General features: G+C 73.3%; 55 protein-coding genes (2 of these 55 cut by a window edge). 17 read left to right on the top strand and 38 right to left on the bottom strand.

The window, feature by feature from the left end:
- The 6 genes from AMK11_RS26755 to narI all read left to right on the top strand — a co-directional run.
- A protein-coding gene (locus AMK11_RS26755; RefSeq protein ID WP_073730617.1) for a helix-turn-helix domain-containing protein crosses the window boundary here: on the top strand, window positions 1–734 show its 3' portion. Its footprint begins 130 nt before the window's first position; the window shows 734 of its 864 coding nt (coding positions 131–864); its start codon lies beyond the left edge, outside the window; the stop codon is at window positions 732–734.
- A 58-nt stretch (window positions 735–792) separates the two neighbouring features.
- On the top strand, window positions 793–1,614 hold the full coding sequence (locus AMK11_RS26750) for an SAM-dependent methyltransferase (protein ID WP_073730616.1): 822 nt from the start codon (window positions 793–795) through the stop codon (window positions 1,612–1,614).
- Between the two features lie 109 nt (window positions 1,615–1,723).
- Window positions 1,724–5,419, top strand: coding sequence for a nitrate reductase subunit alpha (locus AMK11_RS26745; RefSeq protein ID WP_073730615.1), 3,696 nt, complete (start codon window positions 1,724–1,726; stop codon window positions 5,417–5,419).
- Window positions 5,419–7,014: a nitrate reductase subunit beta gene (gene narH, locus AMK11_RS26740; protein WP_073730614.1), complete on the top strand. Its 1,596-nt coding sequence runs from the start codon at window positions 5,419–5,421 to the stop codon at window positions 7,012–7,014. The genes AMK11_RS26745 and narH overlap by 1 nt, the downstream gene beginning before the upstream one ends.
- Before the next feature lie 4 nt (window positions 7,015–7,018).
- Window positions 7,019–7,513, top strand: a complete 495-nt coding sequence (gene narJ / locus AMK11_RS26735) for a nitrate reductase molybdenum cofactor assembly chaperone (protein ID WP_073730613.1) — start codon at window positions 7,019–7,021, stop codon at window positions 7,511–7,513.
- Entirely contained in the window at window positions 7,510–8,232 is a 723-nt protein-coding gene (gene narI, locus AMK11_RS26730; protein WP_073730710.1) for a respiratory nitrate reductase subunit gamma, read from the top strand. The genes narJ and narI overlap by 4 nt, the downstream gene beginning before the upstream one ends.
- 12 nt (window positions 8,233–8,244) lie before the next feature.
- Here the strand turns inward: narI and AMK11_RS26725 are convergent, their stop codons facing one another.
- The 6 genes from AMK11_RS26725 to AMK11_RS26700 form a co-directional block, all read right to left on the bottom strand.
- Window positions 8,245–8,670, bottom strand: coding sequence for an OsmC family protein (locus AMK11_RS26725; protein WP_073730612.1), 426 nt, complete (start codon window positions 8,668–8,670; stop codon window positions 8,245–8,247).
- Between the two features lie 86 nt (window positions 8,671–8,756).
- Window positions 8,757–10,565, bottom strand: coding sequence for a vWA domain-containing protein (locus tag AMK11_RS26720; RefSeq protein WP_073730611.1), 1,809 nt, complete (start codon window positions 10,563–10,565; stop codon window positions 8,757–8,759).
- Window positions 10,562–11,623: an ATP-binding protein gene (locus AMK11_RS26715; protein WP_073730610.1), complete on the bottom strand. Its 1,062-nt coding sequence runs from the start codon at window positions 11,621–11,623 to the stop codon at window positions 10,562–10,564. Before AMK11_RS26715 ends, AMK11_RS26720 begins: the two co-directional genes overlap by 4 nt.
- Window positions 11,624–11,698: 75 nt before the next feature.
- Window positions 11,699–13,111, bottom strand: a complete 1,413-nt coding sequence (locus AMK11_RS26710; RefSeq protein ID WP_073730609.1) for an amino acid permease — start codon at window positions 13,109–13,111, stop codon at window positions 11,699–11,701.
- Between the two features lie 84 nt (window positions 13,112–13,195).
- Complete coding sequence (locus AMK11_RS26705) at window positions 13,196–15,340, bottom strand: phage holin family protein (RefSeq protein ID WP_073730608.1); 2,145 nt, start codon at window positions 15,338–15,340, stop codon at window positions 13,196–13,198.
- A gap of 107 nt (window positions 15,341–15,447) precedes the next feature.
- Entirely contained in the window at window positions 15,448–15,849 is a 402-nt protein-coding gene (locus AMK11_RS26700) for a hypothetical protein (protein WP_073730607.1), read from the bottom strand.
- An 82-nt stretch (window positions 15,850–15,931) separates the two neighbouring features.
- Here AMK11_RS26700 and AMK11_RS26695 point away from each other — a divergent pair, with 82 nt between their 5' ends.
- Both AMK11_RS26695 and AMK11_RS26690 read left to right on the top strand, forming a co-directional pair.
- Window positions 15,932–16,705 (top strand): MBL fold metallo-hydrolase, encoded by a 774-nt coding sequence (locus AMK11_RS26695; RefSeq protein WP_073730606.1) that lies wholly within the window; start codon window positions 15,932–15,934, stop codon window positions 16,703–16,705.
- A complete protein-coding gene (locus AMK11_RS26690; RefSeq protein ID WP_073730605.1) occupies window positions 16,702–17,328 on the top strand; it encodes a DedA family protein in 627 nt (208 codons plus the stop codon). Before AMK11_RS26695 ends, AMK11_RS26690 begins: the two co-directional genes overlap by 4 nt.
- A 292-nt stretch (window positions 17,329–17,620) precedes the next feature.
- Here the strand turns inward: AMK11_RS26690 and AMK11_RS26685 are convergent, their stop codons facing one another.
- The 8 genes from AMK11_RS26685 to AMK11_RS38235 form a co-directional block, all read right to left on the bottom strand.
- Window positions 17,621–18,685, bottom strand: coding sequence for an MBL fold metallo-hydrolase (locus tag AMK11_RS26685; protein WP_073730709.1), 1,065 nt, complete (start codon window positions 18,683–18,685; stop codon window positions 17,621–17,623).
- Window positions 18,682–19,965 carry an aminotransferase class I/II-fold pyridoxal phosphate-dependent enzyme gene (locus AMK11_RS26680; RefSeq protein ID WP_073730604.1) on the bottom strand — a complete coding sequence of 428 codons (1,284 nt, stop codon included), beginning with the start codon at window positions 19,963–19,965 and terminating at the stop codon, window positions 18,682–18,684. The genes AMK11_RS26685 and AMK11_RS26680 overlap by 4 nt, the downstream gene beginning before the upstream one ends.
- A gap of 145 nt (window positions 19,966–20,110) precedes the next feature.
- Window positions 20,111–20,947, bottom strand: a complete 837-nt coding sequence (locus AMK11_RS26675) for a hypothetical protein (protein WP_073730603.1) — start codon at window positions 20,945–20,947, stop codon at window positions 20,111–20,113.
- A 241-nt stretch (window positions 20,948–21,188) separates the two neighbouring features.
- Window positions 21,189–21,983, bottom strand: coding sequence for an RNA polymerase sigma factor SigF (locus tag AMK11_RS26670; protein WP_073730602.1), 795 nt, complete (start codon window positions 21,981–21,983; stop codon window positions 21,189–21,191).
- Between the two features lie 289 nt (window positions 21,984–22,272).
- Window positions 22,273–22,689, bottom strand: a complete 417-nt coding sequence (locus AMK11_RS26665; RefSeq protein WP_073730708.1) for a VOC family protein — start codon at window positions 22,687–22,689, stop codon at window positions 22,273–22,275.
- Between the two features lie 5 nt (window positions 22,690–22,694).
- A complete protein-coding gene (locus AMK11_RS26660) occupies window positions 22,695–23,123 on the bottom strand; it encodes a helix-turn-helix transcriptional regulator (RefSeq protein ID WP_073730601.1) in 429 nt (142 codons plus the stop codon).
- 62 nt (window positions 23,124–23,185) lie between these two features.
- Window positions 23,186–25,576 carry an ATP-binding cassette domain-containing protein gene (locus tag AMK11_RS26655; protein WP_073730600.1) on the bottom strand — a complete coding sequence of 797 codons (2,391 nt, stop codon included), beginning with the start codon at window positions 25,574–25,576 and terminating at the stop codon, window positions 23,186–23,188.
- Between the two features lie 68 nt (window positions 25,577–25,644).
- Window positions 25,645–25,797: a hypothetical protein gene (locus tag AMK11_RS38235; protein WP_198941467.1), complete on the bottom strand. Its 153-nt coding sequence runs from the start codon at window positions 25,795–25,797 to the stop codon at window positions 25,645–25,647.
- A 201-nt stretch (window positions 25,798–25,998) separates the two neighbouring features.
- Between AMK11_RS38235 and AMK11_RS26650 the strand changes: the two genes are divergently transcribed.
- Genes AMK11_RS26650 through AMK11_RS26640 form a run of 3 tightly spaced genes read left to right on the top strand, consistent with a single transcriptional unit; the run spans window position 25,999 to window position 27,482 of the window.
- Window positions 25,999–26,406 carry a DUF2795 domain-containing protein gene (locus AMK11_RS26650; protein ID WP_073730599.1) on the top strand — a complete coding sequence of 136 codons (408 nt, stop codon included), beginning with the start codon at window positions 25,999–26,001 and terminating at the stop codon, window positions 26,404–26,406.
- Window positions 26,407–26,427: 21 nt separating this feature from the next.
- Window positions 26,428–26,880: a CBS domain-containing protein gene (locus tag AMK11_RS26645; protein ID WP_073730707.1), complete on the top strand. Its 453-nt coding sequence runs from the start codon at window positions 26,428–26,430 to the stop codon at window positions 26,878–26,880.
- Between the two features lie 59 nt (window positions 26,881–26,939).
- The gene (locus AMK11_RS26640) at window positions 26,940–27,482 is read left to right on the top strand and encodes a type 1 glutamine amidotransferase domain-containing protein (protein ID WP_073730598.1); all 543 of its coding nucleotides are present in this window, start codon (window positions 26,940–26,942) and stop codon (window positions 27,480–27,482) included.
- 118 nt (window positions 27,483–27,600) lie between these two features.
- On the opposite strand, the gene AMK11_RS26635 is transcribed toward AMK11_RS26640, so the two are convergent.
- Entirely contained in the window at window positions 27,601–27,879 is a 279-nt protein-coding gene (locus tag AMK11_RS26635) for a DUF6158 family protein (protein ID WP_073730706.1), read from the bottom strand.
- A gap of 62 nt (window positions 27,880–27,941) precedes the next feature.
- Between AMK11_RS26635 and AMK11_RS26630 the strand changes: the two genes are divergently transcribed.
- A complete protein-coding gene (locus tag AMK11_RS26630) occupies window positions 27,942–29,063 on the top strand; it encodes a baeRF2 domain-containing protein (protein ID WP_073730597.1) in 1,122 nt (373 codons plus the stop codon).
- Window positions 29,064–29,645: 582 nt separating this feature from the next.
- On the opposite strand, the gene AMK11_RS26625 is transcribed toward AMK11_RS26630, so the two are convergent.
- Window positions 29,646–31,265: an ATP-binding cassette domain-containing protein gene (locus AMK11_RS26625; protein ID WP_073730596.1), complete on the bottom strand. Its 1,620-nt coding sequence runs from the start codon at window positions 31,263–31,265 to the stop codon at window positions 29,646–29,648.
- Window positions 31,266–31,375: 110 nt separating this feature from the next.
- On the opposite strand from AMK11_RS26625, the gene AMK11_RS26620 reads away from it, so the two are divergent.
- The 3 genes from AMK11_RS26620 to AMK11_RS26610 all read left to right on the top strand — a co-directional run bounded on the left by AMK11_RS26620 (window position 31,376) and on the right by AMK11_RS26610 (window position 34,033).
- Complete coding sequence (locus tag AMK11_RS26620; RefSeq protein ID WP_073730595.1) at window positions 31,376–32,890, top strand: bifunctional phosphatase PAP2/diacylglycerol kinase family protein; 1,515 nt, start codon at window positions 31,376–31,378, stop codon at window positions 32,888–32,890.
- Window positions 32,891–32,986: 96 nt separating this feature from the next.
- Complete coding sequence (locus AMK11_RS26615) at window positions 32,987–33,802, top strand: class I SAM-dependent methyltransferase (protein ID WP_073730594.1); 816 nt, start codon at window positions 32,987–32,989, stop codon at window positions 33,800–33,802.
- Between the two features lie 60 nt (window positions 33,803–33,862).
- The gene (locus tag AMK11_RS26610) at window positions 33,863–34,033 is read left to right on the top strand and encodes a hydrophobic protein (protein WP_073730593.1); all 171 of its coding nucleotides are present in this window, start codon (window positions 33,863–33,865) and stop codon (window positions 34,031–34,033) included.
- A 47-nt stretch (window positions 34,034–34,080) separates the two neighbouring features.
- On the opposite strand, the gene AMK11_RS26605 is transcribed toward AMK11_RS26610, so the two are convergent.
- The 13 genes from AMK11_RS26605 to AMK11_RS26545 all read right to left on the bottom strand — a co-directional run bounded on the left by AMK11_RS26605 (window position 34,081) and on the right by AMK11_RS26545 (window position 44,362).
- Window positions 34,081–34,365 carry a gas vesicle protein K gene (locus AMK11_RS26605; protein ID WP_241847091.1) on the bottom strand — a complete coding sequence of 95 codons (285 nt, stop codon included), beginning with the start codon at window positions 34,363–34,365 and terminating at the stop codon, window positions 34,081–34,083.
- 5 nt (window positions 34,366–34,370) lie between these two features.
- Window positions 34,371–34,553 carry a gas vesicle protein gene (locus AMK11_RS26600; RefSeq protein WP_003972471.1) on the bottom strand — a complete coding sequence of 61 codons (183 nt, stop codon included), beginning with the start codon at window positions 34,551–34,553 and terminating at the stop codon, window positions 34,371–34,373.
- Window positions 34,550–35,329: a GvpL/GvpF family gas vesicle protein gene (locus tag AMK11_RS26595; protein WP_073730591.1), complete on the bottom strand. Its 780-nt coding sequence runs from the start codon at window positions 35,327–35,329 to the stop codon at window positions 34,550–34,552. The genes AMK11_RS26600 and AMK11_RS26595 overlap by 4 nt, the downstream gene beginning before the upstream one ends.
- A complete protein-coding gene (locus tag AMK11_RS26590) occupies window positions 35,326–35,652 on the bottom strand; it encodes a gas vesicle protein (protein ID WP_073730590.1) in 327 nt (108 codons plus the stop codon). The genes AMK11_RS26595 and AMK11_RS26590 overlap by 4 nt, the downstream gene beginning before the upstream one ends.
- Window positions 35,649–36,785: an SRPBCC family protein gene (locus AMK11_RS26585; protein WP_073730589.1), complete on the bottom strand. Its 1,137-nt coding sequence runs from the start codon at window positions 36,783–36,785 to the stop codon at window positions 35,649–35,651. Before AMK11_RS26585 ends, AMK11_RS26590 begins: the two co-directional genes overlap by 4 nt.
- Window positions 36,782–37,399: a DNA primase gene (locus AMK11_RS26580; protein WP_073730588.1), complete on the bottom strand. Its 618-nt coding sequence runs from the start codon at window positions 37,397–37,399 to the stop codon at window positions 36,782–36,784. The genes AMK11_RS26585 and AMK11_RS26580 overlap by 4 nt, the downstream gene beginning before the upstream one ends.
- A complete protein-coding gene (locus tag AMK11_RS26575; protein WP_073730587.1) occupies window positions 37,396–37,659 on the bottom strand; it encodes a gas vesicle protein GvpG in 264 nt (87 codons plus the stop codon). Before AMK11_RS26575 ends, AMK11_RS26580 begins: the two co-directional genes overlap by 4 nt.
- A 4-nt stretch (window positions 37,660–37,663) precedes the next feature.
- Window positions 37,664–38,437 (bottom strand): GvpL/GvpF family gas vesicle protein, encoded by a 774-nt coding sequence (locus AMK11_RS26570; protein WP_073730586.1) that lies wholly within the window; start codon window positions 38,435–38,437, stop codon window positions 37,664–37,666.
- Complete coding sequence (locus tag AMK11_RS26565; protein WP_073730585.1) at window positions 38,434–38,871, bottom strand: gas vesicle structural protein GvpA; 438 nt, start codon at window positions 38,869–38,871, stop codon at window positions 38,434–38,436. Before AMK11_RS26565 ends, AMK11_RS26570 begins: the two co-directional genes overlap by 4 nt.
- A 52-nt stretch (window positions 38,872–38,923) precedes the next feature.
- Complete coding sequence (locus tag AMK11_RS26560; protein ID WP_073730705.1) at window positions 38,924–39,343, bottom strand: gas vesicle protein GvpO; 420 nt, start codon at window positions 39,341–39,343, stop codon at window positions 38,924–38,926.
- A 101-nt stretch (window positions 39,344–39,444) separates the two neighbouring features.
- A complete protein-coding gene (gene ligD, locus AMK11_RS26555; protein ID WP_073730584.1) occupies window positions 39,445–40,374 on the bottom strand; it encodes a non-homologous end-joining DNA ligase in 930 nt (309 codons plus the stop codon).
- Complete coding sequence (locus AMK11_RS26550) at window positions 40,371–42,218, bottom strand: transketolase (RefSeq protein ID WP_073730583.1); 1,848 nt, start codon at window positions 42,216–42,218, stop codon at window positions 40,371–40,373. The genes ligD and AMK11_RS26550 overlap by 4 nt, the downstream gene beginning before the upstream one ends.
- Complete coding sequence (locus tag AMK11_RS26545; RefSeq protein WP_073730582.1) at window positions 42,215–44,362, bottom strand: FAD-dependent oxidoreductase; 2,148 nt, start codon at window positions 44,360–44,362, stop codon at window positions 42,215–42,217. Before AMK11_RS26545 ends, AMK11_RS26550 begins: the two co-directional genes overlap by 4 nt.
- A gap of 159 nt (window positions 44,363–44,521) precedes the next feature.
- Between AMK11_RS26545 and AMK11_RS26540 the strand changes: the two genes are divergently transcribed.
- Window positions 44,522–45,484, top strand: a complete 963-nt coding sequence (locus tag AMK11_RS26540) for an LLM class F420-dependent oxidoreductase (RefSeq protein ID WP_073730581.1) — start codon at window positions 44,522–44,524, stop codon at window positions 45,482–45,484.
- Between the two features lie 66 nt (window positions 45,485–45,550).
- Here AMK11_RS26540 and AMK11_RS26535 read toward each other — a convergent pair whose 3' ends face one another.
- Complete coding sequence (locus tag AMK11_RS26535; RefSeq protein WP_073730580.1) at window positions 45,551–46,066, bottom strand: phage holin family protein; 516 nt, start codon at window positions 46,064–46,066, stop codon at window positions 45,551–45,553.
- Between the two features lie 82 nt (window positions 46,067–46,148).
- Here AMK11_RS26535 and AMK11_RS26530 point away from each other — a divergent pair, with 82 nt between their 5' ends.
- Complete coding sequence (locus AMK11_RS26530; RefSeq protein WP_073730579.1) at window positions 46,149–46,496, top strand: VOC family protein; 348 nt, start codon at window positions 46,149–46,151, stop codon at window positions 46,494–46,496.
- Window positions 46,497–46,514: 18 nt separating this feature from the next.
- On the opposite strand, the gene AMK11_RS26525 is transcribed toward AMK11_RS26530, so the two are convergent.
- The 8 genes from AMK11_RS26525 to AMK11_RS26490 form a co-directional block, all read right to left on the bottom strand.
- On the bottom strand, window positions 46,515–48,512 hold the full coding sequence (locus AMK11_RS26525; protein WP_073730578.1) for a DUF5107 domain-containing protein: 1,998 nt from the start codon (window positions 48,510–48,512) through the stop codon (window positions 46,515–46,517).
- Between the two features lie 66 nt (window positions 48,513–48,578).
- Complete coding sequence (locus tag AMK11_RS26520; protein ID WP_073730577.1) at window positions 48,579–49,157, bottom strand: GNAT family N-acetyltransferase; 579 nt, start codon at window positions 49,155–49,157, stop codon at window positions 48,579–48,581.
- A gap of 36 nt (window positions 49,158–49,193) precedes the next feature.
- Window positions 49,194–50,117, bottom strand: a complete 924-nt coding sequence (locus AMK11_RS26515) for a S66 peptidase family protein (protein ID WP_073730576.1) — start codon at window positions 50,115–50,117, stop codon at window positions 49,194–49,196.
- Entirely contained in the window at window positions 50,114–52,081 is a 1,968-nt protein-coding gene (locus AMK11_RS26510; protein ID WP_073730575.1) for a prolyl oligopeptidase family serine peptidase, read from the bottom strand. Before AMK11_RS26510 ends, AMK11_RS26515 begins: the two co-directional genes overlap by 4 nt.
- A 42-nt stretch (window positions 52,082–52,123) precedes the next feature.
- Entirely contained in the window at window positions 52,124–53,449 is a 1,326-nt protein-coding gene (locus AMK11_RS26505) for a M20/M25/M40 family metallo-hydrolase (protein WP_073730574.1), read from the bottom strand.
- Window positions 53,442–54,275 carry a M55 family metallopeptidase gene (locus tag AMK11_RS26500; RefSeq protein WP_073730573.1) on the bottom strand — a complete coding sequence of 278 codons (834 nt, stop codon included), beginning with the start codon at window positions 54,273–54,275 and terminating at the stop codon, window positions 53,442–53,444. Before AMK11_RS26500 ends, AMK11_RS26505 begins: the two co-directional genes overlap by 8 nt.
- Window positions 54,276–54,372: 97 nt before the next feature.
- Window positions 54,373–55,098: a class I SAM-dependent methyltransferase gene (locus tag AMK11_RS26495; protein WP_073730704.1), complete on the bottom strand. Its 726-nt coding sequence runs from the start codon at window positions 55,096–55,098 to the stop codon at window positions 54,373–54,375.
- Between the two features lie 165 nt (window positions 55,099–55,263).
- Window positions 55,264–55,432, bottom strand: the 3' end of a protein-coding gene (locus AMK11_RS26490; RefSeq protein WP_073730572.1) for an ATP-binding SpoIIE family protein phosphatase. The gene runs 2,330 nt beyond the window's last position; only the last 169 of its 2,499 coding nucleotides appear in the window; its start codon lies beyond the right edge, outside the window; the stop codon is at window positions 55,264–55,266.

Genomic DNA, 55,432 nt, shown 5'->3' with positions numbered 1-55,432 from the left:
TGCGGCGCATGGAGATGGCCGAGGTCGCGCTGAAAATACCGTACGTCCAGATCCTGCTGACGGCGTACGGGGTGCCCGCGGCGGAGGTCTCGGCGTTCGTGGCGCTGGCCGAGGAGGCGAACCAGCCGGGCTGGTGGCAGCGGTACCACGACGTGCTGCCGGACTGGTTCAGCATGTACGTGAGCCTGGAGGGCGCCGCGCGGATCGTCCGCTCCTACGAGCCGCACTTCGTGCCGGGGCTGCTGCAGACCGAGGACTACGCGCGCGCGGTCATGGAGGCCGGGACGATCGCCAACGCGGGCGGTGAGGCCGTCGAGCGGCACGTGTCGCTGCGCATGGAGCGGCAGCGGCTGCTGGAGCGCGCGGACCCGCCGCACCTGTGGGTGGTGATGGACGAGACGGTGCTGCGGCGGCCGGTGAGCATCGACGCCGGGGTGATGCGCGGCCAGCTGGACAAGCTGCTGGAGTTCGCGACCCGGGACCGGGTGACGCTCCAGGTCGCCGAGTTCGACGACGGGCCGCATCCCGGGACGTACGCGCCGTTCACCCTGTTCCGGTTCGCGGAGCCGGAGCTGCCCGACATGGTCTTCACCGAGTACCTGACGGGCGCCCTGTACCTGGACTCCCGTACGGAGGTCTCCGCGCACCTGGAGGTCCTGGACCACATGACGGCGCGCGCGGCCTCGACCCAGCGCACCGAGAAGATCCTGCGCGCGTACCGCGAGAACTTCTGAACCGGCAGTCCCGGCAACCACGACCCCTGACGCCCCGGCACCGAGGAGACCACCGCGCATGACCGGATCCGACGCCACGCCCGCAGCCGCTCCCGTCGACACCGGCCGGCCGCACCCGGCCCGCGTCTACGACTGGTGGCTGGGCGGCAAGGACAACTACCCCGTGGACGAGGAGCTGGCCCGCAAGATCCTCGCCGCGGACGACACGGCGGTGCGCGGGGCGCGGGCCAACCGCCGGTTCATGCACCGGGCGGTGCGGACGCTCGCCGAGGCCGGGGTGCGCCAGTTCCTGGACATCGGCACCGGCATCCCCACCGAGCCGAACCTGCATCAGGTCGCACAGGCCGTGGCGCCCGAGGCGCGGGTGGTCTACGCGGACAACGACCCGATCGTGCTGCGGCACGCCGAGGCGCTGCTGCACGGCTCCGCTGAGGGCTCCACGGAGTACGTCCACGCGGACGTCCGCGACCCGGACACCATTCTGCGGCCGGCGGCCGAGTCCCTGGACTTCGCGCGGCCGGTGGCGCTGTCGCTGGTGGCCCTGACGCACTACCTCGGGGACGCGGCCGACGGCGACGACGTGCACGGCCTGCTGAAGCGGTACGTGGACGCCCTGGTGCCGGGCAGCTACCTGGTCCTCTCCCAGGTCACACCGGATCTCAACCCGGAGGCGGTGGGGAAGGCGGCCGGGCTGTTCGCCCGCAGCGGCACGCCGTTCTACCCGCGCTCGCTCGGCGAGTTCTCCCGCTTCTTCGACGGACTGGAGCTGCTGGGCCCCGGCGTCATCCCGGTCACCGGATGGCGGCCGGAGCCGGAGGACGTGGCGGCCCAGGCGGAGGGCATCGTGCCGGTGTACGCGGGGGTGGCGCGCAAGGTCTGACGGGACCGGCCGGCATCCGCCCTGACCCGTACGGGCGCCGCGAAAAGGTGCGCTCCCGCGCCCGCCCCTAGGTTCGGAAGCCAGGGCCCGGTCGATCAAGGGAGCGCACGTGACCGACACGCGGACACCGCCCACCGAACCGGGCGCGGCGCTGCTGCGCGCGGGCCGGTTCTTCCGGCCCGGCACCGCCGCCCCCGACCTGCACAGCATCGGGCTGGTCGGCGGCCGTGAGTCGGACGCGTTCTACCGGGACCGCTGGAGCCACGACAAGGTCGTCACCTCCACGCACGGCGTGAACTGCACGGGATCGTGCCGCTGGAACGTGTTCGTCAAGGACGGCATCATCACCTGGGAGACCCAGGCGACGGACTACCCGTCGGTGGGCCCGGACCGCCCCGAGTACGAGCCGCGCGGCTGTCCGAGGGGCGCGGCGTTCTCCTGGTACACGTACTCGCCGACCCGGGTGCGCTACCCGTACGTGCGCGGGGTGCTCCTGGAGATGTACCGGGAGGCGAAGGCCCGGCTGACGGACCCGGTGCTGGCCTGGGCCGACATCCAGGGCGATCCCGAGCGGCGGCGGCGCTACCAGCGGGCGCGCGGCAAGGGCGGCCTGGTCCGGGCGAGCTGGGACGAGGCGGTCGAGATGGTCGCCGCGGCCCACGTCCACACCATCCGCACCCAGGGCCCGGACCGCATCGCGGGCTTCTCTCCCATCCCGGCGATGTCGATGGTGTCGCACGCGGCGGGCGCCCGCTTCCACTCCCTCATCGGCGCCCCGATGCTGTCGTTCTACGACTGGTACGCCGACCTGCCGGTGGCGTCCCCGCAGGTCTTCGGCGACCAGACGGACGTGCCGGAGTCCGGCGACTGGTGGGACGCGGCCTACCTGATCATGTGGGGGTCGAACGTCCCGGTGACGCGGACGCCGGACGCGCACTGGATGGCGGAGGCCCGCTACCGGGGCCAGAAGGTCGTGGTCGTCTCCCCCGACTACGCCGACAACACCAAGTTCGCCGACCAGTGGCTGCACCCGCACCCGGGCACGGACGGCGCGCTGGCGCTGGCGATGGGGCACGTGGTGCTCAAGGAGTTCTTCGTCGACCGGGAGACGCCGTTCTTCGACGACTACGTGCGGCGCTTCACCGACCTGCCGTTCCTGGTGACGCTGACCGAGCGGGACGGGGCGTACGTGCCGGCGAAGTTCCTGCGCGCGGCCGACCTGGGGCAGGAGGGTGCGGACGCCGCCTGGAAGACGGTGGTGCTGGACGACGCGACGGGCCGCGCGGTCGTGCCGAACGGCTCGCTGGGCTTCCGCTGGAACGAGGCCGACCGGGGGAAGTGGAACCTCGACCTGGGTGACGTGCGTCCCCGGCTGAGCCTGCACGGCCATGAGATGGCGTCGGGCGTCGAGGTGCTGCTCCCCCGCTTCGACACCGAGGGCGGCGCGCACGCGCAGGGCCGCGGCGAGGTGGTGACGCGGGGTGTGCCGGCGACGCGGCTGGGCGGGGCGACCGGTCCGCTGGTGACGACGGTGTTCGATCTGCTGCTGGCCCAGTACGGGGTGGCGCGGCCCGGAGTGCCGGGCGAGTGGCCGGCGTCGTACGAGGACGCGGACGCGCCCGGCACCCCGGCCTGGCAGGAGACGCACACCTCGGTGCCGGCGGCGGCCTGCGTGCGGATCGCCCGGGAGTTCGCGCGCACGGCCGAGCGCTCCAAGGGGCGCTGCATGATCCTGATGGGCGCGGGCACCAACCACTGGTTCCACTCCGAGACGATCTACCGGGCCTTCCTCGCCCTGCTCCAGCTCACCGGCTGCCAGGGCCGCAACGGCGGCGGCTGGGCGCACTACGTGGGCCAGGAGAAGTGCCGTCCGGTGACGGGCTGGGCGTCGCTGGCCGCCGCCTCGGACTGGTCGCGTCCGCCGCGCCAGATGATCGGCACCGCGTACTGGTACCTGAACACCGACCAGTTCCGCTACGACCGGTTCGGCGCCGACGTGCTGGCCTCCCCGCTGGGCGAGGGCCGGTTCGAGGGCATGACGGGCGCGGACTGCCTGGCGCTGTCGGCGCGGACGGGCTGGATGCCGTCGTACCCGACCTTCGACCGCAACCCCCTGGAGCTGGGCGAGACGTTCGGCGACCCGGTGGCGAGCGCGGTGGCCGAACTGCGGGCGGGCACCCTGAAGTTCGCCTGCGAGGACCCGGACGCGCCTCGGAACTGGCCGCGGATCGTGACCCTGTGGCGGGCCAACCTGCTGGGCTCGTCGGCCAAGGGCGCCGAGTACTTCACCAAGCACCTGCTGGGCACCCACTCCTCGCTGCGCGCCGAGGAGGCCGCACCGGACCAGCGGCCCCGGGACGTGGTGTGGCACGAGGAGGCGCCCGAGGGCAAGCTCGACCTGCTGCTGTCGCTGGACTTCCGGCACACCTCCTCCACCCTGCTGTCCGACGTGGTGCTGCCGGCGGCGACCTGGTACGAGAAGCACGACCTGTCCAGCACGGACATGCACCCCTACGTGCACGCCTTCTCCCCGGCCGTGAGCCCGCCGTGGCAGACGCGCACCGACTTCGACACGTTCAAGGTGCTCGCGGAGAAGCTGAGCGAGCTGGCCGCCGGCCACCTCGGCGTACGCAAGGACCTGGTGGCGGCGCCGCTCCAGCACGACACGCCGGGCGAGATCGCCCAGCCCGGCGGGGTGGTACGGGACTGGCGGCGCGGGGAGTGCGATCCCGAGCCCGGGAAGACCATGCCGAACCTCGTCGTCGTGGAGCGGGACTACACGGCGGTCGGCGCGAAGTTCGCGGCGCTGGGCCCGCTGGTGGAGGCCAAGGGCCTGCCCGCGAAGGGGATCACGCTGCGGCCGGACGAGGAGGTGGCGCGGCTTCGGGAGCTGAACGGCGCGGTGCGCGGCGGCCCCGCCGACGGCCGCCCGGCACTGGACACGGCGGTGAAGGCCGCCAACACCATCCTGGCCCTCTCCGGCACCACCAACGGCCGTCTGGCCACCCAGGGCTTCCACACCCTGGAGGCGAAGACCGGGCAGGAGATGGCCCACCTCGCCGCCGAGCACGAGGGCAAGCGGATCACGTACGCCGACACCCAGTCGGCGCCCGTGCCGGTGATCACCTCGCCGGAGTGGTCGGGCAGCGAGGCCGGCGGCCGACGCTACACGGCGTTCACGCTCAACACCGAGCACCTCAAGCCCTGGCACACCCTCACCGGACGGCAGCACTTCTTCCTCGACCACGACTGGATGCACGAGCTGGGCGAGGCGCTGCCCGTGTACCGGCCGCCGCTGGACATGAGCCGGCTCTTCGGCGAGCCGCAGCTCGGCCCCGACGGGCACCGCGAGGTGACGGTCCGCTACCTGACCCCGCACAACAAGTGGTCCATCCACTCCGAGTACCAGGACAACCTGTTCATGCTGGCGCTGTCGAGGGGCGGCCAGACGATCTGGATGTCCACGCGGGACGCGGAGGCGATCGGGGTCTGTGACGACGACTGGATCGAGGCGGTCAACCGCAACGGCGTGGTGGTGGCCCGCGCGATCGTCTCGCACCGGATGCCACCGGGCACGGTCTACATGCACCACGCGCAGGAGCGGACGGTCAACGTGCCGCTCGCGGAGACCACCGGGAAGCGCGGCGGCATCCACAACTCGCTCACCCGGCTGCTCCTCAAGCCGAGCCATCTCATCGGCGGCTACGCCCAGTTGTCGTGGGCGTTCAACTACCTCGGTCCGACGGGCAACCAGCGCGACGAGGTCACCGTCATCCGCCGCCGCAGCCAGGAGGTCGAGTACTGATGCGTGTGATGGCCCAGGTCGCGATGGTCATGAACCTCGACAAGTGCATCGGCTGCCACACCTGCTCGGTCACCTGCAAGCAGGCGTGGACCAACCGGCGCGGCATGGAGTACGTCTGGTTCAACAACGTGGAGACCCGCCCGGGGCAGGGTTACCCCCGGCGCTACGAGGACCAGGAGAAGTGGAAGGGCGGCTGGGAGCTGAACCGGCGCGGGGCGCTGAAGCTCAAGGCGGGCGGCCGGATCAAGAAGCTCGCCGGAATCTTCTCCAACCCGAGGCTCCCGGAGATCAAGGACTACTACGAGCCCTGGACGTACGACTACAAGAACCTCACGGACGCCCCGCTCGGCTCCGACTACCCGGTCGCCCGGCCCGTCTCCCAGATCGACGGCAAGCCGATGAAGATCGGCTGGTCCTCGAACTGGGACGACGACCTGGGCGGCGCCCCCGCCTACGGCGACCTCGACCCGATGGTGGAGCGCACGCGGCAGCAGGCCTCTCAGAAGGTGCGGTTCGCGTACGAAGAGACCTTCATGTTCTACCTGCCGCGCATCTGCGAGCACTGTCTCAACCCGTCGTGTGTCGCCTCGTGCCCGTCCGGGGCGATGTACAAGCGCTCGGAGGACGGCATCGTCCTCGTCGACCAGGACCGCTGCCGGGGCTGGCGGATGTGCGTGACCGGATGCCCGTACAAGAAGGTGTACTTCAACCACCGCACCGGCAAGGCCGAGAAGTGCACGTTCTGCTACCCGCGCATCGAGATCGGGCAGCCGACGGTCTGCTCGGAGACCTGCGTCGGCCGCCTCCGGTACCTGGGTGTGGTGCTGTACGACGCCGACAAGGTGACCGAGGCCGCCTCGACCGAGAACGAGCAGGAGCTGTACCAGGCCCAGTTGGGCGTCTTCCTCGACCCCGAGGACCCCTCGGTACGGCGGGCGGCGGAGGAGGCGGGCGTCCCGTTCGACTGGATCGAGGCGGCCCGGCGCTCCCCCGTGCACGCGCTGGTGAGCAAGTACCGCGTCGCGCTGCCCCTGCATCCGGAGTACCGGACCATGCCGATGGTCTGGTACATCCCGCCGCTGTCGCCGGTGGTGGACGCGCTGACGGAGACCGGGCACGACGGCGAGGACGCGGACAACCTGTTCGGGGCGATCGACACGCTCCGCATCCCCCTGGAGTACCTGGCGGAGCTGTTCACGGCGGGCGACACCGGCCCGGTGCGGGCGTCGCTGGAGAAGCTGGCGGCGATGCGCTCCCACATGCGGTCGGTCAACCTCGGCGAGGACCCCGACCCCGGTGTCTGCGCGAGTGTCGGCTTGAGCGCCCAGGAGGTGGAGGACATGTACCGCCTGCTGGCGCTCGCCAAGTACGAGGAGCGGTACGTCATCCCGACGGCGGCCGTCGGGGACGCGCACCGGCTGGAGGCGTCCGCGCTGCCGGACACGTGCAGCCTCGACACCGACGGCGGGCCGGGGATGGGCGGGGACGGGCCGTTCGGCCGGGACTCGGGGCGCAAGCGGCTGCCGTTGGTGCCGGTGGAGAACTTCCACATCCTGCGCAGGCGGCAGACCGCGGACGACGAGAGGGAGGTCTGATCCGATGCCCGGCTTCGAGGTGCTGTACCAGGCGGCGGCGCTCTGTCTGACATATCCCGACGACGACTTCCGCGTCCGGCTGCCACTGCTGCGCGAGGCGGCTCCGCAACTGCGCGGCTTCACCGACCACGCGGCGGCGACCGGGCAGGGCGAACTCCAGGCGCACTACGTTGAGGTCTTCGACTTCAAGAACCGGCACAGCCTGTACCTGAGCTGGTGGACCGACGGCGACACCCGCAACCGCGGGATGTCCCTGGTCCGCTTCAAGGAGCTGTACCGGGCGCACGGTCTGGAGTTCACCGACGAGGAGCTGCCCGACTTCCTGCCGGCGGTGCTGGAGTTCGCCTCCCGCACCGGGGACATCGGCATGCTCACCGAGCACCGCGAAGCCCTGGACCAGCTCCGCTCCCGGCTGACCGCCTTCGGCACGCCCTACGCGTGCGTCCTGGACGCCGTGTGCGCCACCCTGCCGCCCGCACCCACCGGAGCCCGCCCGTGACCGTCTTCCTCTGGGGCGTGCTGCCCTACGCCGCCTTGGCCCTGCTGATCGCGGGCCTGGTCTGGCGGCACCGCTACGACCGCTTCGGCTGGACGACGCGCTCCTCGCAGGTCTACGAGTCGAAGCTGCTGAACATCGCGTCGCCGGTCTTCCACTACGGCATCCTGTTCGTGCTGGTCGGGCACCTCGTCGGGCTGTTCGTCCCGGAGTCGTGGACGGACGCGCTGGGCGTGAGCGAGCACGCGTACCATCTGCTGTCGCTGTACGGCGGCACGGCGGCCGGGGTGCTGGCGGTGGCCGGCATCCTGATTCTGATCTACCGGCGGCGTACCAACGCGCCCGTGTTCCGGGCGACGACCGCCAACGACAAGGTCATGTACGTCTTCCTGCTGGCGGCGATCGTCCTCGGCATGGTCGCCAAGCTCGCGCACTCCTCGGGGACCGGCTACGACTACCGGCACACCATCGCGCCCTGGTCGCGCAGCCTGTTCACGCTCCAGCCGAAGACGGAGCTGATGGTGGGGGTGCCGGTGCTGTACCAGGTGCACGCGGTGGTGGGGATGCTGCTGATCGCCCTGGTGCCCTACACCCGGCTGGTGCACATGTTCAGCGCGCCGGTGCAGTACCTGACCCGGCCGTACGTGGTGTACCGGTCGCGCGACCCCAGGCAGCTGGGGCCGCGCCCGGACCGGCGGGGCTGGGAGCGCGCGGGCTCCTAGCGCCCTGTCCGACTAGGCCAGCTTGGCCGTCAGGGTGATGGTCGTGCCGGTCAGGGCCTGGCTGACCGGGCAGTTCTTCTTGGCGTCCTTGGCGGCGGCGACGAACGCGTCGTTGTCGAGGCCGGGGACGGTGCCCTCCACGGTGAGGTGGATGCCCTTGATGCCCTCACCCGGCTGGAAGGTGACGTCGGCGGAGGTGGTGAGCTTGGTGGGCGGGGTGCCGGCGCCGGCCAGACCGTGCGACAGCGCCATGGAGAAGCAGCTGGAGTGGGCGGCGGCGATCAGCTCCTCGGGGCTGGTCTTGCCGTTCGCCTGCTCGGCGCGCGACGGCCACGACACCGGCTGCTCGCCGATGCCGGACGAGTCGAAGGTGACGACACCGTTGCCCTCGAGCAGGTTGCCTTCCCAGACGGTGTGTGCGGAGCGCGTGGTTGCCACGGCGGGTCCTCTCGAATTCTCTTGCTGTGGTTGGGCGGTGGGAGCCCGGCGGCCGGGTCCCCACCCCCATCCGATCACACTCCGGCTCAGCTCACCCGGAAGACCGGCCCCCTGGCGGCGAACGGCAGCCGTGCGCCCTTCGGGATCAGATAGGCGTGCTCGCGCCTGACCCGCAGCACGTCGCACCAGCCGTCGGTGATGACGAGGACCGGCGCGGTGGGCGGGAAGTCGTCGGCGCGCAGCAGCAGGTCGATGCCGGGCTGGAGGACGGTGCCGCCGCGCCCGTGCACCCGCACCCGGCCCGCGATGTTCGTCACCGGCACGTATCCGGCGTCGTGCGGTGCCGCGTCGCAGAACACGACGCGGGCGGCGGGCACGTCGCGGGCCTCGGCGTAGGAGGCGATGGCGCCGAGCGCCTTGCCGAGCAGGGTGCGGTCCATGGAGCCGGAGGTGTCCAGGACGACGCCGAAGGTGCAGCGGGCGATCTCCTCGGGCGGGAAGTACCGTCCGGCGCGCGGGATGTCCGGGGTGGCGGCCTGGCGCCGGGAGGGGCGGGCGTAGGAGCGCACGGGCTCGGGGCGGGGCACGAACTCGTCGAACCAGCGGGCGAGCCGCGCGTCCCAGGGCAGCGGCGGGTGGCTCAGGGCGCGGATCTCCTGGACCAGGCCGCCGGGCAGGAAGCCGCGCTCCTGCTGCTGGTGCAGGTCGAGGCCCTGAGCGAGGCCGCGCCGGTAGAAGCCGTCGAGGTCGACGTAGTCGCGGGGTGAGCCGAGCGGGCCGCCGAGGATGTCGCCGGCGCCCTTGCCGCGCAGCGTGGACAGGCGGCGCATGCGGCGCAGGTCGCCGGCGATGCGGTCGTAGACCTCCTCGGCGGAAAGGCCGGCGAGGGCCGGGTCGTGCAGCAGGCCCTCGGGCATGGTGCCGACCTGCATCTCGACGAGCCAGCCGTTGATGACGTAGTCGCAGGCGACGTTGAAGAGGTAGGGATCGCGGGTGCCGCAGCGGTCGCCGTGGCGCAGGGCGGCGTGGAGCATCTCGTGGGCCAGGACGAAGCGCCATTCCTCGTCGTCGTACCGGCGCAGGGGGTTGACGTAGATCTCGCCGGCCTCGGCGTTGACGGCGGCGACGGAGATGCCGTGGGCGCGGGCCAGTTCGGCGTCGGCGACGAGGGTGATGCCGGCGGCGATGCCGCCGAGGAGCGGGTACGAGGAGACGAACCAGCTCAGGGCCTGCTGCCAGGGGTGCAGGCGGGTGGGGCCGCCGAGCATGTCGTCGCGCCGGCCGCCCGCGAGGTCGAGGGCGGTGGACATGGTGCGGGTCAGCGCGTGGGCGAAGGCCAGCTGCCAGTCGGGAGCCTGGCCGTTGTACTCGTCCCAGGGCACGAGGAGTTGGTCGGGTTCGGCGCCCGCGGTGCCGCAGCGCTCGTAGACGGCCGGGATGCCGCCCTCGCGGCGCCAGGCGGCGGCGATGCGCTCCTCGTCGCCGTCGGGGTACGTCGGCGGCAGGTCGTCCGGGGTGCGGCCGACCGGGAAGGTCTGAAGGAAGCGGTTGACGACGACGCAGCGGGCGGCGAGGTCGTAGCGGTCGGGCTGGTCGCGCTCACCGGTCGCGGCGGGGACGTGGCCGAAGCCGAGGTGGATCAGCGCGTGGGCGACGGCCCACGCCCACTCGACGGGCTCGGCGTGGCGGGTGTGGCTCAGGTGGACCCGGCCGTTGGAGCTGACGCGGACGAGTCCCTGCCGGGGCGCGACCTGGCACTCCTCCTCGCGGCACAGCTTGACCTCCATCGCCGCCAGCGCCGGGTTGGCCCACACCAGCTGCACACCCTTGGCGCAGTCCTCGGCGGCCGGGTCCTTCTTCTTCCGCTGCTGCTTCTGTCTGCGGGTGCGGCTCATCGGCGGGCCTCCACCAGCCGGGGCATGTCGCGGGCGGCCTCGACGAGGAACCAGGCGGGCAGCACCGGGTTGCCGTCGGCGTCGGAGGCGATGACGCTCTGGGCGACCTCGACGGAGATCTCGGCGAGCTGCACCAGCAGCGACTTGGCGCGGTAGGCGGTCTGGCGGCCGTTCGCCGACATGTGCTCCTTGCTCGCGGGCAGTTCCTTGACCAGCCGGCCGCGGAACGACTCGGCGAGGTAGTAGAGCAGGTCGCGGTCCTGGAGGCGGCTGGGCCAGCGGGCCTCGCCCTTGAGGATCGCCTCGATGCCGAACCGGCTGCGCACGATCTTGACGTAGCCGCAGAAGGCGGTGGCGTGGGCGGGGGTGAGCGTGCCGTGGGCGAGGACCTTCAGGGTGCCCTCGTCGAGGTCGCGTCCGAAGGAGTGCAGGGCGTCGGAGAGCATGTGCCAGGAGCGCGGGGTGGAGAACGGCTCCTCGGTCTTGGGCGGCTTGGACCACAGGTGGTCGGGGCGGTCGGTGAGGTGGTCCGTGATCCAGGGGTGGATGCCGTTCTCGCCGGCCCAGGTGAGCCAGTCCTCGGCGGAGGCGTCCAGGTGGACGTGGGTGAGGCGGTTGACCAGCGCGGAGGCGATGGGGCGGGCCAGGGCGTTGTCGGTGGCGCGGTTGCCGGCGCCGATGACGATGGAGCCCTTGGGCAGCTCGTAGGTGCCGACGCGGCGGTCGAGGATGAGGGAGTAGAACGCCTTCTGCACGTCGGGGGTGGCCGCGTTCAGCTCGTCCAGGAAGAGGCAGTACGGCTCGTCGCGGGCGATGGACTCCGGCGGGCAGAACACCGACCGGCCGTCCCGGATCTGCGGTACGCCGATCAGGTCCTCGGGCGCGAGCTGGGTGCCGAGCAGGCTCACGCACTCCAGGCCCAGCGAGTCGGCGAAGTTCCTCACCAGGGAGGACTTGCCGATGCCGGGTGCGCCCCACAGGAAGACCGGCCGCACGGTGGCGAGGCCGAGCAGCAGTTCCGGGAGTCGGGCGGGAGTGACGGTGACGGCTGCCTGCACGCAGGGGCTCCTCGAGAGGGGTGTCGGAAGGGGACCGCACCAGTGTGGGTCCCCCGCCGGTCCCGCGCAGCCGAATTACGGTGCGGCGGGACCCTCCGCGCGCCGCCTGCGGGCTGCCATCACCGCGTACACGAGCACGCCCGCGAAGAGGAACAGCACGCCCTGGTAGACCGCCGCGTAACCGGCGCCCGCGACGAGCCACAGGGAGAAGGCCGCCGCGACCGCCGCGATCACGCCGTCCCGGACCAGCCGGGTCCGGTCGACCTTCTCGCCCTGGCCGGAGAGCAGGTGGAAGAGCTGGGCGGCGGTGGCCAGCAGGTACGGCACGGTCGCGGTGAAGGTGGTGACGAGGACCAGGATCTCGAAGACCTTCGCCGAGCCGGCCGTGTAGTTGTAGACGGTGAGCAGGGAGGCGAGGACGACGGTGACGCCGACGCCGACGGTGGGGACCCCGCGCCGCTTGCGCGCGAACGCGGCCGGGAAGAGGCCGTCCTTGGCCGCCGCATACGGGGTCTGGGCGCTGAGCAGGGTCCAGCCGTTGAGGCAGCCGGTCATGGAGACCAGGGCGGCCAGCGCGACGGCCCAGCCGCCCCAGGCACCGCCGAACATGGCGTCGACGGCGTCCGAGAAGGGGGCGGTGGAGTCGACCAGGCGGTCGTGGGCGACCGTGCCGAAGACCGAGAGGGTGCCCAGCAGGTAGACGAGGGCGGCGCCCGCGGTGCCGATGACGGTGGCGCGGCCGACCGTGCGGCGGGGGTCCTTGACCTCGCCGGCGCTGACGGCGGCGGACTCCACGCCGAGGTAGGAGAAGAGCAGGATCGCGGCGGCGGCCGAGACCGCGCCGATACCGCTGCCGCCGGTGGCGTTGAACGGGCCCAGGTTGTCGGCGTCGAAGAAGAACAGGCCGCCGACGGCGACGAGCAGGAGCGGCGCGAACTTCAGGACGGTGGCGACGAGCTGGACGGCACCGACGTAGCGGGTGCCGGCGAAGTTGGCGAGCGCGGGCAGCCACTGGATGACGAGGGCGGCCAGGCAGGCGGTCCAGCGATGGTCGCCCACCGGGATCAGGACGTCGAGGTAGCCGACGGCGGCGACGGCGAGGGCCGCGTTGGACACCCAGGTGGTGATCCAGTACGTCCAGGCGGCGAGGAAGCCGGCGAAGTCGCCGAAGGCCTCGCGGGCGTAGACGTAGGGGCCGCCGGTGCGCGGGTCGCGCTGGGCGAGGCGGCCGAAGACCAGGGCGAGCGCGATGGCGCCGACGGTGAGGACGCCGAAGGCGAGCAGGCTGATGGTGCCGAAGGGGGCGACGGAGGCCGGGAGCAGGAAGATGCCGCCGCCGATGATGTTGCCCATGACCAGGGCGGTGGCGACGGGGAGCCCGAAGCGGCGGGCGTGCCTGGTGCCCTCGGGGGCGGGGGTGGAACCGGGGGCCGCGGGGGTCTCCTGCGGGGCCGGAGCCGGTGGGGGGACGGTCCCGGTGTCGTGCATGGGGTGGTGCGCCTTCCTTGGAACTGGTGCCCGGGATCGCCGGGACGGCGCCCATGGTCCGGCACGGCCGGGCACGGCTCCAAATCAGGCACTTTTGTCCTGCACGACCCCGTCCGGGACCGGAAAAGGTCCGCCGCCGACGGCCCTGGGCCGGGGATCCTCCACGGGCACCTGGGGTCCGTTGGACTCGCGCAGCCAGCGGCGCAGCACCCGGTGGACGGCCTCGGCGCCGGAGATCTCCGTGCCGTCGTCGGCCGGCGCGGACAGGACGACCGGGGAGAGCAGGAAGGCCCGGGACTGGGCGCCGCCGAGTCCGCCGTGGGAGCCGATCTGCTCCTCGAAGGCGAGCACCTCGCCGTCGGCCGGGTCGTGGAAGGAGTTGACCATGATGTCGGCGGTGTGCGGGAAGGAGTGGGTGCGCCGGACGGCGTCGGCGGCGCCGGGGCCGAAGGGCGCGAGCGGGCCGGGGTCCTCGTCGAGCCGGTCCAGCGGGATCTCCGCGCCGCGCGCGCCGAGCACCACACCGTCGTGTTCCTCGCTGTCGACGAGCAGGAAGCCGATGCCGGGGTGGTTGGCGAGGGTCGGCAGCAGGGCCGGGTAGCGGGCGTCGATCTCCTCCCGGGTCATCCGGTGGTGGACGTCCGGGAAGGAGACCAGGCCCAGGTTGCCGGAGGCCAGCACGATCGGGTCGGAGCGGCGGCCGCCGGGACGGTCGGCGGGGCGCTGCTGCTCGGCGCCCTCCTCGACGGGCCGGTGCAGGGCGGCCCGTACGGTGTTGCGGGCCTCGGCGCCGCTGCGGGTGCGCTGGGCGCGGCGGGGCACGGGCAGCCCGCAGCCGGCCCGGACCAGGTCGCCGAGGGTGAGGCCGTAGCGGGCGCGGAAGGTCTCGCCGGGGCTCTGGCCGTGGTCGGACAGGACGACGATCCGGTACTTGCGGGGGGCGTGCTCGGCGACCTTCTCGATCAGTGCGAGGGACCGGTCGAGCCGCTGGAGGACCTTCGCGGCGTCCCGGCCGCGCGGTCCGGAGTGGTGCGCGACCTCGTCGTAGGCGACCAGGTCGGCGTAGACGGCGGTGCGGCCGGCGAGCATGTCGCCCATCACCGCGGCGACGACGACGTCCCGTTCGACGACGGTGGCGAAGGCGCGGACGAAGGGGTAGAGGCCGCCGCGGGAGACGCGGGGGCGGACCTTGTGGACGCGGGCGCGGGTGGACTGGCCGATCTCCCGGCACACCTCGGCGACGAAGGACATCGCGGTGCGCACCGCGTTGGCCGGGTCGGAGAAGTAGGCGAAGTAGCCCGACCGGGAGCGGTTCTCCTTGCTGCGGCGGCGGGTCGCGATGGACAGGACGAGGGCCTGTTCGTCGGCGCCGCCGCTGAAGAGGTTGCCGCGGCTGGCGCCGTCGAAGGTCAGCAGCCCCCCGTCGCCGGTGTGCTCGATGGCGCGGCGCTGGAGTTCGGCGGCGCTGGTGGGGCGGTTGCAGACCACGACCTCGCCGGTGTCCTTCTCGAACCAGCGGAAGGCGGGGACGTCGTGGTTGGAGCCGTGCAGGATGCCGAGCTGGCTGGCGCCGGTCTGGCTGGACCAGTCGGTGCGCCACGGGGCGAGGCGGTGGGTGGCGGAGTCACCGTCGCGGCCGAGCCAGCGGGCGACGGTCGGCATGTGCCCGGCGTCGACGGCGTCCAGCAGGACGTCGTGGCCGACGCCGTCCAGTTGCAGGAAGACGGTGCCGGGGCCGGCCGGGCAGGGCGGGCCGGATCTGCGGCGGCGGTCGGCGAGGCGGTAGAGCCGGCGCCGGTAGGCGTCGTCGTCGCGCACGGCCAGCGCACCGCCGGTGGCGGAGGCGACGGCGGACATGACGGCGGCCACCACGACCGCCGTCTCGGGGGCGACGCCGCCGCGCCCGGCCGGGTTGATGTCGATGGCGAGGAGCAGCAGCCCGCCGTTGAGGAAGAAGACCAGCAGCCCGAGGACGAGCGTCGGTACCAGGAGCAGCAGCCGGACCATCAGCGGCCACACCAGGGCGGACAGCAGACCGAAGGCGCCGGCTCCGACGGCGGCGGTCACGGCGATGTCGGTGGCGCTGTCCCCGTCCGGCGACTGGAGCCGGAAGTCCGGCAGGATGCCGGCGAGCGCGAGCATGGTGAGGGTGGACACGGCCCACACCGCGACACTCCGGCCGATCTGACTGGCGACCCGGCGCCAACGCCCTCCACCCACGCTCCGCACACCTCACGTCCCGGCCCGTGGTCGGCACGGGCCTTCCCCACCCTGCCACAACGCTCCGGAGCGCCCGTTTGTCCCCCCGGGTCCGGTTCACCCCCCGCAGCGAGGTGTCAGCGGCCGTCGTACCCGGCCGTCGGCATGGACAGGCGCCGGTGCACGCACGCCTTCATCCGGGCGTCGTACGCCGGTTCGGCACGGCCGACGGTCTCCACGCGGACGCCGCGCCGCGCGCACTCGGCGGCGAACGCCTCCACGGACGACAGCGCGCTCTCCAGCACCCGGCGGCTGGGCGCGACGAACAGGTCGTGCCCGGGGCGCACCCCGTCCCACAGGGCGTCGTGGTCGGGCCGCAGTCCGCGCACCAGCAGTTCTCGCGCGACGACGTAGCCCTGTTCCGCGGCCCAGCGGGCGCACATCGCGTGCTGGCTGCGGGAGTCGACCAGGAAGGGGTCGTCGTCCAGCTGCTCCAGCGGCGTCAGACTCGCGATCGCCGTCACCCTCACCAGCCCCATGGTGTCCCCCTCACCTCCCGTTTCGCCGCCGACCCTACTCCTGGACGTAGGCTTCGGGGAGTCGCGCGAAGGAGGCAAAGAGGTGCCGGTGGAGCTCACGTGGTGGGGTCACGCCACCTGCACGGTCGAGGACTCGGACATACGCGTGCTCACCGATCCGCTGTTCGTCCGCCGGCTCGCCCACCTGCGCCGCAGACGGGGCGCGGTGCCGCCGCCGGACGCCTGGCGCGCGGACCTGGCGCTGGTGTCGCACCTGCACGCCGACCACCTGCACGTGCCGTCGCTCGCGCGGCTCGCGCCGGGCACGCGCCTGCTCGTGCCCCGGGGCGCGCCGCGTGCGGTGCCGGGGATGCGCAGGCTCGGGCACCTGAAGCTGACCGAGGTGGCGCCCGGCGACGAGACGACCGTCGGTGACCTGCGGGTACGGGCGGTGCCGGCCCGGCACGACGGGCGCCGGCTGCCACTCGGCCCGCACCGCTCCCCCGCCCTCGGCTACGTCGTCGAGGGCGAGGCCCGGACGTACTTCGCCGGGGACACCGGCCTGTTCGACGGCATGGAGAAGGAGGTCGGGCCGGTCGACGCGGCGCTGCTGCCGGTGGGCGGCTGGGGGCCGTACCTGGGCTCCGAGCACCTGGACGCGGGGCGGGCGGCCGAGGCGCTGGCCCGGCTGGCGCCGCGCACGGCGGTGCCGGTGCACTACGGCACGTACTGGCCGATCGGGATGGACGCGGTGCGCCCGCACGAGTTCCACACGCCGGGTGACGAGTTCGTGCGCCTGGCGGCGCTGCGTGCGCCGGGCGTGGCGGTGCACCGGCTGGGGCACGGTGAGAGTGTGCGCGTGGAGGTCGCGCGGTGAGCACGCTGGGCACCGCCGTGACGAGCATTACGACCGAGCCGGCCCAGCAGGCGTTCGGTTATCCCTCGCTGTTCCTGCTGGTGCTGATCGGGGCGCTGGTACCGGTGGTGCCGACGGGGGCGCTGGTCAGTTCGGCGGCCGTGGTGGCGATGCACCAGACGCTGCCGTTCTCGATGCTGATGGTGTTCGCCACCGCGTCGCTGGCCGCGTTCTGCGGGGACATGGCGCTGTACTGGCTGGGGCGGCGCGGGGTCGGTTCGAAGAACGGCTCGCGCTGGCTGGAGGCGATCCGGTCCCGGGCGCCCGAGGACCGGCTGGAGCAGGCGCAGGAGAAGCTCGCCGAGCACGACGTCGCGGTGCTGGTGCTGTCGCGGCTGGTGCCGGCGGGCCGCATACCCGTGATGCTGGCCTGCCTGCTGGCCGAGTGGCCGTTGCGCCGCTTCGCCCGGGGCAACCTCCCGGCCTGCCTGGCCTGGGCGGTGACGTACCAGCTGATCGGCATCCTGAGCGGCGCCCTGTTCAGCAAGCCGTGGGAGGGCGTGGCAGCGGCGATCGCCCTGACGGTGCTGGTCAGTGGCGCGCCGAGCGTGTGGCGGCGGTTTCGGGGGCCCGCCAAGGCGTAGGTCTCCGGCGGTGGGACGGGGAGCGGGGCTGGGGATGGACGTCGGCAGGCGGTCACCCTGCGAGTGCGGGGGCGTGCCGGGGACGCGGGGGCCGGTCGCTGCGTCCGGGCCCCGCGTCCGGGCGTCGTACCCGAGTCTCGTGTCCGCGCCTCGCGTCTCGCGTCTCGCGTCCAGGCATCGCGTCCCGGCCTCATGTCCAGGCATCACATCCGAGCGTCGCGTCCGTGTGTCGCGTCCGGATCCCGGGTCTGGGCAGTCCGTCCGGGCAGGGGCTGCGGCTCCCCGCGCGATGTCATCCCAGTACGCGGGAGCCGCCGACCGGGAGGTCCCACAGGTGCTCGCGGGGCAGGCCGGCGCGTTGCCAGGCGGTGCGTACGCGGGTGAGGGGTTCCAGGACCGGTTCCGCGGACAGGACGAACGTGCCCCAGTGCATCGGCGCCATCCGGCGGGCACCGACGTCCTGGGCGGCCCGCACCGCCTCCTCCGGGTCGCAGTGGACGTCCCGGAGCCACCAGCGGGGATCGTAGGCGCCGATGGGGAGCAGGGCGAGGTCGATCCCGGGGTAGCGGCGGCCGATGCGGGCGAACCAGTGGCCGTACCCGGTGTCGCCGGCGAAGTAGACGCGCCGGCCGTCGGGCGCGGTGAGGACCCAGCCGCCCCACAGGGTGCGGCAGGTGTCGGTGAGGGTGCGCTTGGACCAGTGGTGGGCCGGTACGAAGTCGAAGCGGACGCCGCCCAGCTCCGTCGCCTCCCACCAGTCCAGCTCGGTGACGCGGGTGAAGCGGCGGCGGTGGAACCAGCGGCCGAGCCCGGCCGGCGCGAGGACGGGGGTGTCGCGCGGGAGCCTGCGCAGGGTCGGGGCGTCCAGGTGGTCGTAGTGGTTGTGGCTGATGACGACCGCGTCGATGCGCGGCAGGGCGCTCCAGGGAACGCCGACGGGCGTGACGCGGGCCGGGGTACCGAGGATGCGGCGGGACCAGACCGGGTCGGTCAGCACGGTGAGCCCGCCGATCCGCACCACCCAGCTGGCGTGTCCCGCCCAGGTGACGGCGACGGTGCGGGCATCCACTCGGGGCAGCGGGCCGGGCTCGTACGGCAGCCGGGGGATGTCGGCGAGGCCTTCGGGGCCGGGTCTGACCGCCCCCTCGCGGGCGAATCTCGCGATGGCCTTCAGTCCGGGCAGCGGTGCGGTCAGCCGGTCGTGGAAGGTGCGCGGCCAGACCCGGTGCTCGGCCGGCGGCCGGGGATCGGCGAGCGGCGGGGAGGGCGAGGGGGCCGGGGAGGGTTCGGCCGGCGGCGCGTCCGCGTCCACGGCGGGAGTGGGGGTGCTCGCGGTCGACCGGGGCTGCTGCGTCATCGAGGAGGCTCCCATCGCTGAGCGTCGCGCAGGTCGCCGAAGACCGACTCCAGACGGACCAACGCGCGTTGCACCTGTGGCAGTTCCAACGGGTCGGGGGACGTGAGGCATTCCGCGCGCCGCTCGCCGGTGCCGCTGCCGAGCAGGGGGCCGGTGGCGAGCCGTACGCGCAGGGCCGGCAGGTCGTCGCCGAAGCGGTGGCCGCCGGGGGCGGGCATGCCGAGCCGGGCGGTGAGGAAGTCCTCCAGTTCCTGGGCGTCGCCGACGCCCTCGGCGGCGAGCGCGTCGCGCAACGGGCCGAGGTCGGCGTAAAGGTGGCGGCCGGCCTGCGGGGGCCGGGCGGTGGCGCCCGCGGCGACGACGGCCGCGTGCGCGGCGGCGGCCAGTCGCGCGTGCAGGCGTACGGCGGCCGTCCGGCGTTCGGTGACCGGTTCGGGTTCGCCGAGCGCGTACCCGGCCGCGGCGGCGACGGGCGCGGCGACACGGGCGCCGAGCGCGGTGAGCACGTCGAGGACACGCGCGTGCAGGCCGTCCCCGGCGGCGGACGCCGGGAAGCGGGCGACGGCGGCGGGCCAGGCCGCCGGCAGCAGCGCGCCGGCCAGGCCGGTGACGACGGTGACCCGCTCGCGCAGCATCTCGGCGGGGCTGAGGATCACGGTGGCGTGGGGATCGTGCAGGGTGTCGCGCCAGGTCTCGTCGCTGACCAGGTGCAGTCCCTCGCCCGCGGCCGCCTCCACGGTCTCGTGCAGCAGCTCGGGCGGCGCGACGGTGCCGGTCGGGTCGTCGGCGACCGACAGGACGAGCAGGCGGGGGTCGCCGCCCTCGGCGCGGACCCGGCGGACGGTCTCCAGGAGGGCGTACGGATCGGGGACGCCGCCGGACTCGGCCGGGGTCGGCACGTGGAAGACGGGTCTGCCCAGCAGCCGCGCGTACGGCGCCCACCAGGCGGCGCAGGGCCGGGGCACCAGCACGTCGCCGCCGAGCGCGGCGGTCAGCGCGAGCAGCAGGGCGCCCGCGCCGGGGGCGGCGGCGACGTGGCCGGGGTCGGTGGTCAGTCCGCGCCGGTCCCAGTAGCCGCAGGCGGCGTCCAGGAGGGCGGGCGCGCCGCCGGCGGGTTCCTCCTGGGCGCGGCCCGCGGCGGCGGCGAGTACGGCGGACAGCTCGGGCAGGACCGGCAGCCCGTCGTCGGGGAAGTGCGGGCCGTAGCGGACGGGACCGTGTCCCACCGGGCCATGGTCGTGACCGTGGGGGCCGTGCCCTCCGGGGTCCGTCCGCCGCATGCGTGCCTCCGCGCAGTCCGTGGTGCCGTGTCCCGTCGCCGCCGGCACGATTCGTCCGGTCGTTGCTCCAAGTACCCACCGGGGCGCCCGGCCATGGCCGCGGCCCCCGGTCGTACGGATCACCGCGGCCCGGACTCGGTGCGGGTCAGCGGTGCTCGGCGTCCCCGCGCGGCCGGAACCGCAGCAGCCGGTGCGCGGCGGCGGCTCCCGCGCCCGCGATGAGGAGTCCGCCGGCGGCCAGCACGGGCACCGAGTCGGTGAACGTTCCGCCCGCGCCGGCGTGCACTCCGTGCTCCGCGGTCGCGCCGCCGCACTCCTTCCGCCGCGCGGAGGTCCCGTCGTGCGGGGCAGCCGGTTGGGGGCACGCGGGTTTCGTGGTGGCGCAGGACGTGCCCCGGGAGGAGGTTCCGCCGTGCCCGGCCGTCGCTCCTGGGCAGGGCGGTGCGACGGCGCCGGCGCCCGCCTCCGGCACGGCCGCCGGCTCGTCCGGCACCGGCAGCGGTTCGTCCGGCACCGTCATCGGCGCCTCGGGCGCGGTCATCGTCGCGCTCCAGGGGGCGCCCTCCTCGCCGGACGCCTCGGGGCAGGCGCCGTCGACCGTCCACGCGTCCTCGGAACCCGCCGCGTCCGGGGCGCTCGTGACGTCCTCGGCCGCGGCTATGCGGGCGGTGCCCCGGTAGGCGGCCCCGGCCGTCGCCTCGTTCTCGCCGCCCACTTTGCGCAGCTCCACCGTGCCCGACTCGAAGGCCGGTGAGGTGGCGGCGAGGGTCGCGGGCGCGGAGCCGCCGGTCGGGGCACAGGTCACGGAGACGGTGACGGTGTCGCCGGGGGCCACGTCGGCCGGGCTGACCTCGGCGACGGGTTCACCGACGCCGATGGGGGGCGGGGGGACGCCGGGGTCGGCCGGGGCGGGGGCCGCGAAGACTCCGAGGGCGGCACCGGCCAGGACGGTGGTGGACAGGGCGCGGGCGGTGCGGCGCATGGGTCGGGCTCCTTCGAGCGACGGCTGCGGGGGCACGGCACTCGCGCCCCCTCGGCCATCACAGCCCTCCCGGCACGGGCCCGCGCGCCGCCGTGCGCCGTTCGCGGGAACGGAGCGCCCGAGCGGGTGAGGCTCAGGTTTGGCACCCGCCCTCGCCGGTGCCGTCGCCCACGGCACGGCAAGGCCAGCCGCACCGCACGCCCCGCCACCTCGTCGGCCCTGAGCACGGCCGGCGCCTGGCTCAGGCCGCCGGGTCGCGCAACACCTGCTCCCTCACCCGGTCGCAGCAGCGGCTGATCAGGCGGGAGACGTGCATCTGGGAGATGCCGAGCTGTTCGGCGATGCGGCTCTGCGTCATGTCGTCGAAGAAGCGCATGTAGAGGATGGCCCGTTCACGCTCGGGCAGGGCGGCGAGACGGTCCTTCACTGCCTCGCGGTCGACGACGGTCTCCAGGGCCGGGTCGGAGGCGCCGAGGGCGTCGCCGAGTGAGTAGCCGTCCTCGCTGCCGGGAAGTTCGGCGTCCAGGGACAGGGCCGTGAAGCTCTCCAGGGCCTCCAGGCCGACCCGCGCGTCCTCCTCGCTCATGTCGGCGTGTTCGGCGATCTCGGCGACGGTGGGCCTGCGGCCCGAGATGGTCTGGGACAGGTCCTGCCCGGCGTGGCGGACCCGGTTGCGCAGGTCCTGTACCCGGCGCGGCACGTGCAGGGTCCACATGTGGTCGCGGAAGTGCCGCTTGATCTCGCCGGTGATCGTCGGCACGGCGTAGCTCTCGAAGGCGTTGCCGCGCTCGGGGTCGTACCGGTCGACGGCCTTGACCAGGCCGAGGGCGGCGACCTGGCGCAGGTCCTCGTAGCTCTCGCCGCGGCTGCGGAAGCGTCCGGCGAGCCGTTCGGCCATGGGGAGCCAGGCCTCGACGATCCGGTCGCGGACCGCGTCGCGTTCCGGACCGTCGGGAAGGCTGGTGAGCCGGCGGAAGGCGTCGGCGGTGTCGGGGGCGTCGTCGTGCGGGTGCTTCACGCTGGCGTGGATCGGCATGGTGCGTCGCAACTCCCTCGGAGCGCGGGGTCCTGTCGTCGCGCCGGGCGGCGGCCCGGTCGGCACCGCCGAACGCGGACGGCACACGGAGTTCGTCGAACCCCCGCGTCACCGGTGCGACGACACGGCCCTTGGGTCGGGCGGTCACCGTGGGAGGGCGTCCGGCCACCGGACGGACGCGTCCGTGGCGGCGTCCCGCCGCTCCCACGGACGTGCCTCCTGTCCGAAGCACTGACCTTGCGCCTGCCCCCTTCGCCCCACGGCAAACACCCGACTTCCCGGCTTCCGGCTACCGCTTGCGCGGCTGGTTGAAGCGGAGCATGTTGCCGGCCGGGTCGCGGAAGGCGCAGTCGCGGACTCCGTAGGGCTGGTCGACCGGCTCCTGGAGGACCTCGGCGCCCGCGGCCTGGACGCGCTCGAAGGTGGCGTCCACGTCGTCGGTGGTGAAGATGACGCCGCGCAGGAGGCCCTTGGCGAGCAGCCGGTCCATGGCCTCCTTGTCGGTGGCCGAGGCGTTGGGGTCGGCGAGCGGGGGTTCGAGGACGATGTCCACGTCGGGCTGGGCCGGGGAACCGACGGTCACCCAGCGCATCCCTTCGAAGCCGACGTCGTTGCGGACCTCCATGCCGAGCACGTCCCGGTAGAAGGCGAGCGCCTTGTCGTGGTCGTCGACGGCGATGAAGCACTGCGAGAGGTTGATGTCCATGTGCCTCACGCTAGGGGCCCGGGTGCGGGCCTGGCTTCTCCGTTCCTGACCGGTCGGGTGTAGACCTTGGCGACGCAGGCCGGGATGGCGGCGCCGTCCGAGTGGTCGCGGGCCCGGTAGGCGCTCGGGCTCTCGCCGACCAGTTCGGTGAAGCGGGAGCTGAACGAGCCCAGCGAGGTACAGCCGACGGCGAAGCAGACCTCGGTGACCGACATGTCGCCCCGCCGCAGCAGGGCCTTGGCCCGCTCGATGCGGCGCGTCATCAGGTAGCTGTACGGGGTCTCGCCGTAGGCGGCGCGGAAGCTGCGGGAGAAGTGGCCCGCCGACATGAGCGCGACCCGGGCCAGCGCCGGGACGTCGAGCGGCTTGTCGTACTCGCGGTCCATCAGGTCGCGGGCGCGCCGCAGCCGGGCCAGGTCCTCCAACGTCGTCACGCCGCCCACGATCCCACAGCGCCGGACACCACCGGTACCGGCGCTGTGGGATCCGTCCCGGGTCAGGCGCCGACGTAGGCCGCCAGGTGCTCGCCGGTGAGGGTGGAACGGTCGGCGACGAGATCGGCGGGGGTGCCCTCGAAGACGATCCGGCCGCCGTCGTGGCCGGCGCCGGGGCCGAGGTCGATGATCCAGTCGGCGTGCGCCATGACGGCCTGGTGGTGCTCGATGACGATGACCGACTTGCCGGCGTCGACCAGGCGGTCCAGCAGGCCGAGCAGCTGCTCGACGTCGGCGAGGTGCAGGCCGGTGGTGGGCTCGTCGAGGACGTACACGCCGCCCTTCTCGCCCATGTGCGTGGCCAGCTTCAGCCGCTGCCGCTCGCCGCCGGAGAGGGTGGTGAGCGGCTGGCCGAGGGTGAGGTACCCGAGTCCGACATCGGTGAGCCGCTGGAGGATCTTGTGCGCGGCGGGCGTACGCGCCTCACCGGCGCCGAAGAACTCCTCGGCCTGGGCCACCGACATCGCGAGCACCTCGCTGATGTCCCGGCCGCCGAACCGGTACTCCAGCACCGAGGGCTGGAACCGCTTGCCCTCGCAGTCCTCGCAGGGGCTGGCGACGCCGGCCATCATCGCCAGGTCGGTGTAGATGACGCCGGCGCCGTTGCAGGTGGGGCAGGCGCCCTCGGAGTTGGCGCTGAACAGGGCGGGCTTGACGCCGTTGGCCTTGGCGAAGGCCTTGCGGATCGGGTCGAGCAGGCCGGTGTAGGTCGCCGGGTTGCTGCGCCGGGAGCCCTTGATGGGGCTCTGGTCGACGGCGACGACGTCCGCGCCGGCGGGTACCGAGCCGTGGATCAGCGAGCTCTTGCCGGAGCCCGCCACGCCGGTGACCACGCAGAGCACGCCGAGCGGGATGTCGACGTCGACGTCCTGGAGGTTGTGGGTGTTCGCGCCGCGGATCTCCAGCGCGCCGGTGGGCTCGCGCACCGTCTCCTTGAGCGAGGCCCGGTCGTCGAGGTGGCGGCCGGTGACGGTGCCGGCCGACCGCAGGTCCTCGACGGTGCCCTCGAAGCAGACGGTGCCGCCCGCCGTGCCGGCGCCGGGGCCGAGGTCGACGATGTGGTCGGCGATGGCGATCGCCTCCGGCTTGTGCTCGACGACGAGCACGGTGTTGCCCTTGTCCCGCAGGCGCAGCAGCAGGTCGTTCATCCGCTGGATGTCGTGCGGGTGCAGGCCGATGGTGGGCTCGTCGAAGACGTACGTCGTGTCGGTGAGCGAGGAGCCGAGGTGGCGGATCATCTTCACGCGCTGTGCCTCGCCGCCGGACAGCGTGCCCGCCGGACGGTCCAGCGAGAGGTAGCCGAGGCCGATCTCCACGAAGGAGTCGAGGGTGTCCCGCAGGGCGGTGAGCAGCGGCGCCACCGAGGGCTCGTCGAGGGTGCGGACCCAATCGGCGAGGTCGCGGATCTCCATCGCGCAGGCGTCGGCGATGCTGACCTTTCCGATCCGCGACGACCGCGCGCCCTCGCTGAGCCGGGTGCCCTCGCACTCGGGGCAGGTGGTGAAGGTGACGGCGCGCTCCACGAACGCCCGGATGTGCGGCTGCATCGCCTCCTTGTCCTTGGACAGGAACGACTTCTGGATCTTCGGGATCAGTCCTTCGTAGGTGAGGTTGACGCCGTTGACCTTGACCTTGACCGGCTCGCCGTAGAGGAAGTCGCGCAGCTCCTTGTCGGTGTACTCGCGGATCGGCTTGTCCGGGTCGACGAAGCCGGACTGGGCGTAGACCTGCACGGTCCACTGGCTGTCCGACTTCCAGCCGGGGATGGTGAAGGCGCCCTCGGCGAGCGACTTGGAGTCGTCGTAGAGCTGGGAGAGGTCGATGTCGGAGACCTTGCCCCGGCCCTCGCAGTTGGTGCACATGCCGCCGGTGCGCTCGAACGTCGCCTTCACGGCCTTCTTGTTTCCGCGCTCGACGGTGATCGCGCCGCTGGCGCGGACGGAGGCGGTGTTGAAGGAGTACGCGCTGGGCGGGCCGATGTGCGGGTCGCCGAGCCGGCTGAAGAGGATGCGCAGCATCGCGTTGGCGTCGGTGGCGGTGCCGACGGTGGAGCGGGGGTCGGCGCCCATCCGCTGCTGGTCCACGATGATCGCGGTGGTCAGGCCGTCGAGGACGTCGACCTCGGGGCGGGCCAGGGTCGGCATGAAGCCCTGGACGAAGGCGCTGTAGGTCTCGTTGATCAGCCGTTGCGACTCGGCGGCGATGGTGTTGAAGACCAAGGAGCTCTTGCCCGACCCGGAGACACCGGTGAAGACGGTCAGCCGGCGCTTGGGGATCTCGATGCTGACGTCCCTGAGGTTGTTCTCGCGGGCGCCGTGCACACGGATCATGTCGTGACCGTCGGCCGGGTGCGGGGCGGCCGCTCTCGGGTCCGTCCTCTTGGCGCTGCTCATCGTGTCTCCATCCGTCGGCGGGTCGGCAGGAACACGCTAGACGGCACGCGGCGGGCGGCGCTTCTCGATTACTGATCTGTCCGGCCGTCGGTCCGGGCGGCCGTTTCGGCGTCGTCGGACGGTGGCGCGGTGCCCGGCAGCACCAGTTCCTCGTAGCGGCCCATGGCCAGCACCACGCCGAGCATGAGGACCGGGATGCACACAGCGAGCAGCACCGCCATGATCCGTCCTTCCCGATGAAGGGTGGGCGTGGGGGGTGGTGGCGCGGGCCGGGTTCCCCGTCCCGGCCGGGCAAACCCGCCGTGCACGGTGCCGCACGCACCGTGTCCGCGGGAATCGGAGTGGACCCGTCCGGATGAATCCGTGTCGGCCTCCGGTGTCCGGGTACGCGGTCGGCACCCCTGAAGGACCTGGAGGGAGACATGCAGCGAGGCAGTGACCGGATGAGCGTCCACCGCGACGACGAGATGAAGCACGAACTGCAGGGTCTGCTCCGGTCCGGGCACCCGACCCGGACCGAGGAGTGGCACGACCCGGAGCCGGCCGCGGAGGACGACCCCGACGTCATGTACGGGCCGGTGACTCCGGGCCGCGGTCCCACCTACCTGGAGGCTCTCCGGCTCGAACTGGCCCGGAACCTGACCCGCGGCACCTTCCCCGCCGGCCCGCGGGAACTGACCCGGGCGCTGCGCCGCGGCAACGCACCGGACGCCCTCGTCGAGGGACTGGAACGACTGCCGCACAAGGCGCGCTACGACAACGTCCAGGAGCTGGCGGTGGCCCTGACCGAGAGCGGCGGGCCCGGACCCGCCGGTACGCAGGGCGCGTAGCCGCCGGGAAGGGTGGCCTCCGTGGCCGAGTACGTGAGGGAGGTCATGACCCCGGGTGTGGCCGCCGTCCGCCCGGACTCCTCCGTCGTCGAGGCGGCGCTGCTCATGCGCACGCAGAACATCGGTGACGTGGTGGTGGCGGACGGGCAGGACGTCGTGGGCCTGGTCACCGACCGTGACATCACGGTGCGGGTGGTGGCCGAGGGCCTCGACCCGATGGCGGTGGGCGTCCGGGCGGTCTGTACCGACGCCCCGTTGCTGGTGTCTCCCGACGACCCGGTGGCCGACGCGGTCGCGCTGATGCGCGAGCACGCCGTGCGCCGGCTGCCGGTCGTGGAGGACGGGCTGCCGGTGGGGGTGGTGAGCCTCGGCGACCTGGCCGAGGCCCACGACCCGGCCTCGGCGCTCGCCGACATCAGCCGCGCGGAACCGGACGGCCCATCCGGGCCGGAGCGGCCCCCGCCGACCCAATGACACACGCGCGCCGGACGGCGACCAAAGGCCGGCGCGCCGGGAAAGGACTCGGAAACCACATGCGCATCGCATTTCTGACCGCGCCCGAAGGCGTGGAGCAGGTCGAACTGACCGAGCCGTGGCAGGCCGCAAAGGACGCGGGTCACGAACCCGTGCTGGTCTCCACGCAGTCCGGTGAGGTCCAGGGCTTCGACCACCTCGACAAGGCGGACACGTTCCCGGTGGACGAGGTGGTGGGCGACACGTCGGCCGACTCGTTCGGCGGGCTGGTGCTGCCCGGCGGGGTGGCCAACCCGGACTTCCTGCGGACAGACGAGAAGGCCGTGGCGTTCGTCAGGGACTTCTTCGAGCAGGGGCGTCCGGTGGCCGCCATCTGCCACGCCCCGTGGACCCTCGTCGAGGCCGACGTCGTACGCGGCCGGGTCGTGACCTCGTGGCCCAGTCTGCGGACCGATCTTCGCAACGCGGGCGCCACCTGGGTGGACGAACAGGTGAAGGTCTGCGACCACGGGAACAACGTGCTGGTCACCAGCCGCAAGCCGGACGATCTCAAGGCGTTCTGCGAGACCTACCTCGCCGAGTTCGCCAAGGCGGGCGGCTGAGCGGACCCGGCGTCACGCCGTCGCACCGGAGCCCGGCCTCCGACGCCGCCGCCATCGGCGTCGGAGGCCGGGCTCCGGTGTGCGCCCGGCTCCGCGCGGGCCGGTTCCGTCCTCCGGCTCAGCCGCCGGGCGCCGCCGACTCCCCGCAGCCCCGCTCCCGGGCCCCCTCGCGGGTGCGGCCCGCGGCCACCGGGCGGCGCGGGTTGCGGCGCAGCCACTCGCCCTCCAGCTGCGCCATGCGCTCGTTGTGGGCCCGCAGCGCGTCGTTCGACCCGTAGAGGAGGGTGTCGTGGCGCGTGCGGTGGATGGTCTCCAGCTCCTTCATGAGCTGCTGGTCGTCCAGGCGACCCGGGTCCACTCCGGTCATGGTGTCGTCCCGTGTGTCGTGTTCGTTCATGCGGGCCGGGTACCCGCCCCGCAGCACTACCACCCCCGAGCGGCACCCGGGAGGGAGCCACCATGGATCTCGCGTTTCTGCACCCCCTCTACGAACATCAGGGACCCTGGGCCTCCGTGTACGTGGACCTGTCCCGGCACACGGAGGACACCCCCCACGAGCGTGAGCTGACGGCCGCCGCGGTGGCCCGGGAGCTGGCGGAGCAGGGCGCGGACGACGCGACCTGCCGGGCCGTGCGGGAGGCGGTGGAGGGACTGCGCCACGCCACCGACCCGCACGGGCGGGCCCTGTTCGCCTGCGCCGGCCAGGTGGTCCTCGACCCGCAGCTGGCCCGTCCCCCGTACGGCGGGACCACGGCCGACTGGGCGCCGTTGCCGCACGTGACGCCGCTGCTGGACCTGGCCGGCGAGGACCCGGTGTGCGTGGTGGCGTACATCGACCGCAAGGGTGCCGACTTCGAGCTGCGCAGCGCGCTGGGGAGTTCGGACGCGGGCGGCGTGACCGGCCGGCAGTGGCCGGTGCACCGCACGAGCAGCGTCGACTGGTCGGAGCGGCACTTCCAGCTGCGGGTGGAGAACACCTGGGAGCACAACGCGGCGGAGATCGCGGACGCGCTCGCCGTGTGCCAGGAGGAGACGGGCGCGGACCTGCTGATCCTGGTGGGCGACGACCGGGAGCGGCGGTCCGTGCACGAGCGGCTGCCGAAGCGGCTGCAGGAGCGGATCGCGGAGGCCTCGCGCGGTGCCGGCAGCAGGCTGCTGGACGACGAGGTGGAGCGGCTGCGCGACGATCACGTGCGTTCGCGGGCGCGGGACGACCTGGGCCGCTTCCTGGCCGCCCGCACACCGGACGGCGAGGGCCGGGCCGGCGCGGCGGAGGGCGTGCCCGCGCTGGTCGAGGCGGCGCGGGAGCACCGCATCGACGAGCTGCTGGTCATCCCGGACGCCCCCGACACCCACCGCGAGGTGTGGATCGGTGAGGACGCCGACCAGCTGGCGATGCGCCGCACCGAGCTGAAGACGCTCGGTGAGCAGAACTCGTGGTCGGCCCGCGCGGACGACGCGCTGCTGCGCTCGGCGGTGATGACCGGCGCCCCGGCGATCTCGGTGACGCCGGCGCTGCCGTCCAAGGCGTCCGAGGACGCACCGGTGGGTGGCCTGGGGGCCCTGCTGCGCTGGAAGTGACCCCGGCCTTCCGGCACCCGGGCACCGACTCCCGGGCTCCGCCTCCCGGCCACCAGCCACCAGCCTCCGGCCCCTCAGCTCCGGGCTCCCGGCTCCCGGCTCCGGGACACCGACCTCCGGCCTCCGGCCCAGGTCCCCGGGCTCGGGGCACGGGGCTCGGGGCTCAGGGCACGGGGCTCGGGGCTCGGGGGTAAGGGCTCGGGGCTCCAGCCCTCAGCTCCAGCCCCCGGCTCTCGACTCCCGGACACCAACCCCCGCCCTCCGGCCCAGGCCCCCGCGCTCAGGGCTCCAGCCCCCGGCTCCAGCCCCCGGCTCTCGACTCCCGGACACCGGCCTCCGGCCCAGGCCCCCGCGCTCAGGGCTCCAGCCCCCGGCTCCAGAGCCCCAGCTCTCGGCTCCCCCCGGCCTCCGGCCTCCGGCTCCGGGGCTTCGGCCTCCGGCTCGAGCCCCCTGGCACCCAGCCTCCAGCTCCAGGGCTGGGGCTCCCGGGTGCCGGCTTCCGGGGCTCCGGAGCCCCGGAGTTTCGGCCTCCAGCTCCAGATGCCGCGGCTCCCGGCCCTGCCCCCGGCCCTCGCGTGGGCGTCAGCGGGCCCGCTCCACCCGTCGTTCGTCCCAGACCGGCTCCGGCGTCTCGCGTACGCGTCCGTCACTGCCGAAGACGAGGTACCGGTCGAAGGAGCGGGCGAACCAGCGGTCGTGGGTGACCGCGAGGACGGTGCCCTCGAAGCCCTCCAGGCCTTCCTGGAGGGCTTCGGCCGACTCCAGGTCGAGGTTGTCGGTCGGCTCGTCGAGCAGCAGGGCCGTGACACCCTGGAGTTCCAGCAGGAGGATCTGGAAGCGGGCCTGCTGGCCGCCGGAGAGGCGGTCGAAGGTCTGCTCGGCCTGCTGGGTCAGTTCGTAGCGGCGCAGCCTGGACATGGCGGCGCCCCGGTCCTGGGCGTGTTCGGTCCACAGGATGTCCAGGAGGCTGCGGCCCAGCAGCTCCGGGTGGGCGTGGGTCTGCGCGAAGTGTCCGGGCACCACGCGCGCGCCGAGCTTCCACTGCCCGGTGTGGGCCACGTCGTCGCCGGCCAGCAGCCGCAGGAAGTGCGACTTGCCCGAGCCGTTGGAACCGAGGACGGCGACCCGTTCGCCGTAGAAGACCTCCAGGTCGAAGGGTTTCATCAGGCCCGTCAGTTCCAGCTGCTCGCAGGTGACGGCGCGGACGCCCGTGCGGCCGCCCTTCAGCCGCATCCGGATGTCCTGCTCGCGCGGCGGCTCGGGCGGCGGCCCGGCCTCCTCGAACTTGCGCAGCCGGGTCTGGGCGGCGGCGTAGCGGGAGGCCATCTCGTGGCTGACCGCGGCCGCCTGACGCAGGGTCAGGACGAGCTTCTTCAGCTGCGTGTGCTTCTCGTCCCAGCGGCGGCGCAGTTCCTCGAAGCGGGCGAAGCGCTCGCGCCTGGCCTCGTGGAAGGTGGCGAAGCCGCCGCCGTGCACCCAGGCGTCGGCGCCCGCGGGACCGGGCTCGACGGAGACGATCTTCTGGGCGGAACGGGCGAGGAGTTCCCGGTCGTGGGAGACGAAGAGCACCGTCTTGCGGGTCTCCCTCAGCCGCTCCTCCAGCCAGCGCTTGCCGGGTACGTCGAGGTAGTTGTCCGGCTCGTCGAGCAGCAGCACCTCGTCGTTGCCGCGCAGCAGCGCCTCCAGGACGAGGCGTTTCTGCTCACCGCCGGACAGGGTGCTCACCTGCCGCCACTGGGCCTTCTCGTACGGCACCCCGAGCGCGGCCGTGGTGCAGATGTCCCACAGCGTCTCGGCCTCGTAGCCCTGCGCCTCGGCCCAGTCGGCGAGCGCCTGGGCGTAGCGCATCTGGGCGGCCTCGTCGTCGACGGTCATGATCGCGTGCTCGGCGGCGTCGACGGCACGGGCGGCCTCGCGGATGCGGGGCGGGGCCACGGAGACGAGGAGGTCGCGCACGGTCGTCTCGTCGCGGACGGAGCCCACGAACTGCCGCATCACCCCGAGGCCACCGCCGACGGTGACGGTGCCGCCGTGCGGTTTCAGTTCCCCGGACAGCAGGCGCAGCAGGGTGGTCTTGCCCGCGCCGTTGGGACCGACGAGGGCCACGACCGCCCCCTCCCCCACCCGGAAGGAGACATCGCCGAGCAGCGCCCTCCCGTCGGGGAGGTAGTACTCCAGGTGCGCGGCTTCGAGGTGTCCCATGCGACCGGATTCTCCAGCTCCGGCCGCGCTCGGAGCAAACGCATTTCCCGGTGCCGTGACACGGGCCACGCCGGCCGCAGGAAACGCCGTCGGCAGGGTATGCGGTGGGCATGAGCCCCGACGTAGACCTCACCGCCCCGACGCCCGGCCCGCATCCGGTCCGCAACGGCTTCCTGCGACTGGACCAGCGGGTGTTCGAGGCCGTCGCCGCCCGTACCTGGCCCGGCGCCGACCCTCTGCTGCCCCGGCTGAGCCGCAGCGCCAACCACGGCGTGCTGTGGTTCGGGGCGGCCGCCGCGCTGGCCGCGTCCCGCACTCCGAGGGCGCGTCGCGCCGCCGCCCGGGGACTGGCCTCGCTGGGCCTGGCCTCGCTGACCATCAACACGCTCGGCAAGCGGTCGGTGCGCCGCTCCCGGCCGGTCCTCGACCCGGTGCCGCTGGTGCGGCAGCTGAAGCGGCAGCCGATCACCACGTCCTTCCCGTCGGGGCACGCCGCCTCGGCCGCCGCGTTCGCGACCGGCGTCGCCCTGGAGTCCCCGGCGTGGGGTGCGGCGGTGGCTCCGGTGGCCGCCGCGGTCGCCCTCTCCCGTGTCTACACCGGCGTCCACTTCCCGAGCGACGTGCTGGCGGGTGCGGCGCTCGGGGCGGGGGCCGCGTTCGCCGTACGGGGCATGGTGCCGACGCGTGCCCAGCACACCCCGCCGGCCCGGCCGCGCGCCGACGTGCCGGCGCTGCCCAAGGGCGAGGGCCTGGTCATGGTGGCCAACGTCGGCTCGGGCACCTCGGACCGGGTGCGGGCGCTGTGCGACGCGCTGCCCGACGCCGAGGTGGTGGAGTGCGACCCCAAGGACATCCGGTCGGAGCTGGAGCGGGCCGCGGGTCACGCCCGGGTGCTCGGCGTGTGCGGCGGCGACGGCACCGTGAACGCCGCCGCCGGGATCGCCCTGCGCCACGGGCTGCCGCTGGCCGTGCTGCCTGGCGGCACGCTCAACCACTTCGCCTACGACCTCGGCGTGGAGGACGTCCGGGATCTGTGCCGGGCGCTGGAGCGCGGTGAGGGCGTGCGGGTGGACGTGGGCCGGTTCGCCTCCGGCGGGCAGCGCGGGATCTTCCTCAACACCTTCAGCCTGGGTGTGTACCCCGAGCTGGTCAACGAACGGGAGCGCTGGTCGCCCCGGATCGGCGGCTGGCCCGCGGGGGTGCTGGCGGCGGTACGGGTGCTGCGCGCCGACCGGCACCCGCTGGAGGCGGAGGTGCGGGGACGCCGGCGTCCGCTGTGGATGCTGTTCGCGGGCAACGGCACGTACCACCGCAGGGGCCTCGCCTCCGGCCGCCGCCTCGACCTGGCGGACGGGCAGCTGGACGTGCGGGTGGTGCACGGTGGCCGCCGGCCCGCCCTGCGGCTGCTGTCCGCGGCGCTCGCGGGTCCGCTGACCCGCTCCCCCGCCCACGCGGCGGTGCAGGTGCACCGGCTGCGGCTGTCCGGTGTCGCGCCCGGCACGCTGATGGCGTACGACGGTGAACTCACGGAGACGGAGGGCGACCTGACGCTGGAGAAGCTGCCCGAGGCACTCACGGTGTACCGCCCGCTGCCCGGTGACGGGCTGCTGCCCGACTTCACCTGATGCACCGTCAGTCCGCATGATGATATCGAGGTCTCAGGATGTGGCCGGTGGGCGTACGGTGAGCCCACTGTCGGGAGAGCCGGAAGAGGGGCCGTCATGCCGAAGCCGCAGGAGACCGCCGTATACACGCACGGACACCACGAGTCCGTGCTCCGCTCGCACACCTGGCGCACCGCCGCCAACTCCGCCGCGTACCTGCTCGGTTCCCTCAAGCCCCACATGCGCGTCCTGGACATCGGCTGCGGGCCGGGCACCATCACCGCGGACCTGGCGGAGCTGGTCCCGGACGGACACGTCACCGGCGTGGACCGGGCTCCGGAGATCGTGGAGCGGGCCCGGGCCACGGCTGACGGACGCGGCCTGGCCAACACCGACTTCGCGGTCGCGGACGTGCACGCGCTGGACTACCCGGACGACACGTTTTGCGTGGTCCACGCCCATCAGGTGCTCCAGCACGTGGGCGACCCGGTGCAGGCCCTGCGGGAGATGCGCAGGGTGGCGCGGCCGGGCGGAATCGTCGCCGTCCGCGACTCGGACTACGGCGCCATGACCTGGTACCCCGCCTCCCGGGGCATGGACGACTGGCTGGCCCTGTACGAGCGGGTGGCCCGCGCCAACGGCGGCGAGCCGGACGCCGGACGGCGGCTGAAGGCCTGGGCGCTGGAAGCGGGGTTCACGGACATCACGGCGACCTCCGCCACCTGGACCTTCAGCACGCCCGAGGAGCGGGAGTGGTGGAGCGGCCTGTGGGCGGACCGCACCCTGGCGTCGGCGTACGCGGAACGGGCCACTGAGGGTGGCCACGCGACGGAGGAGGAGCTGCGCGCCGTGTCGGCGGCCTGGCGGGAATGGGGAAAGCGGCCGGACGGCTGGTTCAGTGTCCTGCACGGCGAGATTCTGTGCCGAAAGTAAGCCCCGCCTGCGCCTGATCCGCGCATTCCGGGAAACCAGTACGACAGGAGGTTCAACATTATGGTTCCGCTTCTGCTCGTACTGCTTCTCGCAATCATTCTTTTCGGCGCCGGATTCGCCGTGAAGATTCTCTGGTGGATTGCCTTGGCAGTCCTGGTCCTGTGGCTGGTGGGTTTCCTGGCCCGCGGGACGACGGCCGGCGGCGGAAGGGGCCGCTGGTACAGGTGGTGAACGACGCGTAGTGAACGACGTGTGACGAGGCTGCTGCCCCGGGAGGCTCACTCCCGGGGCAGCAGCGGTCCCAGCGGCCCGAGGTCCAGGTTCAGGTCCTCGGGCCGCAGTCCGTAGCGGTCGCGCAGCTCGGTCATGCGGTCGTCGAGGAGCATCAGGGTGAGCCCGATCCGCTCCTCCTGGTCCTCGCTCAGGTCACCCTCGTCGACGCGGCGCAGCGCCTGGCGCTCCATGAGCTGGCGCAGCAGCTCGACGACGGTCAGCACCAGCTTGATCAGGTCGCGCTCGACCGTGTCGGGCTCCAGTTCGAGGCGTTTGCGGGGTTCGGTCACGTCGATCAGTCTCCGAACGGCGACGGGACATTGCGGTTGACCGAGCTGATCAGCGCGTTGAGGTCGATGCGGACCAGGTCGACGTCCGCGATGCGCAGCGTGACGTCGCCGGTGATGACCACGCCGCCGGCCAGGAGCCGGTCGAGCAGGTCCACGAGGGCGATCTCACGGCGTTCGACGACCGTCATGACCCCTCCCCCGTTCCTTCCTCGCCGGCGAACGAATAGGCCGCCCACGGACCGGTGAGTTCCACGCGAATTCCAGGAGCATCATCCTTGGTGCGGTCCACCATTTCCACGAATTCCTCGGACGCCTCACGCCGCACCAGATAGGCGGCGTTGAGGACGTTCCGTCCGGCGGCGCCGGAAAGGCTGGGATTCTGCGGCGCGTGCAGACGTGCGTCGTCGGCCCGCGCGGACAGCGACTCGTGCAGGCGGGTCGCGAACTCCTCGGCCCTGCTCCACAGGTCTTCACTGGCCCGCGTCTGCCGGCGCCGCTGGCGCAGGTAGTCCCGGCCCGAGGCGGGCTTCGGGGCGGGCTCGGCCCGCTCGGCGCTCTGGTCGGGGCCGGCCTCGACGAAGATCTTGACGCCCCATTCCACCCGCCCCTCCAGGCGCCCCAGCGTGCGCCGGAAGGTCTCTTCCCGCTCCTCCATCATCACGCGCACGCCGCTGTCGTCACGGAAGACGGTGGCCAGCCGGAGCGGCAGCGGGGTGGTGACGGCGGTGAGCGCGTCGATGACCTGCTGGTGGGCGCGGGCGGTCGCGGCGAGCCAGTCCAGATCCTCCAAATGGGTCCGCAGCGACTCCTCGCTGAAGTCGGCCTCCGGCACATGGCTCACGACGGCGACCAGCCCGCCGTGGGCCAGCAGCCGGGGCGGGTCGCCCGCCACCCCGGTCAGCTGGGACTGGAGGGCCGCGTCGAAGGGGCGGCAGACGGCGTAGACGTACCGCAGTCCGGTCACGGTGCCTCCCTCGGTACCCGGCCCGGGTCCAGCTCGCGCAGGCGTTCGCGCAGCGCGGCGTTCTCCCGGGTCAGCTCGTCGTGCCGGGCGCGAGAGGAGAGCGCGGGGTCGCTCTCCCACCAGTCGATGCCCATCTCCTTGGCCTTGTCCACGGAGGCGACGACGAGCCGCAGCTTGATGGTGAGCAGCTCTATGTCGAGCAGGTTGATCTTGATGTCGCCCGCGATCACGACTCCCTTGTCGAGCACCCGCTCCAGGATGTCGGCGAGGTTGGCGCTCTGTCCCTGGCCGTAGGGATCGGGCAACCGGCTGGGGGTGGTCATCGACGGCTCCCGCGGTCGGCGTCCTCGGGCTCCTCGTACTCGTCGTACTCGTCGTACTCGCCACGGGACGCGTACTCGTCCTCCCCGGCTTCCTTGTCCTCCTCCTCGTACTCGCCCTCGGGCTCCTCCTCGTACTCGTCTTCGTACTCGCCCTCAGGCTCGGTCTCTTCCTCCGCCTCGGAGGGCTCGTGCTCCTCCTGTCCCTCCTGTCCCTCCTGTTCCTCCTGTCCTTCCTGTTCCTCCTGTCCTTCCTGTTCCTCGGCGAGGGCGTCCTCGTGGCTGCGGACGACCTCGCCGTCGCGGATCTCGCCGCGCCAGCCGTCGTCGGCCTCGCCCTTGAGGGTGATGTGCCGGACGTAGTTCTTGAGGTCGAGACGGGCCCGGCGTCCCTGGGCGCGCCAGATGTTGCCGGTCTTCTCGAAGAGGCCCTTGGGGTAGTACTCGATGACCAGGACCACGCGGGTGAGGCTGTCGGCGAGCTTGTGGAAGCTGACCACGCCCTTGGTGGTGCCCTTGGCGCCCTCCGACGTCCAGGAGATCCGGTCGTCGGGGACCTGCTCGGTCGTCTTCGCCTTCCAGCTGCGGTTGGACCAGAAGACCTTCAGCTGCCAGTCGGACGACGTGTCGTCGGCCCGGTTCGCGCTCTTGACGCCCTTGGCGAAGGTGCTGAAGTCCTGGTACTGGGTCCACTGGTCGTAGGCCGTGCGCAGCGGCACGCCGACATCGACGTACTCGATGATGACCGTCGGCTTCTGACCGCCGCCGCCCTTCTTCCCGCTCTTGCCGCCCCCGAGGTTCTTGAAGGCGCCGACCACGTTGTCCTTGACCTTGCCGGCTCCGACCTCGAACGCGGCCCGCACCGGGCTCTTGCCCTCGGCGAGCTTGCGTCCGCCGTCGAGGGCCAGCTTGGCGAAACCGGGGCTGTTGCCCTCGGCGATGTCGTTCAGCTTGCCGGTGGTCTCGCCGAGTTTGGTGCCGACGCCGGTCAGCAGCCGCGTGACCTGGGCGGCCAGGTAGTCCTGCACCTCCGCCTTGAGGCGGTCGGCCGCCTCGCTCTGCGCCACGTCGGTGAGCGGGTTCTTCTTCGCGGCCTTGCCCGCCGTGGAGGCCGCGGAACCGAGGGTGTCGGTCATCGCTCACCACCGCCCTTCGACTGTCGGTTCCCGGTGGCGCCGCGCGCGGCGCTCCTGGCTCCGGCGGTCTTCTTGCCGGCCGCCTTCCGGGCGGGCTGGGCCCGCTTCGCCGCCGCCTTCTTGGCGGGCGCCTTCTTGGCCGCCTTGCGCGCCTGGGGCGGGGCCTTCTTCGGGGCTCGCTCGCTCCGCTCCCCGGGCTCCCCATGCTCGTCGGCCTCCTCGTACGGCTCCGAGTCCTCCGAGGCCTCGGAGTCGCGGGAGGAGTCGTCGGAGCCGGCACCCGGTACCGTCGACGCCACGCCCGAGAGCTGGTCGCGGACCTGTGCCGTGCGCCCGTGCAGACGGTCGGCGAGCGCGTCCATCTGCCGCTCGACCAGCGCCCCGGAGGCCGCCTTGCCGACGCCCTGCATATCGGTGCGCAGCTGGTCCCCGATCTCCTTGAACTGGGGGTTGTTCTGGAGCTGCGAGTTGACCAGCTCCGCGATGCCCTTCGGAGTCAGGTTCAGCTTCTTGCCGGCCACCATGGTGCCCACGGCGACCGCGAGTTTCAGCTTCTTCGTGCGTCCCAGCAGATATCCGGCCCCTACTGCGAGGCCCAGTCCGACTCGGTTCATGGTGCCGTCCCGTTGCCCAATCCCGCGCTCGTGCGCGAAGCGATCTCCAGCCGGTCCAGAAGCCCGTCCTCCTGTCGGTCGAACTCCTCCTCCGTGATCTCACCGGCCTCCAGCTGCTCTTCCAGGCGGGCCAGTTCGGCTCGGACCGTGGCGGGGTCGTAGTAGATCCGCTCGGCCTCGTTCAGCACCTGTCTGATGGCCCAGGCGCTGCCGCGCACCGGGGCGAACGGCAGCAGCAGGACCTCCGAGATCAGTCCCACGTCCTCACTCCGTTCCGACGTCCATTCCGCCGGCCGCGGTGCCCGCGGGCTCGGCGGGGCCGGGCTCGACGAAGCTGTACGGCGGCAGCGGGCCGTTCACCCGCACCTCCAGGTGCGGCATGTCCCCGCGGGCCCGCTCCACGGCGGCCAGGAACTCCTCGGCCGACTCCCGGTTCACCAGGAACGACACGTTGGCCAGCCAGCCGGTGGACTCGGGGCCCGTGCTCACGGCGTCGGCGGCGGGCTCCAGGGCGCGCTCCAGCGCCGTGGCGTCCTGCGCCTCCTTGCCCTTCACCGCGGCCGCGACCATCTCGCCGAGCTGGATCTTGTTCTCGTAACTTCCGCCGCCCTGCTGCCGGTTGGACTCGGCGAGGGCGCGGACCTCCGGGTTCTCGGCCATCACGTGGTGCAGGACGGCCTCCTCCACGTGGTTGGCCTTGATGTTGTACTCGACCCGGCCGTCCAACGCACCGAGGCGTTCCCGGTAGTGCTCCGCGCGCTCGGCGAGCACGGCGGTGACCGCGTCGTCGTCCGGGGCGACGCTGCCGAAGCGCATGGGCAGCACGCAGCCGGCCGCACCCACCTCGCTGAGCACGTTCTGGTGGGCGAGTAGTTCCCGGCGCTTGGGACGCAGCCCCTCGGGCGCGTCGCTGACCACGGCCGTCAGCTCGCCCGCCTTCAGGACGCGCACCCGGCACGGCGGGTCACCGACGCCGGTCAGCTCCTCGGGCGGCGAGGCGTGCGAGCCGGCGGTGATGCCGTAGACGTACGTACTCACTCCTGCTCCTCCTTCCGGCGCGAGGGCGCGGCCTTGCGGGCGCGCGGACGGGACGCCGTCTCGCGTTCGGAGCCGCCCTCGTCACGGGCCTGCTTGAACGCGTCGGAGATGGTCTCGGCGGCGCCGGACAGCGCCCCCTTGGACTTGCCGCGGGCGCCGGACTCGGTCATCTCCCCGACCAGGTCGGGCAGCCCCGGGTCCTTGCGGGGCCCGGCCTCCAGGTCGAGCCGGTTGCATGCCTCGGCGAAGCGCAGATACGTGTCGACGCTGGCGACGACGACGCGGACGTCGATCTTCAGGATCTCGATGCCGACCAGGGAGACGCGCACGAATGCGTCGATGACGAGCCCCCTGTCCAGAACAAGCTCAAGCACGTCGTAAAGGCCGCTGCTGCCGCCTCCGCCGCCGGTCTGTTGTGCCGGTACGACAGTCATGCCAGCTGTTCCTCCATCTTGTCTGTGGGTGTGGGTGCGGGTGCGGTCCGGCCTAACGGCCGCCGCGCGAGTCGGCCCGGCCGCGTTCGTAACGCCGGACGCGGCGGTAGCCCGTGAGCTGCCCCTCGGAGTCGAGCTCCACCTGATAGCTCCCCATCAGGCTCATCGTGTCGGGCACGCGCTCGAGCTCGAGCACCTCGACCTCCAGCGACCAGCCTTCCTCCGTACGCTCGAAGGACGACACGGTCTCCGCGGTCATGCCGGTGAGTTCCGCGAGTTGGGCGCGTGCCTCACGCAGCACCTCCATCGGCCGGGGCCGACGCGACTCATGTGACTCGTGTGACTCATGCGACTCCTGCGAGTCTTGTGAGTCATGTGACTTCTGTGGCTTTTGTGATTTGCGTGAGCTCTGTGGGCTCTGTGAACTCCGCTGTGAGCCTTGCGATTCGGACGTGTTGTTCGTGTTCGACATGGCCACCTCCCCCTCCGTGTGGCCGCAAGAGTGTTCGCCAAACCTGTACCGGCGCACGCATGTGCCCGCCCCCGTCCCCCGCGCTCCGCCCGCGACCGGGCTCAGCCGCGCAGGGCGTCCAGCCGCCGCCGGGCGGGACCCAGATCCCGGGCGCGGCCGGCGATCGAGGCCCAGGGCCGGGTGCGTGCCTGGTCGGCGGCGTCGGCGATCGTCCAGCGGCGGGCGTGCAGCGCGGGGTCGTCCAACTGGTCCCAGGAGATCGGGGTGGCGACGGGGGCGCCGGGCAGGGCCCGCACGGTGAAGGGGGCGACCGCGGTCTGCGCGTAGGCGTTGCGCTGGATGTCGAGGTAGAGCCGGTCGCCCCGGTCCTTCTTCCGGGCGGCGGTGGTGAGACGGTCGGGCCGGTCGGCGGCCAGCACGTCGGCGACGTCCCGGGCAAAGTCCCGTACCTCGTCGAAGTCCTGACGGCCAGCCAGCGGAACGACCACGTGAAGCCCCCGGGATCCGGTGGTCATCAGTGCCGAGGGCAGCTTCAGCTCGTCGAGCAGTTCGCCCAGCAGCCCGGCCGCCTCCCGGACCGCCGGGAAGTCGTCGCCGGCCGGGTCGAGGTCGAAGACCATACGGTCCGGCCGGTCCACGTCCCCGGCCCGGGACAGCCAGCGGTGCAGGGTGAGGGCGGCCTGGTCGGCGAGGTAGAGGAGGGTGGCGGTGTCGTCGCAGACGGTGTGGCAGACGGTGCCGCCCTCCTTGCCCACCTCCACGCGGCCGATCCAGTCCGGGTAGTGCTCCGGGGTGTTCTTCTGCATGAAGCGGGGGCCGTCCACACCGTCCGGGTGCCGCTCCAGCATCAGCGGACGGCCCCGCAGGTGCGGCAGCATGAAGGGGGCGACGGAGTGGTAGTAGTCGACGAGGTCGGCCTTGGTGTACGCGTCGGTGCCGCTCTCCCCCTTCGGGAACAGCACCTTGTCCGGCCGGTGCACCTCCACCGTGCGCCGGCCGGCCCGGACGGTCCGTACGGCGTCACGGCTCACGGGACGATCGCCTGCTCCACCAGCATCCGTCCGGCCGCCTCGATGGACTCGGCGTCGATCCCCGCGGCGTGCAGCTCCTCGGCCGGGCTCGCGGAGCCCGGCATCATCTCGACGGCGAGCCGGACCAGGCGGGGCACGGGCCGCCCGTCGGCGAACGCGTCGAGGACCGCGTCCCCGATGCCGCCCTCCCGGCGGTGGTCCTCCACGGTGAGCAGGCAGCCGGTCTCCTCGGCGGCCCGGCGCAGGGTGGCCCGGTCGACGGGCTTCACCGAGTAGAGGTCGATCACCCGGACCTCGATGCCGTCCTGCGCCAGGGCGTCGGCCGCGGCGAGCGCCTCGTGCACGGTGACACCGGCCGCGACGACGGTGAGCCGGTCGCGGTCGGAGGAACGCAGGACCTTGCTGCCGCCGACGGGGAACTCCTCGTCGGGGCCGTAGATCACCTTGCTGCCGCCGCGCGAGGTGCGCAGGTAGCGGATGCCCTCCAGGCCGGCCATCTCGGCGACGAGCCGGGCGGTCTGGTTGGCGTCGCAGGGGTACAGCACGGTCGAGCCGTGGATGGCCCGCATCATCGCGATGTCCTCCAGGCCCATCTGGCTGGGCCCGTCCTGGCCGATCGCGACGCCAGCGTGGGAGCCGACGAGGTTGATGCCGGAGCCGCTGACGGACGCCATGCGCACGAAGTCGTAGGCCCGGGTCAGGAAGGCGGCGAACGAGGTGGCGAACGGCACCCAGCCGCGCGCCGCCATCCCCACCGCGGTGGCGACCATCTGCTGCTCGGCGATGTAGCACTCGAAGTACCGCTCGGGGTGTTCCTTGGCGAAGAACTCGGCGCGCGTGGAGTCGCCGACCTCGCCGTCCAGGGCGACGACGTCGCCGCGGGCGGTGCCGAGGGCGGCGAGCGCCTCGCCGAAGGCGTTACGGGTGGCGACCTCGTCGTCCTTGTCGTAGCGGGGCAGTTCGATCTCCCCGGTGCCGGCCGAGTGCAGCGCCCGGGCGGCGGGCGGCTCCTGAACCCGGACCGTGAGGTCGCGCGGGCCGCCCAGCTCCGCGATGGCCTCCTCTGCCTCCGGCAGCGGCTTGCCGTGCTGTCCCTCACGGTCCTCGACGGCCTCGACGCCCTTGCCCTTGAGGGTGCGGGCGATGACGGCCGTGGGCTGGCCCTTGGTGGACAGGGCCTCGCCGTAGGCGCGGTCGACGGCGTCCACGTCGTGGCCGTCGATCTCGATGGTGTGCCAGCCGAAGGCCCTGAACCGGCGCGCGTACGCGTCGAGGTCATGGCCGTGCCGGGTCGGGCCGCGCTGGCCGAGCCGGTTGACGTCGACGATCACGGTGAGGTTGTCGAGCTGCTCGTACCCGGCGTGCTCCGCGGCCTCCCACACCGACCCCTCGGCCATCTCGCTGTCGCCGCACAGCACCCACACGCGGTAGTCGCTGCGGTCCAGCCGCTTGCCGGCCAGCGCGATCCCCACGCCGACGGGCAGTCCCTGGCCGAGCGACCCGGTGGCCGTCTCGACCCACGGCAGCCGCTGCGGGGTGGGGTGCCCCTCCAGGCGGCTGCCCAGCTTGCGGAAGGTGAGCAGCTCCTCGTCGTCGATGGCGCCGGCCGCCTTGTAGGCGGAGTAGAGGAGGGGCGAGGCGTGGCCCTTGGAGAGGACGAAGCGGTCGTTGCCGGGGTGGGCGGGGCGCTCGAAGTCGTAGCGGAGGTGGTTGGCGAGCAGTACGGCCATCAGGTCCGCGGCGGACATCGAGGACGTCGGGTGCCCGGAGCCCGCGGCGGCGGACGTCCGTACGCTGTCGACGCGCAGCTGCTGTCCGAGGTCGACGAGTTCTCCGGTGTTCATGAGTCTCCTTCCGCGGCGCGGCCGTCGGTTCGCTTGACGGGGCCGGGGGCGATGTCGGGTCCGGGGGGCGGCTGGTTCGCCGGGGGTTCGGGTCCGGGGTCGGCGGGCGGGCGAGCGGAACGGCTCGGCGCGGGAGTGCCGGGGGACCGCGACCGGGTGGCGCCGGGAGCCCTGGAGGACTTGGCCCGCTTGGCCCGCTCGGCCTGCTCGGCCACGGCGGAGGGCTTGGGGGCGGTGGACGGCTTGGACGCCTTCCGCGGCTCGCCGGGCGCGCGGGCGGCCGGACGGGACCCGGCGGGCTCCCCGGGCTCCCCACCGGGGCGGGCCCTGGGCGCGGTCTCCCCACCGGTCTGATTCTTCGCAGGCTCACCACCGGGCTGGTTCTTGGCAGGCTCACCACCCGGCTGATTCTTCGCAGGCTCACCACCCGGCTGCGCCTTGGCCGACTCACCACCGGGCTGCGCCTTCGCAGGCTCACCGCCCGGCTGCCCCTTCGCAGGCTCACCACCCGGCTGATTCTTCGCAGGCTCACCACCCGGCTGCGCCTTGGCCGACTCACCACCGGGCTGTCCCTGCGCGGACTTCCCACCCGGCCGGTCCTTTGCGGCCTCACCACCGGGCTGCGCCTTCGCCGGCTCACCGCCCGGCTGGTTCTTCGCAGGTTCCCCACCCGGCTGATTCTTCGCGGGCTCGCCACCCGGCTGCGCCCTGGCAGGCTCACCGCCCGGCTGCCCCTTCGCAGGCTCGCCACCCGGCCCGTCCTTCGCGGCGCCGGTTTCGGACCGCCGCACGGTCGGGTCTTCGCCCGCCCGGGTCCCGGCGGGTTCGCCGTCCGGCCGCCCCGGTACCCGCGCCACCTCCGGCGACGCCGACTCCAGGGGCACGGACCAGGAGCGCACGAGGCCCAGCTGGACCGCCTGCCGGGGCAGCACCGCGTCGAGCAGCCAGTCCGCGGCCACCCGCACCCGGTTGCCCGGCATCGCCGCGAGGTGGTAGCCCCGCGTGACCGCGCCCGCCGCCGGGCCGGACATCGGCACCCCCAGCGGGTTGGCGGCGGCCTTCGCGCCGCCCAGGTCCACCACGAACCCCATGTCACGGTGGCGGTAGGCCCGCCGCTCGCCGCCGATACCGAGCGACGCGGCGACGTTCTGGGCGCAGACCTTGCCGTGCCGCCAGGCGTGCTGCGCGGTCATCGGCGTGTACTGGCCGGGCTGGTTCAGGTCCGGCACGGCCGCCACGTCACCGCACGCGAACAACTCGGGCCGCCCCGGCACCTGGAGGTGCGGGTCGACGAGGAGCCGGCCGCGTTCCATGGGCAGCCCCAGCGACTCCACCAGCGGGTCGGGCCGCACGCCCACGCACCACACCAGCGTGCGGGTGTCCACGGTCGTCCCGTCGGTCAGCAGAACCCCGTCGTGCGTGGCCTCCTTCACGGAGGTCCCCATCCGCACGTCGACGCCCCGCTGCCGCAGCACCCGCTCGGCGGTGCGGGAGAGCCGTTCGTCCATCTCGGGCAGCACCCGTTCCGCCACGTCCAGCAGCATCCAGCGCGGCCGCATGCCGGTGCGCATCGGATGCTTGCGCACCTGGGCGTCGGTGTACATCTGGCCGTGCGCGGCGACCTCCGTACCGGTGTATCCCGCACCGACCACGACGAAGGTGCACCGGGCGGCGCACTCCTCGCGGTTGCCGGCCGCGGCCGCCAGTTCCACCTGCCGGGTCACGTGGTCGCGCAGATACAGCGCCTCCGGCAGCCCGCGGAAGCCGTGGGCGTGCTCGGCCACGCCGGGGATGGGCAGCAGCTTGTTGACGCTGCCCGCGGCGAGCACCAGCCGGTCGTAGGACAGGGTGCCCCCACCGCCCTCCGGGTCGGTGTAGTGCACGGTGCGCGCGTCGAGGTCGATGTCGTCGGCCTCGCCGAGCACCAGCCGGACGCGCGGCAGAGTGCCGGACAGGGAGACGCTGACCCGGCGCGGTTCCAGGATTCCGGCGGCGACCTGTGGCAGCAGGGGCAGGTAGAGGAAGTAGTCGGTCGGGTTGAGCAGGGTGATGTCGGCCTGGTGCCGGGTGAGCCGGGACAGGGTGCGGGCCGTCCGGTACCCGGCGAAGCCGGCACCGACGATCACGATGCGGGGTCGGCTCACGGTTCGCCTCCGGGCTGTCGCGTACCTCGGGAGCCTTCCGCGTCCCCTTGACCAGGGTGCCCAAACGTCCGGCGGGCGGCCGCCGCCCCCGGTTTCCCCCCGTCCGCCCGGGTACTCGGCCCGGGACCCACCCGCCCCATGTTCCGGAGGCAACCCCACATGCCCGAGTACGGCTATTTCCTCTCGTGCGAGCAGTACGGTCCCGCGGAGCTGATCGAGCAGGCGCGGATGGCCGAGCAGGCCGGGTTCCAGGCACTGTGGATCTCGGACCACTACCACCCGTGGAACGGCGAGCAGGGGCAGAGCCCGTTCGTGTGGTCGGTGATCGGCGCTCTGTCCGACGCGGTGTCCCTGCCCGTCGAGACGGCGGTGACCTGCCCGACCGTGCGCATCCACCCGGCGGTGGTGGCGCAGGCCGCGGCGACCAGCGCGGTGATGACGGACGGCCGTTTCCGGCTCGGCGTCGGCACCGGGGAGGCGCTCAACGAGCACATCCTCGGGGACGCCTGGCCGGCCGCGCACGTGCGCCTGGAGATGCTGGAGGAGGCCATCCTCATCATGCGCCGGCTGTTCACCGGCGAGGAGGTCAACCACCACGGCACGCACTACACGGTGGAGAACGCCCGCCTCTACACCGTTCCGGACGAGCCCGTCCCGATCGACATCTCCGGCTTCGGACCGGCGGCGACCAAACTCGCCTCGCGGGTGGGCGACGGCTACATCACGATGATGCCGGACACGTCGATGGTGGAGCAGTACCGCAAGGGCGGGGGCGGCGGGAAACTGGTCAGCGGGGGCACCAAGGTCTGCTACGACACCGACCGGGACGAGGCGGTACGGACCGTGCACCGGCTGTGGGCCAACGAGTTGCTGCCGGGCGAGCTGGGCCAGGTGCTGCCGTCACCGAAGCACTTCGAGCAGGCGCAGACCCTGGTCACCGAGGACATGGTCCGGGACAGCCGGGTCTGCGGCGACGACGCGGACGAGCACGTCGCGGAGCTCAGGCAGTTCGCCGACGCCGGTTTCGACCGGGTCTACGTCAACCAGATCGGTCCCGACCTGCGCGGCTTCTTCGACTTCTACCGCACCAAGGTGCTGCCGCAGTTGCAGCGGAGCGCCTGATCCGCGCAGCAAGGCGCCTCCCGGACCGGGCCCGGGGGGCGCCTTCCTGTCAGGTTCCGCGACCGGTCAGCCGCGGCGGTGCGGGGCCTCGGGGTCGATGTCGTCCTGGCGCGGCGCCACCGGCCCGGTGGCGCCCGGCGCGGGCGTGCCCGCCCCCGGAGCTCCGGTCGCGCCGCCGGCACCGCCGGGTGCGACCGGCGGCATCGGCGGGTACGGCACGCCGAGCCCGTTCGGCGGAGCGGCCGGCGCGCCACCACTGAGGGTCTGGCCGTGGCCCGCTCCGTGGGCGGCCCCCGGCCGGGCCGCGCCGCGCAGCAGGTAGGCGGCGACGCCCAGGAGGGCGGCCGTGATCAGCGCGGCGGCCCAGTCCGGCAGGCCGACGGCGAGGGCCAGGCCCACGGTGAGCGCGAGGGCCGCGCCCGCGTACAGGGCGGCGGCACCGGACGCGGCGTACAGCGTGGCCTTGCGGCGCTGCTTGCGTGTCTGTTGCCGCAGCTCGTCGCGCACGGTCTCGCGTGCCACCTGCGCCAGTTCGTCGACCAGATGCTTGTCCAGGTGTTCCAAATGATCCATGCGGTCCATGTGTTGCGGGTACCCGCGGCCACGATGTCCATGGGCGGGACGGTGGCCCGGGGCCGCGCACCTCCCAACTAGGCTCGTCCGCATGGACATTCTGGGAGCCACACTGCGCATCTACGTCGACGACCTGGAGAAGGCGATCCCCTTCTACGAAGGCCTGGCCGGCGGCCAGGCGCACCGCTTCGAACGCGGCGGCGTCCAAGTCGCCGCCGTCGGCTGCTTCCTGCTGATGAGCGGGCCCGAGTCCCAGCTCGAGGTGTTGCGCAAGGTGACCGCGACGGTCGCCGTGACCGACGTCGAGGAGACCCACCGGGTCCTCAGCTCGCTGGGCGCGGACATCATCGCGGGACCGGTTGCGACGCCCGCCGGCCGCAACCTGATCGCCCGGCACCCGGACGGGACGATCTACGAGTACGCGGACCGGCGCGCGTAGTCCCGGGCCGGGCGGGGCTCACTCCCCGTCCGGCCGCATCCTGAAGTCGTGCCGGGCGGGGAGCGGTTCGTCGGTGAGCCGGGACCACAGCCGGCCGACGACCTCGTCGCCCTCCCGCAGGTCGGCGACCTCGAAGCCCTCATCGAAGACGGCCCGTGCCTCGGCGTTCCGGCCCTCGGCGGCCAGCAGCGCCGCCTCGGTGAGCCGGAACCGGCCGCGGGCGCGGACGGCGGGCTCCAGCCACTCCCACACGGACCGGGCGTCCGCCGTGCGCCCGACCGCGAGCAGCGCTCCGATCGCCTCGCCGCCGAGCGCGGCCGTGACCGCCGTCCAGGGGTCCGCCTTCCCGGGGTCCGCCGCGTCCGGCTCGGGCCGGGAGGCGGGCGACCCGTCCCGTACCCGTGCGCACAGGTCGTCGAAGGCCTCCGCGTACCGGTCGGCGGCCCGCTCGTGGTGGCCGTCCTCCCGGTCGGCGACGGCGAGGCAGCGCAGCAGCGGCCAGCGGGCGGTGGCCTCCTTCAGGCCGCGCTCCCAGCTGCGCACCGCCTGCGCCCGGTCGTCGCCGTGCCACTGCGCGACTCCGAGGTGGTACTCGGCGGTCGGTGTGGCCGCCGTGGTCTCCAGCATGTCCCGCCAGGGCCGGGCGACCAGTGTGCCCCCGGGCGGTGCGTGGTGGTCGGGCTCCGGCAGCGCCCCGGCGTGCAGGAGGTGCAGCCAGGGCCGCTGCTCCTCGCCGAGGGTGGCCTCCTCGAAGGGCGTGCCGGCCAGTTTCCAGCCCGCACGGAGCACTTCGAGTGCGCCCCACCCCGATCCGGTGGCCAGGCGCTCGCCGGGCTCGGCGTCGGCGTACGGCCGCCAGGCCTCGTAGGCCGCGTCCACGCCGGTGCGCGGCAGGACCGCCTCCAGCCGGTCCTCGGCCCGGTGCAGCACGGTGTGCCACTCCCCCCGCGGGTCCGCGTCGAGCGGCCCGTACGCCTCCAGCCAGGACACCTCGCTCTCCGCCTCCAGCTTGACGTGTTCCAGCTGGGTGCGGGCGAGTCCGGCCTGGATCTCGCAGTAGCCGCCGGTGCCGGGCTCGGTGAGCCACTCCTGCCAGCGCCGCCCGCCCGGCCCCGTGCCCCACACGAACAGCTTCCGGCCGCGCAGCACGTCGGTCGACGTCTGCACCAGCCCGTGCCCGTGCTCGTCGAGCGCGGCGATCCAGCGGCGCCGCCCGTCCGGCACCTCGTAGAACCAGTCGGCGGGGTAGCGGCTGTTGCGCGGGTAGGTGCGGTCGGCGCCGTCGTGGCACGGGACGGGCACGCGGCGCAGCCGCCTCTCGTAGCCGAAGAGCCAGGCCTCGTCGGCGGGGGCGAGGACGCGGCGGTCCTCGGGCACGGCGATGTTGGACCACCAGTACGTGGGGAGCGGGCGCTCGTGCGGGTTGCGGACGCGGACGCCGACGTGGAGGAAGTCCGAGCCCTCGGGAAGCCACAGGTCGACCTGGAAGGGCAGGTCGCGCAGCCGCTCCCACTCCCACAGGCGCAGCATCGGTCCGCCGTCGGGGGCGGGCACGCGCGCGGCGTGCACGGGCGAGCAGGAGAGGGTGGTGTGCCCGGTGGCGCCGATGTTCCACTCGATGCCGCCGGAGAACCAGGCGCCGTTGAGGGCGAAGTTGGCGGGCTGGAGGACCGGGTTCACGTAGAGCAGTTCGCGGTCGGTCGGTTTGTGGAAGAGGGAGGTGACGCGGCCGCCCAGGGCGGGCAGGACGGTGGCCCGCAGCCGGTCGTTCTCGAGGACGAGGGCGTCGAACTCGCGGGGCTCGCGCACCCGCCCGTAACCGTCCCGGACCGGCGCGGGCAGCAGGCTGCGCAGTGGTGCGTAACCGACCTGGCGGGCCATGTCGCGGGGCAGGCCGGCCCGGTCTCGTTCGTCGATGCGGTGGGCTTCGTCCAGGGGGCGCAGCGGCGGCAGGGGGTTGTCCGGGCCGAGCGGGGCGGCGGGCAGCGTCAGTACCTCACGGCGGATCGTCGTCACGCTTCCCCATGGAAGCCGGTCCCGGGCCCGCTGAACAGGGCGCCCACGGACATTCGGCGGGGGTGGTCAACCGGAAGTCAGGCTCTCGGCGGTGATGGCCCAGCGCTGGTGGTCCCGCCAGGCGCCGTCGATGTGGAGCATGCGGGGCGAGAAGCCCTCCAGGTGGAAGCCGCAGGCGCGGGCCAGCGCGATGGAGGCGGCGTTGCCCGGCTGCACGTTGATCTCCAGCCGGTGCAGCCGCATCGGCCCGAAGGCGTACCGGACGACGAGGTCCAGCCCCTCGCGCATCAGCCCCCGCCCGGCCGCGTGGGCGAACGCGCCGTAGCCGAGCGCGCCGCTGAGGAAGCCGCCGTGCACGATGTTGTTGATGTTGACGAACCCGGCGATGGCGCCGCCGTCCGCCGTTCCCGAACCCTTGTCCGCGTCCTTCTCGCAGATCAGGAACCCGGCCTTGGTGGGGTCCTCGATCAGCCGGGCCGCGTAGGCCTCGTACGCCTGGACGCTGTCCGGCGGGAAGAGCCACGGATGGTGCAGGTCCTTGCTCTCCCGGGCTCGGGCGGTGAACTCGGCACCATCCTCGTAGGTGAAGTGCCGTATGCCCACGCGCGGGCCCTCGGCGAGGTGGCGGGATGCGTTGTGCGGCATTCCGCCAGCCTACGACGGGTGGGTGCGGGGCGCGGCTCAGCGCAGGGCCGGTTCGTCCAGCGTCAGGGTGCCCGCGTCCGCGTCGAGTTCCGCCGCGACGCCGAACGGGACGGTCAGCGCGCCCTCGCGGTGTCCGAAGCCGAAGTCCTCGACGACCGGCACGCCGAGGCCGCCGAGCCGGTCGGCCAGCATCGGCCGCAGCTTCTCGCGGGGCTCGCACTCGTGCCAGGAGCCGAGCAGCACCCCGGCGACCCCGTCGAGCAGGCCGGCCCGCAGCAGCTGGGTGAGGTAGCGGTCGAGCCGGTACGTCTCCTCCCCCACGTCCTCCAGGCACAGCAGCCCGCCATGCGCGGAGGTGCGGGCGTGCGGGGTGCCGATCTCGGCGGCGAGCAGGGCGAGGCAGCCGCCGAGGGTGACGCCCCGCGCCCGGCCGGGGACCATGGGCGTGCCGTCGGAGGCGATGACGCGGACCGTGTCCGGGACGAACAGGGTGTCCTTCAGGTGCTTCTGTGCCCGCGCGTTCTTGAGGAAGTCGATCCCGGCGGCCATCGGCCCGTGCAGGGTGACCAGACCGAGGCGGGTGGCGAAGGCCTCGTGCAGCGCGGTGATGTCGCTGAAGCCGACGAACACCTTCGGCCCGGCCGCCCGCATCGCCTCCCAGTCGAGCAGGTCGGCCATGCGCTGGGCGCCGTACCCGCCGCGGGCGCACAGCACGGCGTCGACGGACGGGTCGCACCAGGCGGCCTGGAGGTCGGCGGCGCGGTCAGCGTCGGTGCCCGCGAGGTAGTCGAAGGACGGGTGCCGGTCCAGGACGTGCGGGGCCACGACCGGGTCCAGGTCCCAGCCGCGCAGCATGTCCAGTCCCGCCTGCAGCCGCTCCTCCGGTACGGGCCCGCTGGGCGCGACGACCGCGATCCGGGCGCCGGGGGCGAGCCGGGCCGGCCGGTTCAGGGGCTTCACCTGGTCAGCTCCAGGGTGGGGATGTCCGGCCGGTTCAGGCCGAAGACCTGGGCGTAGAGGGAGAGTTCCGCCTCCAGGGCGCGCACCATGGTCCGAGCCCGCCGGAATCCGTGTCCCTCGCCCTCGAAGGCGAGGTACGCGTGCGGCACCCCCCGGCCCGCCATGCGGTCGAGGAACCGCTCGCACTGCACGGGGGGACAGATCACGTCGTCCAGCCCCTGGAGCAACAGGAAAGGCGCGGTGACCTGGTCCGCGTGTGCGACCGGCGACCGCTCCGCGTACCGGCCGGGCACCTCGGCGTGCGGCCCGATCAGGCTCTCCAGGTACTGCGACTCGAAGTCGTGGGTCCCTCCCGTGGCCCAGCCGGTCAGGTCGAGGACCGGGTAGATGACGGTGCCGCAGGCGTAGACGTCGGTGGTGGCGAGGGAGGCGGCGGAGGTCCAGCCGCCGGCGCTGCCGCCGCGCACGGCGAGCCGCTCGCGGTCGGCGGCGCCCTCGTCGGCGAGGGCGAGGGCGACGGCGGCACAGTCCTCGACGTCGACGACGCCCCACTGCTCCCGCAGCCGGTTGCGGTACTCCCGGCCGTACCCGGTGGAGCCGCCGTAGTTGACCTCGGCGACGCCGATGCCGCGGGAGGTGAAGTAGGCGATCCCCAGGTCGAGGACGAGGGGCGAGCGGCCGGTGGGGCCGCCGTGGGCCCAGATCACGTACGGCGGCAGTTCACCGTCCGGTGCGCGGAAGCCGGGGTTGTGCGGCGGATGGACGTGGGCGTGGATCTCGCGGCCGTCGGGGCCGGTGAAGGTGCGGCTGTGCGGCTCGGGGTAGTACGCCGGGTCGACGGCGTCCTCGTGCGGGGCGCCGATCACCCGGGTCCGGCCGGTGCGGGCGTCCAGCTCGACCACCTCGTAGGCGCTGCGCGGGCTCGCGCCGACGGCGACGACGCGCTCGCCCTGGACGGCGAGGCTCGTGGTGAACTCGGTCCAGGGACCGGCCGCGTCGACGACCTCGCCGGTCTCGGGGTCGAGTATGCCGAGGGCGGTGGCGCCGCGGCCGTGCACGACGGCGATCAGGCCGCTGTCCAGCGGCGCGAACCAGCGCTGCCCGAGCTTCCACAGCGGTCCGCCGAACTCCTCCTCGCGGGCGCACAGCGGCTGTCCGTCGCGGTAGAGGTTCCACCAGCCGGTGCGGTCGGAGGCGTACAGCAGGGCGCCGTCGGGCGCCCAGTCGACCTGGGCGACCGACTCCTCGGGCCCGCCCGCGACGGTCCGGGCGTCCCGGAAGGTGCCGTCGGCGCCGACGTCCGCGACGATCAGCTCGGTGCCGTCCCAGGGCATACGGGGGTGGTCCCAGGCGAGCCAGGCCGCGCGCCGCCCGTCGGGCGAGGGACGGGGCCCGGTGACGAACCGGTGGCGTTCACCGGTGAGTTCGCGCACCGCGGTCCGGTCCCCGGCGGCCGAGCCGTCCAGCGGCACCGCGACGGAGACCCGGCGCACGTCGGTGGGCCCGTCACCGGTGAACTCCTCCAGGACGCACCACACCTCGCCGCGCTCGGGTCGCAGCTCCGGCTCGGCCCAGCGCAGCCCGCCGCCCACCGGGGAGACGGGCGTCAGCGGACGCGGCTCGCCGACGCCCGGCTCGTAGGAGTACAGGCGCTGGTCGGCGAAGTGCACGAAGACGGCCAGCGGCCCCGCGTCGGTCAGCTGCGCCGCCCAGGGCCGGCCGCCGTACTCGAGGACGCGGCTGCGCACGTTCCACGGCGCGGGCAGCACCGGCTCCTCCGTGCCATCGGGGTGCCGCCGCACGAGCGTGCGCCGGCCGCCCTCGGCGGGCCGGGGCGCGGTCCACCACACCTCGTCGCCGACGAAGGCCACGTCGTCGGGCCGCCCGTCGTGCGCGGCGGCGAGGGCCGCGTCGACCGGCGACGGCCACGACCCGTACGGCAGGGTCTGCACTGACTCCCCCACTCTTTCCTCCAGCTCCTTCTCGGTGCGGTCCCCGGCCGTCGCCTAGGCCGTGCGCAGGAAGCGGTCGAGGACACGCACGCCGAAGTGCAGCGCCTCGACGGGGACGCGTTCGTCCACTCCGTGGAAGAGGGCCTGGTAGTCGAAGCCCTCGGGCAGCTTCAACGGCGCGAACCCGTAGCCGGTGATCCCCAGCCGGGAGAACTGCTTGGCGTCCGTGCCGCCGGACATGCAGTACGGCACCACGTGCCCCTCCGGGGCGAACTCCTCGACGGCGGCGCGCATCCTGGCGTACGTCGGCGAGTCCACCGGCGCCTGGAGGGCGACCTCGCGGTGGGCGAACTCCCAGGTGACGTCCGGGCCGGTGAGCCGGTCGAGGGTGGCGCGGAACTCGTCCTCGCAGCCGTGCAGGAACCGCCCGTCCACGTAGGCGACGGCCTCCCCGGGGATGACGTTGACCTTGTAGCCGGCGTCCAGCATGGTCGGGTTGCTGCTGTTGCGGACGGTGGCCTCGACCAGCTTGGCGGCGGGGCCCAGCTTGTCGAGCAGCGCGTCCACGTCGTTCAGGTCGGTGTCGATGCCGTAGACGGCGGCGAGTTCGCCCAGCGCGGCGCGCACGGTCGGGGTCAGGCGCAGCGGCCACTCGTGGTCGCCGATGCGGGTGACCGCCGCGGCGAGGCGGGTGACCGCGTTCTCCGCGTTCACCTTGGACCCGTGGCCGGCCCGCCCGCGCGCGGTGAGCTTGACCCAGCCCGTGCCGCGCTCACCGGCGGCGATGGGGTAGAACTGCCGTCCGGCGCCGTCGTGGAAGGTGAACGCCCCGGACTCGCTGACGCCCTCGGTGCAGCCCTCGAACAGGGCGGCGTGCCGGTCGGCGAGGAAGCCGGAGCCGTCCTCGGCGCTGGCCTCCTCGTCCGCGGTGAACGCGATCACGATGTCCCGCCGGGGCCGTACTCCCTGCCGGGCCCAGTCGCGGACGGCGGCCAGGATCATCGCGTCCATGTTCTTCATGTCGACGGCGCCGCGACCCCAGACGACCCCGTCGCGGATCTCCCCGGAGAACGGGTCGACGCTCCAGTCGGCGGCCTCGGCGGGCACCACGTCCAGGTGCCCGTGCACGAGGAGCGCGCCGGCCGACGGGTCGGTGCCCTCGACGCGGGCGACGACGTTGGTCCGGCCCTCGGTCCGCTCCAGCAGCGTCGGCTCGATCCCTGCCTCGGCGAGCCGCGCGGCGGCGTACTCGGCGGCCGGGCGCTCCCGGCAGTCGCCGCCGCCCCGGTTCGTCGTGTCGATCCGGATGAGGTCGGACGTGAACCGCACGACCTCGTCCAGCGCCTGTGCGCCCGTCTGCCCGGACTGCTGCTCAGCCATACTGCTCCTCCACGGCGGCCGAGGCGATCGTGGTGACCGCCTTGAAGGTACGGATCGCCTCGAACATGGTCTCGTGGGTGTACGCCACCTTGCGCTCGCCGATGCGGGCCACACCCGGCACGACGGTCGAGGCCGCCGCCAGGTGCTCGGCGTCGAACTCCACGGCGACGGTGAAGGGCCCGCCGCTGACCGGTTCGTGCCGCACCGCGAGCGCGGCCGCCTCCTTGGCCGCCGCCCGGATGTCGGCGGCGGTCCTGGCCGGCGTACGGCACACGGCCGCGTACCGCGACACATGGTCCTTGACCGCGACCTTCAGTGCCCCGGGCGCGTACCCGAGTGCGTCCTCGCAGGCCACGTCGTCCCCGGTGACCAGCACGACCGGCACCCCGTACTCGGCGACGACGTGCGCGTTGAGCAGACCCTCACTGGCCCGTACGTCGTTCAGCCAGACACCGGTGATCTGGTTGGCGAGGAAGGTGTGCGCGAGGACGCCCTCCATACCGGCGCCCGCGTGGTACCCGATGAACGCGATGCCGTCCACGTCCCCGTGCTGGACGCCCTCCACCATGGACAGCGCCTTGTGCCGGCCGGTGAGCATCTGCGTCCGCTCGTCGAGCTGCTCCAGGAGCAGATTGCGCATCGTCCAGTGCGCCTCGTTGACCAGCACCTCGTCGGCCCCGCCGTCGAGGAAGCCCTGGACGGCCGCGTTCACGTCCGAGGTGAACATCGAGCGGCACCGCTCCCACTGCGGAGTCCCCGGCAGCACGTCGGCCGGCCAGGTGACACCGGTGGCGCCTTCCATGTCGGCGCTGATGAGGATCTTCATGCTGCGCCACGTTACGCGGTCGCGCCGCCCGCCAGCCAGGCCTGTGGATAACTCTCACCGGCCCAGACCAATGGCTGGTCGGGGCGCTCGGCCGCCCTCATCGCCCCCTTCCCGCCACCACCCACGCCGACGGCAGTTCGATCCGCGTGCCGTCCGCCGTGTACTCGGTGCTGACCAGCGGGAGTTCACCGCTCGCCAGGACGGTGAGGCCGGCGGCGCGGAGGTGCTCCGGTACCGCGTCGTCGGGGGCGGCGCCGGGAGTCAGTCCGTGGCGGAGGACGGGCGCGAGTTTGGCCGGTGGACCGCCGGGCCCCTGGGCCAGCCCCATGAGGACGGTCTTGGCGGCCTGGCAGGGCTCCACCAGGAAGGCCCGGCCGCGCTCGCCGACGAGAGCGGAGAGGGCGTCGGCCAGTGGCTGCCGGTCGTCCGGCTCGCACTGGTGCAGGACGCCCCGCACATAGACGTTGGCGTCGCCCAGCTCGGCGTGCAGGGTCTCGGCCTCCGCCTTGTCAGCGGCGTCCAGTTGCCGGTAGGCCGCCTGGCCGGCGGGGTCGGCGCGGCGGGCGTGGTCGAGGGCGGCGGCGGACAGATCGGCGCCGACGACGTGCCCGAACCGCTCGGCGAGGTAGCGGGTCTGGGTGCCGTTGCCGCAGCCGAGGTCGATCATGGGCAGGCCGGGGTCGACGAGGTGCGGCTCGAAGTGGGCCAGGTGACGGCCGGCGGTCAGCATCGGCTCCGCGTCCCAGAACACCGCCCCCTGTCCTTCGGGCGCCTCGCTCCAGAAGCTCTCCCAGGCGTTCCGGTACCGACTCGTCACGCTCATGCGCGTCTCCCCAGGTGCGACGACGTACGGCCCGTCGGCGGTGACGGGCTCGTACGGTGTACCGCGCCCGGCGCACGGCCACAAGCGCCCGGCGCATTCCTTCACCGGACGTGCGAACGCCGCGCGCCCCCGTCGACGCGCGACGGCCCGGCGGTCCGGGACGGTTCAGCGACGCGGCAGCGTCAGTTCGAACCAGACGGTCTTGCCGGTCTTCGTCCGGCTCGCGCCCCATTCGCGGGCGAGGGTGCTGACCACGCGCAGGCCTCGGCCGGCCTCGTCGGTGGGGCCGGCGCTGCGCAGGGCGGGCAGGTCGTGGTCGTCGTCGTCCACCTCG

Origin of the sequence: Streptomyces sp. CB02414 (assembly GCF_001905385.1) — a bacterium.
GTDB lineage: Bacteria > Actinomycetota > Actinomycetes > Streptomycetales > Streptomycetaceae > Streptomyces.
The sequence above is the reverse complement of the archived record's forward strand: the minus strand, read 5'-3'. Positions and strand labels throughout refer to the sequence as shown.

Bases quoted from the DNA above. Each gene is read 5' to 3' on its own strand.
- AMK11_RS26610 (WP_073730593.1), top strand. From the start codon at position 33,863: ATGGTTCCGCTTCTGCTCGTACTGCTTCTCGCAATCATTCTTTTCGGC.
- AMK11_RS26630 (WP_073730597.1), top strand. From the start codon at position 27,942: ATGGATCTCGCGTTTCTGCACCCCCTCTACGAACATCAGGGACCCTGG.
- narJ (WP_073730613.1), top strand. From the start codon at position 7,019: ATGCCCGGCTTCGAGGTGCTGTACCAGGCGGCGGCGCTCTGTCTGACA.
- AMK11_RS26635 (WP_073730706.1), bottom strand. From the start codon at position 27,879: ATGAACGAACACGACACACGGGACGACACCATGACCGGAGTGGACCCG.
- AMK11_RS26675 (WP_073730603.1), bottom strand. From the start codon at position 20,947: ATGCGCCGCACCGCCCGCGCCCTGTCCACCACCGTCCTGGCCGGTGCC.
- AMK11_RS26655 (WP_073730600.1), bottom strand. From the start codon at position 25,576: ATGAGCAGCGCCAAGAGGACGGACCCGAGAGCGGCCGCCCCGCACCCG.
- AMK11_RS26700 (WP_073730607.1), bottom strand. From the start codon at position 15,849: ATGGGGCTGGTGAGGGTGACGGCGATCGCGAGTCTGACGCCGCTGGAG.
- narH (WP_073730614.1), top strand. From the start codon at position 5,419: ATGCGTGTGATGGCCCAGGTCGCGATGGTCATGAACCTCGACAAGTGC.
- AMK11_RS26585 (WP_073730589.1), bottom strand. From the start codon at position 36,785: ATGACCGACACCCTCGGTTCCGCGGCCTCCACGGCGGGCAAGGCCGCG.
- AMK11_RS26685 (WP_073730709.1), bottom strand. From the start codon at position 18,685: ATGACGCAGCAGCCCCGGTCGACCGCGAGCACCCCCACTCCCGCCGTG.
- AMK11_RS26565 (WP_073730585.1), bottom strand. From the start codon at position 38,871: ATGACTGTCGTACCGGCACAACAGACCGGCGGCGGAGGCGGCAGCAGC.
- AMK11_RS26625 (WP_073730596.1), bottom strand. From the start codon at position 31,265: ATGGGACACCTCGAAGCCGCGCACCTGGAGTACTACCTCCCCGACGGG.
- AMK11_RS26495 (WP_073730704.1), bottom strand. From the start codon at position 55,098: ATGAGCGTGACGAGTCGGTACCGGAACGCCTGGGAGAGCTTCTGGAGC.
- AMK11_RS26620 (WP_073730595.1), top strand. From the start codon at position 31,376: ATGAGCCCCGACGTAGACCTCACCGCCCCGACGCCCGGCCCGCATCCG.
- AMK11_RS26520 (WP_073730577.1), bottom strand. From the start codon at position 49,157: ATGCCGCACAACGCATCCCGCCACCTCGCCGAGGGCCCGCGCGTGGGC.
- AMK11_RS26615 (WP_073730594.1), top strand. From the start codon at position 32,987: ATGCCGAAGCCGCAGGAGACCGCCGTATACACGCACGGACACCACGAG.
- AMK11_RS26680 (WP_073730604.1), bottom strand. From the start codon at position 19,965: ATGCGGCGGACGGACCCCGGAGGGCACGGCCCCCACGGTCACGACCAT.
- AMK11_RS26640 (WP_073730598.1), top strand. From the start codon at position 26,940: ATGCGCATCGCATTTCTGACCGCGCCCGAAGGCGTGGAGCAGGTCGAA.
- AMK11_RS26530 (WP_073730579.1), top strand. From the start codon at position 46,149: ATGGACATTCTGGGAGCCACACTGCGCATCTACGTCGACGACCTGGAG.
- AMK11_RS26540 (WP_073730581.1), top strand. From the start codon at position 44,522: ATGCCCGAGTACGGCTATTTCCTCTCGTGCGAGCAGTACGGTCCCGCG.
- AMK11_RS26505 (WP_073730574.1), bottom strand. From the start codon at position 53,449: ATGGCTGAGCAGCAGTCCGGGCAGACGGGCGCACAGGCGCTGGACGAG.
- AMK11_RS26560 (WP_073730705.1), bottom strand. From the start codon at position 39,343: ATGTCGAACACGAACAACACGTCCGAATCGCAAGGCTCACAGCGGAGT.
- AMK11_RS26665 (WP_073730708.1), bottom strand. From the start codon at position 22,689: ATGGACATCAACCTCTCGCAGTGCTTCATCGCCGTCGACGACCACGAC.
- AMK11_RS26670 (WP_073730602.1), bottom strand. From the start codon at position 21,983: ATGCCGATCCACGCCAGCGTGAAGCACCCGCACGACGACGCCCCCGAC.
- AMK11_RS38235 (WP_198941467.1), bottom strand. From the start codon at position 25,797: ATGGCGGTGCTGCTCGCTGTGTGCATCCCGGTCCTCATGCTCGGCGTG.
- AMK11_RS26590 (WP_073730590.1), bottom strand. From the start codon at position 35,652: ATGACCACCCCCAGCCGGTTGCCCGATCCCTACGGCCAGGGACAGAGC.
- AMK11_RS26535 (WP_073730580.1), bottom strand. From the start codon at position 46,066: ATGGACCGCATGGATCATTTGGAACACCTGGACAAGCATCTGGTCGAC.
- AMK11_RS26750 (WP_073730616.1), top strand. From the start codon at position 793: ATGACCGGATCCGACGCCACGCCCGCAGCCGCTCCCGTCGACACCGGC.
- AMK11_RS26550 (WP_073730583.1), bottom strand. From the start codon at position 42,218: ATGAACACCGGAGAACTCGTCGACCTCGGACAGCAGCTGCGCGTCGAC.
- AMK11_RS26580 (WP_073730588.1), bottom strand. From the start codon at position 37,399: ATGAACCGAGTCGGACTGGGCCTCGCAGTAGGGGCCGGATATCTGCTG.
- AMK11_RS26650 (WP_073730599.1), top strand. From the start codon at position 25,999: ATGCAGCGAGGCAGTGACCGGATGAGCGTCCACCGCGACGACGAGATG.
- AMK11_RS26720 (WP_073730611.1), bottom strand. From the start codon at position 10,565: ATGAGCCGCACCCGCAGACAGAAGCAGCAGCGGAAGAAGAAGGACCCG.
- AMK11_RS26710 (WP_073730609.1), bottom strand. From the start codon at position 13,111: ATGCACGACACCGGGACCGTCCCCCCACCGGCTCCGGCCCCGCAGGAG.
- AMK11_RS26600 (WP_003972471.1), bottom strand. From the start codon at position 34,553: ATGACGGTCGTCGAACGCCGTGAGATCGCCCTCGTGGACCTGCTCGAC.
- AMK11_RS26500 (WP_073730573.1), bottom strand. From the start codon at position 54,275: ATGAAGATCCTCATCAGCGCCGACATGGAAGGCGCCACCGGTGTCACC.